The organism is Flavobacterium sp. NLM (genome assembly GCF_002210235.1).
Classification (GTDB): Bacteria; Bacteroidota; Bacteroidia; order Flavobacteriales; family Flavobacteriaceae; genus Flavobacterium; species Flavobacterium panici.
On record NZ_LIAC01000002.1, the window covers coordinates 519,043 to 565,659 of the forward strand.

Below are 46,617 nucleotides of genomic sequence, written 5' to 3' on the forward strand. Positions count from 1 at the left end.
TTTTAATGATTGCGGGATTAATCCTCGTGTTTCATTTTTTTTAAAAAGACCAATTCTTTTCCGTATTTTTGTATTAATATTCTGATATTCAAGAATTTGATTTGTTTTTATCAGATTCATTTTTTACTAGCAACCTTTCGCTATATAGGAATTCTTCCTTTAAAATTTAACAGCCTTTTTCATATATACCCTAATCTATAAGTTTAAAAACTTTTACGGGCAAAAATAAATTGATTTTCAAGAGAACTTTGCACCTTCAAATCTAGATGTTTGAATTTTAAAGACTTAAGAAAATAATTAAACACATAATAATTAAAAGGTTATGAAAAATAGATTACTCCCTTTATTTGTTGTTTTGGCTACCTTCTCGGCCCGTTCTCAGGTTGGTATTGGAACTAAATCACCAATTACATCGGCTCAATTAGAAGTCACAACCACTGAAACTGATAAGTACGGTGGTAGTAACAAAGGTATATTGATACCTAGGGTTAAGCTAACAAGTACACTTATTTATTCGCCAATTATAGGCGAAAAAGCTGAAAGTTTATTGGTTTTTAATGTTAACACGGAAGGTGATGTTACGCCAGGTTACTACTTCTGGCTAAACAACAAATGGAATAGATTCGCTGTTTCTGGTGAAGCTGGTTCAGGAACCGGAAAAGATGGTCTTGATGGAATACCGGGAGTTGATGGTGTGCCGGGAACTAGATAACAAAAAAGAATTTTTAAAAATGTTTAAGAGAAAGTTCAAAGACAAATTTGAGTTTTATCAGGATTCTTTTTCATTATGCAATGAAAGTAAATTGACCGATTATCAACGATGTATATTTGTTGTTTATAATCAGACAGAGTTGATGGATTTTTTCAAATTGGAAAAAGAAGGAATAAATGTAATGCTTTTTTTATCTAATAAATACCTGCATGATTGTATCTCTTTTTTTGACGATACCACAAACTTAAAATTGATAGACGCTTCAAAATCCAGAACAGAAATTTTAAATGATTTAAAATCCTATTTTTATAGTTCAAGAATTGCTGAAAGTTGATATAAAGCTGTGATTAAATATCGTATTTCCTCAATTAAATATAACGAAAAAGAGATACAAATTTATTCAAATAATAGTCTGGAAATTGAACTTAAAAAAAACGAGTTAAGTTATTGATAAATAAAACTTAACTCGTTTTTTTGTTTTTTATATTGTGATATTTTGCTTCTCTATTTGCCGATGCAGAAATTAGCAAAAATATTCCCCAGTAATTCATCATTTGAAACCTGACCTGTAATAAGCCCGAATTGATATAAAGCCTCACGAATATCAAGCGCAATTAAGTCACTTGAAAGATTTGTTTCAAGACCAAATTTTACTTTTTGGATTTCATCTAAAGCTTTTAATAAAGAATCGTAATGTCTTGTATTTGTGACAATAGTTTCATTATTACGTAAAGCTCCGGTATTTACAAAAGACAGTAATTTATCCTTTAATTCCTCAACGCCAATTTTTTCTTTGGCAGAGATTTTTAAAAGCGTTAATTCCAGAGTTTCCAGTTTTTTATTGATCAAATCAATTTCATTTTCACTCAATAAGTCAACTTTATTTATAACAACCAAAATTGGTTTTAGAGGATATTTGTTTTTAACTTTTTCAATTTCTACAATATAGTCAGAACCTGAAACCTGAAATTTGAAACCATCAAACAAGAAAATTACAACTTGTGCCTGTTCAATTTTTTCGAATGTTTTTTTGATTCCAATGCTTTCTACAACATCTTTAGTTTCGCGAATTCCGGCTGTATCGATGAATCTAAAACCAACTCCGCCAATTACCAATTCATCTTCAATAGTATCACGGGTTGTTCCGGCAATGTCAGACACGATCGCACGTTCTTCGTTTAATAAAGCATTCAATAAAGTCGATTTACCCACATTTGGTTCACCCACAATGGCAACAGGGATTCCGTTTTTAATAACATTTCCAACAGCAAACGAATCAATTAAACGTTTTAAAACAAATTCAATACGGTTTAATAATTCATGAAATTGTGTTCTGTCTGCAAATTCTACATCTTCTTCAGCAAAGTCTAATTCCAGTTCAATTAAAGAAGCAAAATTCAAAAGTTCTTCACGTAATTTGGCAATTTCATTGCTGAAACCGCCGCGCATTTGCTGCATGGCAATTTGGTGAGAAGCTTCATTATCAGACGAAATTAAATCGGCAACAGCTTCTGCCTGCGATAAATCCAGTTTTCCGTTTAAGAAAGCTCTTAGCGTGAATTCTCCCGCATCAGCCATTCTGCAGCCTTTTCGCAATAATAACTGAATAATTTGCTGTTGAATATAAGTAGATCCGTGGCATGAAATTTCAATCGTATCTTCGCCTGTATACGAGTTTGGTCCTTTAAAAACAGAAACTAAAACTTCATCAAGTGTTTTTTCATTGTCCATAATATGACCCAAATGCAGCGTATGTGTTTTTTGCTTCGTTAAGTCTTTGTTTTTTATGGATTTAAAAACAGAATTTCCTATTGAAATAGCTTCAGCGCCCGAAATACGAATGATAGCAATAGCTCCGGCTCCGGATGGAGTCGCTAATGCTACTATAGAATCTTGATTTATCATGGTGCAAAGGTAAGAAAAAAGCAGAAAATTCTAAAGCCTTAATCACAGGTTAGTTATCCTGTTTAAACGTTGAAAACGGTAATTATTTAAGAAATCATTAACTGTTAAATTCCTGATAATTATCAGGTTGTTTTGGATTTAGAATGATTAAATTTGAGTAACAAACCTATAATCTGAAATAAAATGAAAAAGATATTATTCCCTACCGATTTTTCTGAAGCAGCTACAAATGCGTTTGTACATGCTTTAGAATTTGCAAAAGTTGTAAAAGCCGAACTTATTTTATTGCATACATTTGAGATTCCGGTTTATGACAGCCAGTTTTTTCCAGAAAATTATGCATCAATATACAGTTCTATAGAATTGGCAAAATTTGAAATGTTTAAGGATGAAATTCCAAAACTTAGAGCAATTGCAGCCGAACGTAATCTTGATAACATTGTAATAAAACACCGACTGATGGACGGTGACTTGGTTTATAACCTGAAAAATGCGGTTGAAGAAGATGAAATTGATTTTGTAATAATGGGAACCACAGGTGTTTCTGACTGGACAAAATTCTTTACCGGATCTAATACAAATTCGGTAATTTCAGAAGTAAAAGTTCCGGTTTTATGTGTTCCTATTGATGCAAAATTCAAGAAAATTAAAACCATTGGTTTTACGACAAAATATCGTGAAAAAGATAAAGCTGAACTTAGAAAAGTACTTAAAATAGCTAAAAAAACAGATGCAAAAGTAAAAAGCCTTTATGTTAGATCTTCAAGTACAGATGTGACCGATATGACTATTAAAGAATGGCAGACTGAATTTGCTAATGAAAATGTAGAGTTCCTGGTGTTGCCAAGCGACGAAGTAAAAGAAACAATTCTTGATTTTGTACTATTTAAAGACATCGATATCCTAACTACAATTAAGCATAAACGATCTTTCCTTGAATCTATTTTTGATTCAGGTTTTAGTCAGAAAATCACAAAAGAAGTTTCTATTCCAGTATTGATAATGCATGAGAATTAAAATTCTACTTTAAATGAATAGCTTTTTTGTAAGTGTAAAACCTATATTTGTATTTCATTAAATTTAAAAAATGGAAATATATTTAAGCAAGGTCGAACATTATTCAAAAGTTTTTAATCAAACCAGCAAAAGGTACAACAGCATAAGTCTTCTGCGACTTTTAAGCATATTTTTTTGTTTGTTTATGTTGTTTTATTACATCAAAACTAATGAAATTGGATATGCAGTAACTGCTTTTTTATCTTTTGCCGGTTTTCTTTTTTTAATGCGAATTCATTCGAAATTATCTTTTAAAAGAGAATTAACAAAAGCTATTTTAAAAATCAATGAAGATGAAATATCTTATTTAAAAAGAGAAAAACTTCCTTTTGAAAACGGAATTGAATTTAACGATTTTCACCATCCATATGCTTATGATCTGGATATTTTTGGAGAACATTCCTTATTTCAAAATTTAAACAGAACGGCTGTTTTTATCGGTAAAAAAACATTAGCAGAGAAGTTGTTAAGCTTATCATCTAATGAAGTTATTCTTGAAAATCAGGAAGCCATAAATGAATTAAAAACGAAGATAGACTGGCGTCAGGATTTTGAAGCTCTTGCCATTGTCAGTACTGACAGTAAAAGTGCCTATGACTCATTAATTCATTGGATTTCATTTAAAAATAATTCTTTATCTAAAGTTTTAATTTCACTTTCAATTATCCTTCCGGCATTATTTTTTGGTTTTGTAATTGCTTATTTTGTTACTTCAAAAGCGATACTTTTATCTTACGCCACTTATATTTTTATTTTCAATTTGATTGTTTTGGGAAGATCACTAAAGCGAATTCAATCTGAAATTGCCAAGGCAGATAATATTGATAAAACTATTAAACACTATAGTTTATTAGTTCAAAAAATAGAACTAGAAAAATTTGAATCTAAAAAACTTATTGCATTACAAAAACAGTTAGTTTCTAAAAATATATCGGCAAGTTCTCATTTAAAACAATTGTCAGAGCTGTTTTCGAGAATGGATACGATAAGCAATTTTGTTACGGCTATTGTTTTTAACGGATCATTTTTATTTAACCTGCATGTTTTAAAAGCGCTTTTAAAATGGAAAGAAGATTATGCTCATGAACTGGAGAACTGGATTAATATTATTGGAGAATTTGAAGCTTTAAATAGTTTCGCAAATTTAGCGTTCAACAATGCAGATTTTGTTTTTCCGGAAATCAATTCAGAATATAAAATTGGATTTGAAAATTTAGGTCATCCGTTATTAAATCCAGCGACCAGAGTAGGGAATGATACTCATTTTTATCCGGAATCTTTTATGATTTTAACCGGATCTAATATGTCCGGAAAAAGTACTTTTTTAAGAAGTTTAGGAATCAATATGGTTCTTGGCGGAATTGGTTCAGTTGTTTGTGCCTCAAAAGCTAATATCCATCCACTTCCAGTTTTAGTTTCAATGCGATTATCTGATTCTTTGGCGGACAGTGAATCATATTTCTTTGCAGAAATTAAGCGTTTAAAACAAATTATGGACGCCCTGGAAGAAGGCCCTGCTTTTGTTTTATTAGATGAGATTTTAAGAGGAACAAACTCTGATGATAAACGTAACGGAACTATTGAAGTGGTTAAAAAAGTAATTGCTAAAAAAGCAATTGGCGCCATAGCAACACACGATATCGAAGTCTGCTTAACAACTAACGAATATCCTCAAACTTTAACGAATCAATGTTTTGAAGTCGAAATTCAAAATAATGAACTTCATTTTGATTATAAACTCCGCAGCGGAATCTGTAAAAATAAAAGCGCGACTTTTTTAATGCAGAAGATGGGAGTTATATGATTTTAGATTTTAGAATGTAGATTTTAGATTTTAGATTTTGTGCTGAATGTTTTTTCACGCAAAGCACGATAAGTTTTTTTGCAATAGTTTGTATTTACAATATGAAAAGTTCGCAAAGGTTTGTACTCACCAAGCTTTGCGAACTTTTTTTATAAAATTTTATATGCAAAAAACTTAGCGTGCTTTGCGTTAAAACTACACATTAAGTTTTTGTTTCAAATTTTGAAATAATAGTTAAATTAACATAAATCCAAGATGATTTTTTTTCAAAATAGTGATCAAAAAATAACTTAGAAACACATCAAAAGCTTATCAAATTATCACATTTACTATTAAAAACGTTATTATAGTCAAAATGGAAATAAGTGAGTAAAATACCGTGATTACTGATAATTCTGTTTTATTTTGGGAGAAAAAAATCATTTTTTTGAAAATAAATTTTACTAAAACGATTTTGTTGGTTTCGTTTGCTATATTTGCCATGTACTAAAATAGTCAAGAATATAAATAATACCTGATGAAAAAGATTACAATTAAAGATATTGCTAAACAGGCAGAGGTATCTATTTCTACTGTATCTTTTGTTATCAATGGTAAAGGAGAGAAAATGGCGATAAGTCCGCCGGTAATAAAAAAAGTTCAGGAAGTTGCTCAAAAACTTCAGTATAAACCAAGCATGATTGCGAGCAGTTTGAGAACTGGAAAAACAAGATCAATTGGACTTATTGTTGAAGATATAGCCAACCAGTTTTTTGCAGATTTAGCAAGAGTAATTGAAGATGAAGCAAAAAATATAGATTACAGGGTTTTTTATTGCAGTACAGGTGATGATAATGATCGATCTGAAGAATTAGTACAGAGTTTACTGCAGGCAAATGTTGAAGGATTTATTATTACGCCAACAAAAAATTTAGAGCGAACCATTGGTATGCTTTTAAAAATGCAAAAACCGGTGGTATTAATTGACAGGTATTTTGCCAATCAAAAAGTAAGTCACGTCGCAATGGATAATTATGAAGGTTCTTATTCTGCTGTTAAGTATTTAATTGAAAAAGGCCGAAAAAATATAGCCGTTGTAAATATTAAAACTGGAATGATCCAGATGAAATTACGGGAAAAGGGATATATAGAAGCTTTAAAAGAAGAAGGAATTTATAATGAATATTTTACGCTGCATTTAGAATATCAGGTAAGTGAAAAAAGCAGGATTGATTCTATTACAAAATTTTTTAAAGAAAATCCTGAGATTGATGCCGTATTGTTTTTATCTAACTATTTGGGACTTGCCGGGCTTCAGGCCTGCAGAATTTTAAATTATAAAATTCCGGAAGATATAGCAGTTATAAGTTTTGATGATCATGACAGTTTTGAACTTCACACGCCAATGATTTCAGTAATTGCTCAGCCTATTGAAGAAATAGCCGTAAAATCAATACAATTGCTGATGAGCCAAATGACAAATTATGAAGATTTTAAAATAGAAAAAGTTCTCAAAAAAGGAAAATTGATTATTAGGGAATCAGTTTAAGAGAAAAAAGTAAAAATAAGAAGAAGACTATTTTTTTAGTCATTTCACTAAATCGATTTAGTTAAAACAACCCTTGATTTTACTGGTATTAACGCCGTATTTTAAGAAGTAGTTTTTAAAGAAAAAACCATAAGATAACGCGTTTTTTGAATATTCACCGTATTGTCTGAAGGTTATATATCCACAATTAAGTTCAAAATTTTATTAATTATTTAAACAAACACAAAACAAACAAACACAAACGAACAAAACAAAATCCAAAACCCAAACCAAAAAAAATGCTTATGAAACGAATATTAGCAGTGTTGGCAATCGTATTGTTGGGCAGCTTAAGTGCTGCGGCTCAAAACCGATTAATAACAGGCATAGTAACAGATGCAGAGAACAAAGGAATTGTTGCCGCATCAATCGAGGTTCAAGGAAAACCATTTAGTGCAATTACAGACGCCGAAGGGCGATTTAGAATGAATGTTCCTGAAGGTAAAGTTACCCTAAACATATCTTCAATAGGATTTGAGTCAAAGTCAGTAGTACTTCAGGAGAACGAAACAAGAGCTGCTGTTACTTTAACAGAAACTACACAAGAACTTAAGGATGTTGTAGTAACTTCTTTTGGAGTGAAAAAACAAAAGAAAAGTCTGGGTTATGCCGTAGGGGAACTTAAAGGCGAAGACCTGACAAAAAATAAAGAAATTAACTTAGGAAATGCTTTGCAAGGTAAAATTGCAGGGGTAAACGTTTCTGCTCCGGTTACAGGACCTTCTGGTTCAAGCCGTGTTGTTATTCGTGGAGCAACTTCTGCATCTGGGCTTAACCAGCCGTTGTATGTTGTAGACGGAATTCCAATTGACAATACGCAGCAAGGAAATGCAGGAATGTGGGGAGGTGCAGACAAGGGTGATGGTATGTCTTCTTTCAATCCAGATGATATTGCTTCGATGTCAGTATTAAAAGGTAGTGCCGCTTCTGCTCTTTATGGGTACAGAGGATCAAATGGTGTTATCTTAATCACAACTAAAAAAGGTAAAAACGGAACTGGAATTGGAGTTGATTTCAATACAAATTCAACTTTTAATACACCGGCAAGTCTTTTAAACTGGCAGGATCAATATGGTGCGGGAGCTCCAAATGCAAGTGGTGTTCCAACAAGATTTACCAATCTGCAGGAACTTAGAGACTCCTACTATTTTGCATGGGGTGATAAATATGACGGAACACCTTCTCTTGGTTTAGACGGTAAAACCAGACCATACCAAGCATACGGAAAAGATAATGTTGAAAATTTCTACAGAACCGGGTATTCTTTCAGTAATACTTTAGCACTTTCTGGTGGAAACGAAACAACTAATTTCAGATTATCTTTCGGAAATACTAAAGATGAATCTATTATGCCGGGAACTACTTTTGGTAGAAATAACGTGGCTTTGAGTTTAAATTCTTCTCCAAATAAAAGTATCAGCATTGAAAGCAATGCACAATATATTTCTGAGAAAAGTCATAATAGACCTTATTTGAATGATTCGCCAAGAAACCCGTCTTTCCCAACTACTTTCATGACACCAGGTTCTGATATTAGATGGTTAAGCAATCCATACGATGCAAACGGAGGTGAAGAAGATTTCTTAGGAGCAAACGTATACCATACAAACCCTTACTTTGCTACAAAATCACCATTAAACGATGACCTTAGAAAACGTTTTATTGGTTCTGCAAAAGTAACTTATAATATTACAGATAAGATTTATGCGAAAGGTGTACTTGGAATTGATGATATCAACTACGAATACACTGAAATTGAACCAACTGGAATTAACTACAGTCCAGGCGGATCTATCGAAAACAGAATCGAAACCCGTTCAGAGGTGAATGCTTCAGGTTTCTTAGGATACAAAGGTAATATTGTTAAAAACCTTTCTTTAGATGCTTTCATTGGTGCAAACCGTCAACACAACAGATACAGCGGTATTAAAATGAAAGGAAACAACTTTATTGTTCCATTCGAATATTTCTACGGAAATACACAGCCGGACAAAACTGAAAAATTATTCTCTGAAAGTGAAGTAAACTCTCTTTTTTACTCTGCTGATATTGGATACAAAGATTTCTTATATGTAAGTTTAACAGGTCGTGAGGATTGGTTCTCAACTTTAGATCCTAAAAACAACAGTACATTTTATCCTTCTGTAAGTTCAAGTTTTATTTACTCAGAAGTTATAGGTCTTCCTGAATGGATTTCTTACGGTAAATTCAGAGCGGGTTGGGGTAACGTTGGAGGTGCATTGCCAGAAGCTTATGCTTTAGCATTGACTTATACTACACCAGACGGACAAACAGATTCTTTAGGACAGCCAATTTTAGGTGTTAACGGAGAAACAATTCCAAACAGAACTTTGAAACCTTACAATGTAAGTACAATCGAATTTGGTTTTGAAAACACATTTTTCAATAACAGAGTAAGTACAGATTTGACTTTCTACCACAAGAAAACAACAAATGATATTACAGATGCTGACGTTTCTCAGGCTTCTGGTTACAGAACTACAAAAATCAATGTTGGAGAAATCCTGAACAAAGGGGTGGAGTTTGCTATTAATGTAAAAGCAGTAAAAACACCAAGTTTTGCATGGAGTGTAGGTTATAATTTTGCTTATAATGATAGTGAAGTTATCAGCCTTTCTGATAAAATTACAACAAAATCATTAGAAGGAAACAGAGACGGTAGAGCTAACGTAGTTTTAGAAAAAGGACAGCCTTTTGGAGTTATTAAAGCGTATGATTATTTAAGAGATGCAAGCGGAAATATTGTATTGGATACAAACGGTAAATTCATGAGGGGAGATTTGATCATTGCCGGACAAGGTGTTGCGCCAACTTCAATGGGACTTTCAAATGATTTCTCTTATAAAAACTTCACACTTTCAGTTTTTGTTGATGCTAAATTTGGAGGAGAAATCTATTCTGCTACAAACCAGTTAGGAGCTCGTTACGGATTATCTGAAATCACACTTCCAGGTCGTGAAGGCGGTGTAGCAGTAAGCGGAAGAGATGTAAACGGAAATCCGGTTAACACAACAGTTTCTGCATACGATTACTGGAGAAGTTATAGTGATGTAACGTCAAACTTTGTATATGATGCTGATTTTGTGAAACTAAGAGCGATTTCTTTTGCTTACAATTTCCCAAAAATGTTTTTACAAAAAACACCTTTTCAGTCTGTTAGCTTAGCATTTTCTGCTCATAATTTATGGACAATTTATGACAAAGTACCAAACATTGATCCAGAGTCAAACTATTCTAATAGTAATGCACAAGGTATGGAGAGAGCTTCAATGCCGTTGACAAGAAACTATGGTTTTTCTCTTAATGTCAAATTCTAATACTAATAAAAATGAAAAATAGATATATAAAAATATTTTGTGTCGCAATTGTTAGTGCATTGACATTAGCTTCGTGCGATAAAGGATTCGAAGAAATGAATAAGAATCCAAATGCTTTAACAGATCCGGCTGTAAAATCAATGTTTACACTTGCAGAGATCTATGTTGACGGACAGGATTTTTCTAACACCAGAGGAAATAACTTATACGCAGCACAAATCGTACAGCAGTTTTCTTCACTTGGAGGACCAGGTTCTAAGTACACCTATTCTTCTGAATATTCTGCGGCTCTTTTTGGAGAAACATACGGAAAAGGATTAAATCAGATTTTCCAGTTATTATCTGTAATAGATAATACTCCTGAAAATTCAAACATGATTCAGGCATGCAGAATCATGAAAGTTTTCTTGTTCCAAAAATTGACAGATACGTATGGTGAAGTTCCTTATTTCGAAGCTGGAAAAGGATATAACGGAAACGTTTTTTCTCCAAAATACGACACGCAAGAAGCAATCTACAATGATCTTTTAAAAGAATTAGATGAAGCCGGAACCGCACTTGATGCAACAAAACCTTTTGTAGGCAATGCCGATTTGTATTACCAAAGTGATGTTGCAAGATGGAAAAAATTAGCAAACTCTTTAATGTTGAGAGTAGCAATGCGTTTGTCTAAAGTAAATCCTGCGAAAGCAAAAGAATATGTAGAAAAAGCATACTCAAAAGGAGTTTTTACTTCAAACGATGACAGTTTAGTTTTAAAACACGATGCAGGTCCTGCCGGGGTTAAAACAAACCCAATTACTTCTTCATGGGTTAGAAATGACTTAAACGGAGGAGAATCAAACATCAAATTCAGTAAAACATTCATCGATTTGTTGAAAAACACAAACGATCCGCGTTTAAGAATTTATGCAAAACTTGAAGCAACAGGAAATAACAATCCGGCAAGTCAGCAAGGTTTGGCTAATGATGCTAAAGAATTTCCTGGAGGAGACAAAAAACTTTTCTCAGATCCTAATACATCAACAGTATTACGTTTAGACGCACCTACATTAATTATGTCTTATTCAGAAGTTCAATTTATATTGGCAGAAGCTTCAGTAAAAGGATGGAATGTTGGCGGATCTGCACAGACTTATTACGAAAACGGAGTAAGAGCGGCCATGAATATTTTAACGATTTTTGGAGATAAAGTGCCTGCAGTTACACCAGCAGAATACAACACTTACATCACAACGTATCCTTTTAAAACTGCTGGAACAGATGCACAAAAAATCGAGCAGATTATTACACAAAAATGGATTGTTTTATTATTCAATGGTTTTGAAGCTTTTTCAGAATACAGAAGAACTGGTTACCCAGTATTAGTTCCTGTTAATGATCCAACAGGAGATACTAAGGGAACTATTCCAAGAAGATTAATTTATGATCAGTCAGAGCTTGTTACAAACGCGGCTAATTATAGGGAAGCAATTCAACGTCAAGGTTTAGATTTAATGACCACTAGAATCTGGTGGGATAAATAATTTTTAAATTGGTTGGTTAGTTAAAATAAGTCGGGTACTGAGCATGCCCGGCTTATTTTTAAATCTCTTTATAAATGTGCCCATAACAATCCGTATTAAATGAGTTTGATTTATTGATTTAAATACCTTTTTTTTCGCAAAAGCAAAGAGTGCTCTGCTGAAAAAGATGGGATTATTTTCAAAAATTAAAAAAATCTCAGAACAATACAGATGTTTAAAGTTCATTGATAATCAGAATTAAAACAGCCCACATCAAATTAAAAGCATACATAAGGCAGTAGTAAAAGAAAATATTTCCAGTTGTTTTTTTTGAGTTAATAACGAAAAATAAATTCTAAGGAGAAGGAATAACTTTAGTACGTTCAATTCCTTCTCTAAGCTGCCAAATGATTAAATTATTATGCCTTTTTTAGTAACTTTAAAAGGTATAAATAGTATTAGAATAAAATGAATTTTCAAACAAAACTTCTTTGGTTAATCTTCCTTTGCCTTTCAAATTTTTCATTGACTGCCCTTGCACAAAATGTTGATTTGAAGAACAATTGGAATTATCGGGAAGAAAAAACACAAAAGTGGTTTCCAGCGACAGTTCCGGGAGAAATCCATACCGATTTATTAAACAATAAATTAATTCCAGACCCATTTTTCAGGGACAACGAAAAGAAGTTATTGTGGATAGAACGTAAAAACTGGGAATATAAAACCACATTTAAAGTTGCAGCAGCAATGCTGAAAAAGAAAAACACAGAATTGGTTTTTGATGGATTAGATACTTATGCATCTGTATATTTAAATAATCAGTTGGTTTTAAAAGCCGATAATATGTTTCGTCAATGGCGTGTTGATGTTAAAAAAATACTCAAATCTGGAGATAATAATTTAGTAATAGTATTTCAATCGGCACAAAATGTTGTTGATTCACTTGCTAAAAAAGATCTGCCTTTTAAAATTCCAGACAATCCGCGTGCTTATGTTCGCAAAGCGCAGTATCATTTTGGATGGGATTGGGGACCAAAATTCACAACATGCGGAATTTGGAAAACACCGAGACTTGAAGCTTACGACGAAAAAACTCCAGAGAAACCATACGTTCTTAATCGTAAAATAGAATTAATACAAGAACCGGATAGCCTTGGCCGATCTTTTTATTTTAAAATAGATGGAAAGCCGGTTTATATGAAAGGCGCCAATTATATTCCGTCAGATGCATTTCTTTCTCGGGTAACCAAAAAAGAATACGAAAAAGTAATTTTATCTGCCAAAGATGCCAATATGAATATGCTTCGTGTTTGGGGCGGCGGAATTTATGAAGATGATTGTTTTTATGATTTATGCGATAAATACGGCATTAATGTCTGGCAGGATTTTATGTTTGCCGGCACAATGGTTCCCGGCGATAAAGCATTTTTTGATAATGTAAAAGAAGAAGTACAATATCAGGTAAAACGTCTGCGCCATCATCCAAGTATCGTTTTATGGTGCGGAAATAACGAATCTGATGAAGCCTTTAAAAACTGGGGATGGATGAGAAGCATGAAATTGTCAAAACAAGATTCTACTCGTTTGTGGCACGATTATGTTCGTTTATTTCACGATAGTATTCCAAAATGGGTTAAAGAAGTCGATGATAAACGTCCATATTTAAGTTCTTCACCTTTACATCATTGGTCCAAACAAAAAAGCATTACCGAAGGCGACAGTCATTATTGGGGTTTATGGTGGGGATTAGAAGATATTGAAGCGACACAGAAAAAAACAGGACGATTTGTGAGTGAATACGGAATGTTGTCTATGCCGAATTATTCTTCTACAGAAAAATTCACATTGCCGGAAGACCGACGTTTATATTCAGATGTAATAAAAGCGCATCAAAAATCTGGCAAAGGATTTATAAAACTGAATTCGTATTTGAACCGATATTTTATCGATTCAACCAAAATAAAAAAGATGAATGTGGAAGATTATACGTACCTGACACAATGTTTACAGTATTATACAATAAAAAATATCGTAGGTATTCATCGGTCTAAAGCGCCCTATAATATGGGAACTTTAGTCTGGCAGTTAAACGACTGCTGGCCCGTTGCAAGCTGGAGCATAACGGATTATGATAACCGACAGCCAAGAGCGGCCTGGTATGCCATTCGGGAAGCGTACAGAGATGATAAAACGCCAGAAATCGATCTTACACGCCCAATAGATTTAAAATTAGAAGACCCGAAAATAAGCTGGCAGATAAAAGGAAATAAAGTATTTTTAAAAGCCCAAAAGCAAGCAAAATATGTTTACATTTCCATCAAAGGATATACCGGAAAATGGAGTGATAATTATATAGATTTAGCCGCTGGAGAAGAGAAAATAATTTCATTTGAAGGAAAAATTGTTAATCCAGAGATTAAAGTTTTCTCATTATATGAGGTTTTAAAGAGGTACTAAGGTTCTAAGTTGCTAAGAAAGGGACAAAGGTTCAAAGGGGCAAAGCGACAAAGGTTTTCCGTAGAGACGCACAGCAGTGCGTCTAACACAAAGAAATTAAAAGATTGGTGTAACTCAGTTTGATCCGTATCATCCGTGGGCTAAACCAATATAATAAAAGTGACAAAGATTTTCCGTAGAGACGCACAGCAGTGCGTCTAACACAAACAAATTAAAAGATTCGTGTAACTCAGTTTGATCCGTATCATCCGCGGGCTAAACCAATATAATAAAAGTGACAAAGGTTTTCCGTAGAGACGCACAGCAGTGCGTCTAACACAAAGAAATTAAAAAACATTTGCGTCAATCTGTTTAATCCGTTTCATCAGTGGGCTAAAACAATACGAAATCAAAAATAAAAATAAATGAGAATAATATTTAGCAGCTTTTTAGCTTTAAACCTATTTTTTGCCAATCCGGTAATATCACAGCATAAAAAGACAAAACACAAAAAACAAACAAAAACGACAGACATAAATTACACACAATATGTAAATCCGTTGATAGGTTCAGCAGGTCACGGTCACGTATTTGTAGGTGCTAATGTTCCGTTTGGAGCTGTGCAATTAGGACCAGTAAATGTTTTTGAAGGCTGGGATTGGTGCAGCGGATACAATTATGCCAGTAACACCATTTTAGGTTTTACGCACACCCACTTAAGCGGAACAGGAATTGGAGATTTAAATGATATTTTACTTTTGCCTGTTTCAGGAAAAGTGGCGCTTACCAAAGGAACAAAAGAAGACATGACAACAGGTTATGGCTCTTATTTCTCTCATAATAATGAAATTGTTAAACCAGGATATTACAGCGTTTTATTAGATAAATACAATATCAAAGCAGAATTAACAGCGAGCGAAAGAGTAGGTTTCCACAAATACACTTTCAACTCAGACGATGATGCTCATATTTTAATTGATCTTGCAGACGGAATTGGCTGGGACAGACCCGTAAAAACCTTTATAAGAAAAGTTGATGAAACTAAAATTGAAGGTTACCGTTATTCTGCAGGCTGGGCAGCAGATCAGCGTATTTATTTTTCTATGGAATTTTCTGAACCAATTGCAAATCTTACTTTATACGACAGTACTGCTGTGGTAAGAGGTCATGGAGGTGAAGGTTTAAAAATGAAAGCAGTATTAGATTTTGCTGCCTTAAAAAACAAACAAGTTCTGGTAAAAGTTGGAATATCTCCGGTAAGTTCAGAGAATGCTGCAGCGAATGTTAAAGCAGAAATTCCGTCTTGGGATTTCGATAAAACAGTAAAAGAAGCGAATTCAAAATGGAATAAAGAGCTTAATAAAATTCAGATAAAAGGAGACGAAAAAACAATGAAAGTTTTCTATACTTCCTTGTATCATACCATGTTTGCGCCATCTATTTTCAATGATGCCAATGGAGATTATCTCGGAACAGATAAAAAAGTCTACGAAAAAGCAAATTTTACAAACTACACTACTTTTTCACTTTGGGATACATATCGCGGTTTACATCCTTTATACACGATTACGCAGCCGGAAAAAATTAATGATATTGTTAAATCATTTTTGGCGATTTATCAGCAGCAAGGAAGATTACCGGTTTGGCATTTAATGGGTAATGAAACCAACACAATGAACGGAAATCATTCAATTGCTGTTATTGTCGATGCATACTTAAAAGGTTGCCGAGATTATGATACCGAATTAGCTTACGAAGCCATCAAAAAAACAGCCATGCAAACTCGCGACGGAATGGATTATGTTCAAAAATTAGAATATATCCCAGCCGATAAAATGCTGGAATCTGTTGGAAATGCGCTTGAATATGCAATCGACGATTATTGCATTGCACAAATGGCAAAAGCCTTAAATAAAACGGAAGATTACGCTTATTTCACGAAAAGAGCCAATTTATACAAACTTTATTTTGATAAAGAAACCGCTTTCATGAGAGGTAAATTAACCAATGGAAAATGGAGAACACCATTTAATCCGCTTTCATCAGCACACCGAAAAGATGATTATGTAGAAGGAAATGCGTGGCAGTATACTTGGTTGGTTCCTCAGGATCCGTATGGTTTAATCGATTTGTTTGGAAGCGAAGAAAGCTTTTTAAACAAACTGGATTCTTTATTTTTAATAACCGATAAAGTAGAAGGAGAAGATGTTTCACCAGATATCAGCGGTTTAATAGGGCAGTACGCTCATGGAAATGAACCCAATCATCATATTCCGTATTTGTATGCTTTTGCAGGTCAGCCTTGGAAAACGGCAAAATTAATTCGTGAAATCGATGATAAATTTTACTCCACAAAACCAGACGGATTATGCGGTAATGAAGATTTAGGTCAAATGTCGGCTTGGTATGTTTTATCTTCAATGGGATTTTATTCTGTAAATCCCGCAAACGGAATTTACGTTTTAGGAAGCCCGTTAGTAAATTCAGCAGTTATAAATTATAAAAAAGGAATTTCATTTAAAATAAATGCAATTGATAACAGCGCAGATAATATTTACATTCAAAGAGCAGAGTATAATGGAAACCCATATACAAAATCATATATCACACAAGAAATGATAGCTCAAGGCGGAGAATTGAAATTATATATGGGAAGCAAGCCTTCGTTGACATTTGGAGTAAAAAGAGAAAACAGACCTAATTGATTTTAGATTTTAGAGTGTAGATTTTAGATTTAAGAAGTAAGACCATTCGGTTTCCTGCAAGGTTTTTAAAACCTTGTAGGTATAAAGTTAAAGTTCAGTTTAAAGCCTAAAGCCTATAGCATAAAAAAACAAAAACTATGAAAATAAAAAGTTTAATTTTTTTTGGATTAATACAGTATTGCATTTCTGTAAATGCACAAGTTAAAGAGCCCGTAGAATATGTAAACCCGTTAATGGGAACGCAGTCACTGCATAATCTTTCCAACGGAAATACCTATCCCGCAATCTGCAGACCTTGGGGAATGAATTTCTGGACACCGCAAACCGGAAAAATGGGCGACGGATGGGCGTATACGTATACCGCAGAAAAAATCAGAGGGTTTAAGCAAACGCATCAGCCTTCACCATGGATGAATGATTACGGTCAGTTTTCGATTATGCCTGTTAGTGGTAAATTGGCTTTCGCCGAAGATGAACGTGCGAGTTGGTTCAGTCATAAAGCAGAAGTTTCTAAGCCCTATTATTACAGCGTTTATCTGGCTGATTATGATGTAATAACAGAAATTACAACAACCGAAAGAGCAGCACATTTTCAGATTACATTTCCTGAAAACGAAAAATCTTCAATTGTAATTGATGCATTCGACAAAGGATCTTATATAAAAATAATTCCGTCAGAAAATAAAATTATTGGTTATACAACCCGTAATAGCGGCGGTGTTCCTCAAAACTTCAAAAACTATTTTGTTTTAGTATTTGATAAACCATTTGCAACAAATTATACTTGTATTGATAGAGTTTTGATTAAAGATAAATTAGAAGCAGTTGGACTTCATACTGGCGCAATAGTGGAGTTTAAAACTAAAAAAGGAGAAAAAGTAAACGTAAAAGTAGCTTCCTCTTTTATAAGCCCGGAACAAGCAGAACTGACTTTAAAGAATGAATTAGGTTCAGCATCTTTTGAAGAAACTTTGGCACAATCTAAAAACGAATGGAATAAAGTTTTAGGAAAAATTACGGTTGAAGATACAAATGAAGATCAATTAAAAACTTTTTATTCTTGTTTATATCGTACCGTTTGTTTTCCTCAAAAACAATATGAAATAAATAAAGATGGCGAAATTGTGCATTACAGCCCATATAATGGAAAAGTTTTACCGGGATATATGTATGCAGGAACTGGCTTTTGGGATACATTCCGTGCCTTATATCCTTTATTAAATTTAGTTTATCCTTCTATAAATAAAGAAATGCAAGAAGGTTTAATAAACGATTATAAAGAAGGCGGATTTTTGCCGGAATGGTCAAGTCCGGGCTTTAGAAATGTTATGGTCGGGAATAATTCTGCCTCTGTAGTTTCTGATGCTTATATGAAAGGACTACGCGGTTATGACATTAATACTTTATATGAAGCTTTGCAGCACGGAGCTAATAATGAAGGTCCGCTGGAAGCTGTAGGCAGAAAAGGAGTACAGTATTACAATACTTTAGGATACGTTCCTTACGATGTTGAGATTAATGAAAATGCAGCCAGAACACTTGAATATGCTTATGATGATTTTGCAATCTGGAAATTAGCCAAAGCTTTAGATCGCCCGAAAAAAGAAATTAATCTGCTTGAAAAGCGAATGATGAATTATAAAAAGCTATTTAATCCATCTATCGGATTAATGAGCGGACGTAATAAAGACGGCAGTTTTCCACCCAATTTTAATCCGTTCAAATGGGGAGACGCTTTTACAGAAGGAAACAGCTGGCATTACAGCTGGAGCGTATTTCACGACATTCAGGGTTTAATTGATTTGATGGGCGGCGAGAAAAAATTCACTTCAAAATTAGATGCTGTATTTACAACGCCTCCGGTTTTTGATGATACTTATTACGGTTCTGTTATTCATGAAATTCGAGAAATGCAAATCATGAATATGGGGCAGTATGCACACGGAAATCAGCCAATTCAGCATATGATTTATTTATACAATTATGCAGGCGAACCTTGGAAAACGCAATATTGGTCAAGAGAAGTTATGAACCGTTTGTACAAACCAACTCCAGATGGATATTGCGGAGATGAAGATAACGGACAGACTTCCGCCTGGTATATTTTCTCTGCAATGGGATTTTATCCGGTTTGTCCCGCAACAGAAGAATACGTTTTAGGTGCGCCATTATTTAAGAAAACAACTTTACAGCTTGAAAATGGAAAACAGCTTATTATAAATGCCCCAAATAATTCAGATGTAAGCAAATATGTAAATGAATTGAAATGGGATAATTCATCTTATACTAAAAACTATATCAATCATTTTGATGTATTAAAAGGCGGAGAATTGAATTTTGATATGACAAGTTCTCCAAATTTAAAAAGAGGTACAACATCAGAAGCGTATCCATATTCTTATTCAACTTCAAAGTAAAATTTATGCAGTCACGTAGAAAATTTATAAAAAATACAGGAATTTTTTCCGCAGGATTATTAGCGCTTCAAACGGATGTTTTTGGATTTAATTCAGATGCATTTCAGTTTCCTTTAAAAGATTTTATCAGTAAAAGACCTCCGCTTGCCGAAAGAAAATTTACAAGTAAAGCAGTCGAAGCGGCAATTGTGAGAATCAAAAAACAAATAGCAAACCCAGAATTGGCCTGGTTATTTGAAAACTGCTTTCCAAATACATTAGACACTACAGTCGATTTTGAAATTATTGACGGAAAACCAGATACATACGTAATTACAGGAGATATTGATGCAATGTGGCTTCGTGATAGTACAGCGCAGATTTGGCCTTATATTCCATTTGTAAAAGAAGATCCAAAACTGGCAGAATTGGTGAAAGGAGTAATCAACCGTCAGGCGAAATGTATTTTGCTTGATCCTTATGCGAATGCTTTTTATAAAGATTTCACCAAAGAAAGCGAATGGAAAAATGACTTAACAAAAATGCAGCCCGGAATTCACGAAAGAAAATGGGAAATTGACAGTTTGTGTTACCCAGTTCGATTAGCACACGGATACTGGAAAGAAACCGGAGATATTAGTTTGTTTGATGCCAAATGGAAAGAAGCGATGCTTTTGATTCTGCAGACTTTTAAAGAACAACAAAGACTGGACGGAAAAGGCGGCCCGTATAGTTTTCAGCGTCAAACTGCCTGGGCTACAGATGGAGTTCCGTTAGGCGGTTACGGCTATCCTGTAAAACCTTGTGGATTAATCGTTTCTACTTTTAGACCAAGTGACGACAGTACTTTGTTTGGATATTTAATTCCAAGCAATATGTTCGCAATTGAAATATTAGATTATTTGATTGAAATTTTCTCTTTACCGGCTTTGAAAGACAATGATTTAGTTGCCAAAGCTACAGAGTTAAGAGATCAGGTCCAAAAAGGTTTAAAAGAAAACGGAATTATAGAACATCCAAAATTCGGAAAAATCATTGCTTTCGAAGTAAATGGATTTGGCAGTTTTCATATGATGGATGATGCTAATGTTCCTTCATTGTTATCACTTCCATATTTAGGTGCGATTGCTCCAAATGATCCTTTATATCTAAATACACGTAAAGTTGTTCTTTCAGAAAACAACCCGTTTTTCTATAAAGGAAAAGCCGGAGAAGGAATTGGCGGCCCGCATACCGGAGTTGATACAATCTGGCCATTGAGTATTGTTTTGAGAGCGATTACAAGTGTAGACGAAAATGAAATTAAAACATGCATCAGCAATTTGATTAAAACAAATGCCGATACCGGATTTATGCACGAATCCTTTCATAAAGATGATGTAAACAAATTTACCCGTAAATGGTTTGCATGGGCAAATACATTATTTGGAGAAATGATTGTACACACGAGTATTCATTATCCTCAAATTTTAAAAGATAAAAATATCTAGTACTAAAAAGTTAAACGATTAAAAATGAATACATCATATGCCATAGGGCTAGATATAGGAGGAACACATATTACCGCAGCAGTTATCAATAAAACAGAAATGAAAGTGATGGAACTTTCATTATATAAAGAATCATTCGACTCTAATTTACCTGTAAATCAAGTAATAACTATTTGGAAAAAAGTCATTAATACAGCAATTGAAAATTCAAAAATTGAAAATATTACAGGAATTGCCGTTTGTATGCCCGGCCCATTTGATTATGAAAAAGGCATTTGCTGGATTAAAGATCAATCTAAATACGAACATTTCTACGGATTGAATGTTAGAGATTTGATTTTAGAAAGCCTTAATTTTTCAAATGATTTTCCGGTGCTTTTTGAAAATGACGCTGTTTGTTTTGGAAAAGGGGAAGTTTTTAAACAGCAGGAAAATCTTTCTAAAAAGGTAATGGCAGTTACTTTAGGTACAGGTTTAGGAGCTTGTTTTATTGATAAAGGAGTTTCAATAAGTACAGGAAACCAGGTACCAACAGATGGAGAAATTTATAATCTGGAATATAAAGAAGGTATTGCCGAAGATTATGTTTCTGTGAGAGGCCTTTTATCTCATTATAAAACGTTAAGTGGTTTTACCCTAAAAAATGGTTTAGAGCTTTATGATTTAGCCATTAACGGAGATCAACAAGCTGTAAAAGTATTTGAAACAATGGGTGAAGATTTAGCCGAAGTTGTAATTCCGTGGATAAAGAATTTCTCGGCAGAGCATATTATCATTGGTGGAAAAATTGCCAATGCGAGTGATTTATTTCTGTCTTCATTTAATAAAAGCATAAAAAAATCAGGTTTAGAAATACAGGTTTCCATTTCTACAGATAATGAAATTGCGGCCTTATTGGGCGCAGTAAGTTTTCTTCGCGATTAGATTAAAAACAAAAACGGATGAGCAATTTACTCATCCGTTTTGTTTTCCTATTTCAATTTAAATTATTTTAAACCTTCTTTGATTGTCTGAACAAAAGCTTCAACTGGCTGAGCGCCCGAAACGGCATATTTTCGGTCAAAAACAAAAAACGGAACTCCCTGCACGCCAATTTCCTGAGCTTCTTTAATATCGCTTTGAACTTCTTTCAAATATAAACTTTCGCTTTCCAGAACTTCCAAAACATCATTTTTGCTCAATCCTGCTTTTTCGGCTAATTCAATTAAAGTTGGACCATCGTTTAAGTCTCTTCCTTCTGTAAAATAAGCTTTAAAGAAGATTTCCTCCATTTCATCGCCTAATTTTTTAGTCTTAGCCAATTGAATAATCCTATGCGCTTCTAAAGAATTTGAAATAACCGCTTTATCAAAGTTATAATCTAAACCAGCACTTTTAGCACGTTCTGCGACACCTTTATGCATTTCTCTTGATTGTTCAACAGACATACCTTTTCGTTCTGCTAAATACGTATAAACGTCTTTTTCTGGTTGTGGCGTAATAGTTGGGTCAAGCTGAAAGCTTTTCCACTCAATTTCAAATTCATTATTTGGAAATTCAGCTAAAGCTGTTTCCAACTGTCTTTTTCCGATATAACAAAACGGACACATGATGTCCGACCAAATTTCTATTTTCATAAGTGCAAAGTTAAAGAAAAATTTGTTTCAGGTTTGAAGTTTCAGGTTGCATAGCTTGTGGAATTTTTTAACGCAAAGTACGCTAAGATTTTTTGATATAGATTGTATTTAGAATTCGCTAAGTTCGCAAAGCTATATCAGCACAAAGCTTTGCGAACTTAGCGGTTTTATAAAAACCTAACTTAAAAAAAATCTTAGCGTACTTTGCGTTAAAAAAACAACACAAAGTTTAACTCTGCAGTTGAAATTTCTTCGTTCCTCGCAATTATGTACTTGTCTGCTTTTGAAGTTTATTTTTTATGATAAAAGAAAAATCCTTTTCATATATAAAAAACAAGTATTTTTAGTACAAAAGTCAATGAGAAACTAATTTGTTGATTTAGATGTAATTATGAATTTATTATGAAGAAAAACATTTTCTATTTTTTATTGATCTTACTTTCAGCCAATTCAAATGCGCAGATTAGAGGTTTTGTTGATTTATCTTTTTATCGTCATACTGATTTTCAAGGTTCTGGTTATATTCAGGGCGGGTTAGGTTTAGAAGCTAAAGTATACAAGTTCTTAAAACCTGAGTTTGGAGTAACTTATTATTATGGAACTCTCGAAGATTATAATAAAACAGATGCTGTAGGAAACATTACAAGTGTGACAAAAGTAAGTGCGAATGCTTTAAATTTTGGATTTACGCCTAAAATATGTCTTTCTTGCGGGGAATATAGTGCCGGAGATGTTCTTCTTCAAATTCTTCCTGTTTATAATATATCAAGAATCGAAGCTCAGCAGAATTATACCACGATCAATCAAAATAATCCGTCTCAATCGAAAACCCAAAAAGATATTGTTACAGAATGGCAGCAATCTGTAGGGATTGGACTTGGTATAGATATTATTCTTTCAGATAAAAATTATGATTCCTTGGCAGTCAATTTATATTATACAGGTGTAAATATGGGAAAAGCCATAGGTGAGGTAGAAAGCACAAACACGAGATACGACAGCCGTACTTTAGGATTTGGATTGAACTATTATTTTGGTTTCAAGAAGAAGGATTAAAAGACTGGTGAATTGTTTCAGGTTTAAAGTTTCATGTTTCAGGTTGAAATGCGATTAAACTTTGTGTAGATTTTTAGCGCAATTTTTAACGCAAAGCACGCTAAGATTTTTTAATAAGTTAGGTTTTTATAAAACCGCTAAGTTCGCAAAGCTTTGTGTAGATATAGCTTTGCGAACTTAGCGCATTGTAAATACAATCTATATCAAAAAAAACTTAGCGTGCTTTGCGTTAAATATCACAACGAATCTGAAACATGAAACCTAAAACTTGAAACAAAAAACATCAAAAATAAAAAACCGCAACTCTTTTAAAGAATTGCGGTTTCTAGGTATAAAAAATGGTTGGTTAATAGCGATATTTTTTTTTACAATGATATGTCTTTAATTTTAAATTAAAAAAAATCCCTGTAACAAAAAGAAGTTTTGATGTTAACTATTTAACATTACCGGCATTACCAACATTGTAACAGTTTCACCTTCTTCTAAGCCGTCTGCAGGCGTTAAGATTCCAGCTCTGTTTGGTAATGACATTTCCAACATAATCACATCAGATTGAAGGTTTGTCAGCATTTCGATTAAGAAACGAGAGTTAAAACCAATTTGTAAATCATCACCTTGATAATCACAAGTCAATCTTTCTTCTGCTTTGTTTGAGTAATCGATATCTTCTGCAGAAACATTTAATTCAGCTCCTGCAATTTTTAAACGAATTTGGTGTGTAGTTTTGTTTGAGAAAATCGCAACACGACGAACAGAACTTAAAAATAAAGAACGGTCGATTAATAATTTGTTTGGATTTTCTTTTGGAATTACCGCTTCGTAATTAGGGTATTTTCCGTCGATTAAACGACACATTAAGATATAATTGTCAAATGAGAAAGTCGCATTTGAATCGTTGTATTCAATTTTTACTTCAGCGTCAGAACTTCCTAAAATACTTTTTAAGATATTTAAAGGTTTCTTTGGCATAATAAAATCAGCAACCTGAGACGCTTTTACATCTGCACGAGCATATTTTACTAATTTATGAGCATCTGTAGCAACAAAAGTTAAACCTTCTGGAGAGAACTGAAAAAATACTCCAGACATTACAGGACGTAAATCATCGTTTCCGGCAGCAAAGATTGTTTTACTTACAGCTGTTGCCAAAACATCAGCAGGAACTAAAGTTACAGATGGATCTTCAAGATTTACAGACTTAGGAAATTCTTCTCCGGCAGCGTATGCTAATGCATATTTACCTGAGTTAGAACTAATCTCAACTGTATTATTGTCTGCAACAGTAAAAGTTAAAGGCTGCTCTGGAAATGTTTTTAAAATTTCAAGTAAAAGTTTTGCCGGTACAGCAACACTTCCTTTGCTTTTAGAATCGATTGATAATGTAGCCGACATTGTCGTTTCAAGATCTGAAGCCGAAACAGTCAACTCACTATTGTTTAGTTCAAATAAAAAGTTGTCTAAAATAGGCAACGTATTGTTACTGTTAATTACACTACCTAAAACTTGTAATTGTTTTAATAAGTACGAACTCGATACTATAAATTTCATCTCTTTTGTTTTATTTTTTGAGGTATTCCCAAGCATTTAGGCGCTGGGCATACGGATTACAAATATATCGTAAACATTCTTAGTTTCGCAATTTTTTTATTAACATCTATCGGCTGTATTTCTTTTTTCGAAGAAAGGTAAATACCAATCCGAAAACCAATAAAATAAGGATTGGAAGCCCGATAGTTATGAATTGTGTTGTCGTATAATTTTCGTAAACTTTTTCTTTATCCAATAATGGCAGTTCAACATCTTTGCTTCTAATGTTAATAAGTCCTGTATCGTCAAGAAGATAATTGACACAATTCATCATAAAATCTTTATTGTCATAAAGGTTTCCGGTTCTTTGGTCGTAGCCCAGTTCAACGGGCATCATGTTTTTATCCAGTTGATTTCTCGCGATATCTCCATCGGCAACTACGATCATTTTGGTTGGTTTTCCTTTAGCCTGAAATGAACTTTCTTTAAAAGGTAAAACACGATTCTCAAATGCCGAATGGAAACTTCCTTCCAGTAAAACAGAAAGATTTATATTTCCTTTATTAGCATAATCTGCCGGTGTAGTTTTCTCAGTTACAATATTCAGATTAATTTCTGATGGTGTTCCAATTGTTTTAGAATATTGTGACGATTGTAATAAAACGGTCTTTTTAATTCCGTTTTTCAAAGTATCAATCGGACTGGCAAAATCAAATTTGATTCCGCCTAGATTTTTCACAATTGGGTGCTGGCTTGATGGCTGAACCAGCGGTGCAAATTTCCAGATAAAATCCTGATATTGAGTAGCACTTCCTTGTTCTCCGGTTGCCAGTTTTATTGGACTTCCATTTTCGTCTTTAACCAAATCAGGGTTAATTCTGAATCCGTATTTAAAGAACATATCGTTTAAATTCAAATCTCTTGGATAAGCCAAAGTCGCACCAGCCTGATTGTATAAGCTGTCCATATCTGCCGCAACTTGATCAACCAGCCATAAAGTTTTACCGCCATTCATGATAAACTGATCCAGAACTTGTTTTTCTTCGTCTGAGAATTTTTCAGTTGGTTTTGAGATTATTGCTAAATCATATTTTTCTAAAGCATCTAAAGTTCCGTTTGGATCTTTGGCAACAGAATCTAAAGTAAAAGGGCCGATATAATAACTTTCTTTAATTTGTCTCAATAATTTACCAATATGAATTTCAGATAATTCACCATTTCCTTTTATAATGGCAACTTTCTTTTGTCTGTCTTTGGTGATTTTATTAATGGCATCGGCAATCGAATATTCTAAATGCTGAATCGATCCAATTACTTTTTGCGTAGTTGAAGCTCCCATAATGTTTTTCAACAAAGGAATATTAACTTCTTTATTATTGTAAACGGCAACTGCCCACGGAAAAACCATTTCCTGAGATTGTTTTCCTTTATCGTCAACAGTGATGTTTATTGGTGTAAGTCCTTTTTGATAAAGTGATTTTACAACTTCCATATTGTCTTCTCCGTCTTCCATTGGGTTAACGAATTCAAAAACAATATTGCTGTTATACGCCTGAAATTCTTCAAGTAATTGTTTGGTTTCCAGTTGTAAACGTCTAAAATCAGCAGGAAGTTCGCCCTGCATATAAATTTTAATTGACAAAGGATTTTTAACCTGTTTTACGATTTGTAAAGAAGTTGGAGATAAAGTATATCGTTTGTCTTTCGTTAAATCAAAACGATGAAAGAATAAGCTTCCGAGAACATTTAAAACAATTAAAATAAAAATTGTAATGCCTAATGTCTTTAAATTTAATTTATTAGATGCTTTCATTACGCTTTAAAAGATTTTAATTGATAAACGGTAAAAGATAAAAATAAAACGCTGATGCTTAAAAAGTAAATTACATCACGGGTATCAATAACGCCTCGGCTCATACTTTTAAAATGATCCTGCATTCCAAATGCCGAAATAATGTTAGATTGTCCCGGAACTAACGACGCCAGACCTTCAAACCCAAAATAAAATAAAAAGCATAAAAACACGGCAATTATAAACGCAACAATTTGGTTTTCTGATAGAGTAGAAGTAAAGATTCCAATTGCAGAATAAGAAGCAATTAAAAATAATAATCCAAAATAAGAACCAATTGTGCTTCCCATATCAATATTTCCTTCAGGCAGACCTAAACTTGAAATGACTTTTACATAAATAAAAGTTGGAATAATAGCTAAAATAATCAGCAAGAATGAACCTAAAAATTTTCCATTTACAATTTCCCAAATCGATAACGGTTTGGTTAAAAGCAATTCAAGTGTTCCTTGTTTTCTTTCGTCAGAGAAACTTCTCATGGTTACGGCCGGAATCAGGAAAATTAAAATCCACGGCGTTAAAGTGAAAAAAGGAGTCAAATCGGCATAACCGGTATTTAATATATTGTAATCTCCCTCAAATACCCATAAAAACAGTCCGTTGCTGATTAAGAAAATCGCAATGACCAAATAGCCAATAGGAGAACCAAAAAAGGATTTTATTTCTCGTAAAATGATTGATTTCATTCGTGTTTTTGTTTTTATTGTTTCAGGTTTCATGTTTCAAGTTGCCCGCTTAACGTGAAACTTGAAACATGAAACTAATTTAAGCTAACCAATTTATCCACACTCCACGCTTCTGGTTTTGCGTTGAATAGTTTTTTTGTAAAATCCCAAACTGTATTAAATAATTCAGATTGTCTGTAATTTTCTAAATCTTGTTCGGTTTCCCAATAACTATAGGTAAAGAAAATACATTTATCATTTTTATCCTGATACAATTCTAAAAAACGATTTCCGTCTGCATTTCGTATTTTATCTTTTACCGATTCAAAATTCTCCAGAAAATCAGGAATTTTTTCTTCGTGAAAACTCATTTTTACTATTCTTACGAACATGTATTCAATTTTAGATTTTAGATTGTTGATTTTAGATTTGTTCGAAACCTAAAAGTCTTACGGGTGCGCAAAAATACCAAAATTGATTGTTGTTTTTTATAAAAATTATAATTGTTGTGTAAAAATAAGTTCTATGTGGCTAGCTAGACTTTATAACTGCTTTTAATTTAAATTTTTTCTGATTTCTTTCATTCATTGTAGTAATGATTTCACCATTAAAAAATTTCTTTAAAAATTCCCAACTGCTGGCATTAACACCACCGTTTCCATTTTTGTCAAGATTAACAAGGATGTCAAGATTGCCAATGAATTCGAGATTATCACGAAATTTCATAAAATCTTTTCTCCATATAATAAGTGCATATGTCCCTAACAGACATGGTTTTATTTCAGGATGATGTTCCCACATATTTATGAGATCTTGATCTGAATAGTTATAAAGATTGGTTTTGGTCATATTTCCTACTCCAAAAAAATCTAGATTCTTAACTGTTTCTATAGTCGGTTTTTGGATATCATTATAATCTAAAAGAGAAAAAGTGTAACTATGAGGACTTACAGTTTTATTGGTACTTGTACAGAGAAGAATGTTGTATTTATTATCTGTATTTGTAAATGTCAAAAGATTTCCTCGATCTATATCTTTAATTTTTTCCATCTGAAGGCCTTTCTTTAATATGGAATTAATAATTTAAATTTTCTATGAAAATTTGATAGTAATCACATCACGATAATTCAGTCCCAACAAACTATTTGCAGAACCCACTTTTGATGGATTACTTCTAAAAATAGCAATTTCAAGAAAACCGGCTTCATTAAAAATGGCCAGTTTCTCGCCTTCATAAGTTTTAATTGGATATTTGTCTGAAGTCGCAATAGCCGAATAATTTGGCAGAATCGTTTTAATACTTTTTGGCTTCATCACAATTTCATACGGACGACCTTTAGCTACCTCTAAAAATTGTTGTTTTGAAATATTAGTAACAACGTTTCCAAAATGATCAATATAAATAACGTAACCTTTTAATGAATTCCCATCGGCTGCAACTACGGCTTGTAATTCGGTTACTTCTTTAACTGCTGGAATTTCTTTGCCAATAACATTCAGTAAACCGCCTTTTGCAATATGGCAGGCAACCTGAATAAAAATATCCAAATCACTGAATTCAATGGGAAAACGATCATGAATATTGATTTCTACAATTTTTTGCGGTACAATCTTCTGCGTAAGCATGCTTAAAATTCCGTTATCGGCACAAATAAAGAAATGATCGTTCCATTGCATGGCGATATGCTGGTTCTCTTTATTGCGTTCAATATCGACTCCAATTAAGTGTACAGTCCCTTTTGGAAAACTCAAATAAGAGGCTCCAACAATGTAACTTGCTTCGGCAGTGTTAAATGGATCAATGTCATGCGAAATATCAATAATTTTTGCCTCTGGAAGTTCAGAAATGATTTTACCCTTCAGCGAACCCACAAAGTGATCTTTTAAGCCGTAATCAGTAGTGAGGGTAATTATTGACATCATTTTGTTTATAACTATTGATAGTATTTAAATCTAATTTTCATTAAATTTGAGAAATGCAAATCTAATAATACTAAATGCAAATTGAAAGTAGAAAAAACAAATTGCACTTAAAGATATGAACATACCCGACAACAATAGATTTTCAAAACAAATTTATTTTTAATTTAAATTTATCTCATTTGAACGAAAGAATTATCGAGCTTATAGACATCGCTCCAAAAGACTTTTGGGGCGCGCAGGATTCTCATCTTGAAATAATTAAAAAGTACTACCCAAAGCTTAAAATCGTAGCGCGAGGGACAACTTTAAAAGCCTTTGGCGAAAAAGATGTTTTAGATGAATTCGAAAAGAGATTTCAGAGGCTTATGCTTCATTTTACCAGATACAACAACATTGATGATAATGTAATTGAACGTGTAATAATGAGTGATGGTCAGGATGAAAAAAAAGCATACGATCATGACAAAATATTAGTTCACGGAGTTGGCGGTAAGATTATTAAAGCCATGACACCTAACCAGCAGTTACTGGTAGATACCATCAGAAAAAATGATATGGTATTTGCAATTGGTCCTGCCGGAACCGGAAAAACTTACACGGGTGTTGCAATGGCTGTTAAAGCACTTAAAGACAAAGAAGTAAAAAGGATTATATTAACGCGTCCGGCGGTAGAAGCAGGTGAAAATCTTGGTTTTTTACCCGGCGATATGAAAGAAAAGCTAGATCCTTACATGCAGCCTCTTTATGATGCTTTGAGAGATATGTTACCAAACGAAAAACTCGAAGATTACATTTTGAAAGGAATTATTCAGATTGCGCCTTTGGCATTTATGCGCGGGCGAACACTTGATAACGCCTTTGTAATTCTGGATGAAGCGCAGAATACAACGCACTCACAAATGAAGATGTTTTTGACCCGTATGGGAAAAAACGCCAAATTTATGATTACGGGAGATCCTGGTCAGGTCGATTTACCACGCAGAACTATTTCGGGTCTTAAAGAAGCTATTTTAGTTCTTAAAGATATAGACGGCATCGGAATTATTTATCTTGATGATAAAGATATCGTACGCCACAGATTAGTGAAAAAGGTAATCGACGCTTATAAGCAAATAGAAAACCACGACTAAGTTTTATTTTTAGTGAAATGTTAAATGTAAATCGTAAAATGTGTTTTAACATTTATTAATATTCGTTTTATTTATCTTCTTTTTAGAGATGAGTAAAACGAATATTTTTTTTTGAATTTTTAAAGAGCCATAAATGACAAACAGAATATTTGGGATAGTATTATTTGCAGTTTTTATTTCATGCAAAAAACATGATAACCTGCCTAATAAATTTCTCGGAACTTGGCATGATACTGAATATATAGTTCCTGGAAAATCAAGTATTAAAATAAATACTGATAGTACTTTTTATTATAGAAGTGCGGGCTGTGATTGGAGAGTGTTTTCAAAAGGAAAATGGAGGATGATTGGAGATACTATCGAATTAAACAGTACAAAAATAGATACTTGTTATGTAGCTTTTCCTTTTGCAGATTGTATTTTCTTTGAAAGACAGGATAAAAAACCCTTGTTAACAATTCCAAATTGTGAACCAGATGAGACGAAAAGTTTTTGCCTTTTTACAAAAGAAAAATTCTATATTAAAAATGACTCATTGGTTTATAGATTTAAAGCGAGCTCTAAATGTCTTGACACATTAAAAATTGTTTTTGCTAAAACTCAAAAGCTCAGAAAATGAAACCACTAGATGATTTCTACCTTAATCAAGAAGAACCCATTAAAGGAACATTTCTGGCATTAAAAGATATTATATTAAAACAAGACAAAGACATTACACATGTTTTAAAATACGGAATGCCCTTTTTCTGTTATAAAGGAAAAATGTTCTGCTATTTATGGATTCACAAAAAACTGAAACAGCCGTATATTGGAATTGTGGAAGGAAAACATTTTGAAGAATCTTTTTTGATTCAGGAAAAAAGATCGAGAATGAAAATTATGAAGTTTAATTCTGAGGAAGATTTGCCTTTAGAACAGATTGAATTCGTTATTCAGAAAGCGATAAATTTATACAAATCTGGAATAATTAAAGTTTAATTGTTTAAAATGCAGTATTTAACGGAATAGTTAAATAAATAATAAACTTGCTCCATTTTTGGCTTTCAAGGCTTGTAATCTTTGCTCAGCTGAGCGTAAAGCCGTAAATTTGCACATCATAAATATTTGATATTGATATGACAAAACTTAAAAATATAAAAGTTGTAGTAAGTGATTTAGACGGAACTTTACTTAACACTCAACACAAAATTTCAGATTATACCAAATCCATTTTTCAGGAACTTCACAATCAAGGTTATCTTTTAGTTGTTGCAACAGGCCGTCATCATCTTGATGCAATGGCTATTGTTGAAACACTTGGAGTTCCAGTTTATTTAGTGAGTTCAAATGGAGCGAGGATTCATTCACCAAATAAAGAAGAGCTTTTTGCATTTAACTTAAATAGTGATGTTGTAAAAGCAGCTTTAAATGTAGAAATAGATCCTGAAATCACAGTAGTTTTATTCAAAGAAAATGTTTGGCAGACCAACAGAATAAGCGAAAAACTAAATGCTTATCAGTCAGAATTAAATTATCGTCCGGAATTAGTGGATTATAAAAAGCTGGAAGATTTTGGAGCCATTAAAATATTCTTTTCATGCGATAACCATGAAAAATTAGTAAAACTAAAAGATGACGTTTTAGCCAATTCTTCAGAACATTTGCACCATGCATTCAGTTTACCAACTTGTTTGGAATTTATGGACAAGTCAATAGATAAAGCCGTTGCAATTGAACAAGTTTTGGAAAAAGAAGGTTTCACTTTAGCCGAAGCAGTTTCATTTGGAGACGGTTTTAATGATGTTCAAATGTTATCAGCGTCTGGAAAAGGGTTAATTATGGGCAATGCACCCGCATTATTAAAAGAAACTTTACCTGATTTAGAAGTTATTAAAACAAATGCCGAAGATGGCGTAGCAAAATATATCGCTTCAAAAATATTAGACAAAGAACTAGTCTAGAACTTTTTTTGCCACGAATTACACAAATTTCCACGAATTTTTTAATTAGCAAATCAACTCGACTACTTCAACAAATAATTCGTGAAAATTCGTGCAATTCGTGGCAAACCAAACACAAATTATCACAAATTTTTAGCTGGTTAATCAGCTCAATTACTTCACTAAATAATTCGTGAAAATTTGTGTAATTCGTGGCAAACCAAACACAAATTATCATATTTCTTATTTATCTTTTTCTTTGATGATGTAACTCTCTGAAATAATTTTAAATTTGCATTCATAAAAAACAACACAACAAGATAATGAGCAATACAATTACAACCACAAATTTTAATTTCCCGAACCAGAAATCAGTTTACCGCGGAAAAGTTAGAGAAGTTTATAACATCAATGACGATCTTTTAGTAATGGTAGCAACTGACAGACTTTCGGCATTTGATGTGGTTTTACCAAAAGGAATTCCGTACAAAGGACAAATTTTGAATCAAATTGCAACAAAATTTATGGAATTAACTCAGGATATTGTTCCGAATTGGTTAATTGCAACTCCAGATCCAAACGTTGCTGTTGGACATTTATGCGAGCCTTTTAAAGTAGAAATGGTTATTCGCGGTTATCTTTCAGGACACGCTGCACGTGAATATGCAGCAGGAAGAAAACAAATCTGCGGTGTAGCAATGGCAGAAGGTTTAAAAGAAAATGATAAATTCCCGGAACCAATTATTACACCAACTACAAAAGCAGATAATGGTTCTCATGATGAAGATATTTCTCGTGAAGACATTTTAGCAAAAGGAATTGTTTCAGAAGAAGATTATTTAGTTTTAGAAAAATATACTCGTGCTTTATTTCAAAGAGGAACTGAAATTGCTGCTTCTCGCGGATTAATTTTAGTGGATACTAAATATGAATTCGGAAAAACAAAAGACGGAGTAATTGTTTTAATTGATGAAATTCATACTCCGGATTCTTCACGTTATTTTTATGCAGAAGGATATGCAGAAAGACAAGAAAAAGGAGAGGAGCAAAAACAACTTTCTAAAGAATTTGTGCGCCGCTGGTTAATAGAAAACGGTTTTCAAGGACAAGAAGGACAGCAGATTCCAGATATGACAGACGCTTATATCGAATCCGTTTCTGAAAGATATATCGAGTTGTATGAGAATATTTTAGGAGAAAAATTTGTGAAAGCTGATATTGATAATATTGACCAACGTATTGATAAAAACGTATTACAATACTTAAGTTCTAAATAGTAATTTTCGGGTTTAAACGAACTATTTAAACCATGAACCTTATTTCAAATAAAAAAAATGCCTTGTTATCTCTATGTATGATAACAGGGCATTTTCTTTTTGCGCAAATCGATAAAAATGCAACAAAAGAAACCAAAATTTTATATCACAATTTAAAAGCTATTTCAAAAGAACATATTCTGTTTGGCCACCAACATGCTTTAGAATATGGCCACGGATGGAGTAATGAATCCAACAAATCAGATGTAAAATTAGTTACCGGTTCACATCCTGCAGTTGTTGGAATTGATTTCAGCGGTTTTTCAGGACATTCAAAAGAAGAAATTGAAAATACAAAAACAGTTTTAAAAAAGAACGTTATTGATACTTATGAACGTGGCGGAATCACAACTGTTTCGTGGCATTTTAATAATCCGGTTTCCAAAAATGGGTTTTATTGGAAAGATTCTGTTTCGGTTGCAGCAATGTCATTAATCAAAAAAGGAGGTTCGCATCACGAACAATACAAGGAAATTTTAAAAACTATTGCCGATTTTGCTAATTCTGTAAAAGCAAAAGACGGAAAATTGGTTCCAATGATTTTCAGGCCTTTTCATGAATTTGACGGTGATTGGTTTTGGTGGGGAAAAAAATGTACTTCCCGCGAAGATTTTATAGAAGTCTGGCAGTTTACAGTTTCGTATTTAAGAGATACTTTAAAAGTCCATAATTTTATTTACGCCTTTTCTCCAGATAATCGATTTAATTCTGAATCAGAGTATTTAGAACGTTATCCCGGCGATGATTATGTAGATTTATTTGGAATGGACGATTACGGCGATTTTGGACGTGATGGAAAATATGATTTAGATGCTGGAATTAAAAAACTCAAAATCATATCTGATATTGCTATTCAAAAGAAAAAACTTGCCGCTTTTACAGAAACAGGTTTAGAATCTATTCCTAATGAAAAATGGTGGACAGAAACGCTGTTGAAATCCCTGCAAAAAGAAAAAATAGAACTCTGCTATGTTTTAGTCTGGAGAAATGATGCCAAAAGTCCAACACATTATTATGCTCCATTTCCTGGGCAGATAAGCGAAAAAGATTTTCTTAAATTCTATAATGATCCCTACACTTTATTTGAAAACGATTTAAAGAACATTTATAAGAGAAAATTTTAATAATTTCCTCTTTTTTTTAATTCATGACTAAAAACTATTTCGTTGTAATTTAGGATTTTTCCTATTTTATATACCTGTTGCGAAAGTTTTTTATTTTAGTGAGAAATCCACAAAATCTTGCTTAAAAATTTTGTTTTAATGAAAAATTTCTGCCTTTTTTGAGCATAATAATATTGTATAGTTAAAAAGGTAGAGTATTGCTTTTAATTTTTCTTAAAAAATCTATCACCTAAAATGAAAAAATATTTGAATTCGTGTAACATTTCTACATTTGCAGCGTCTTTTATATAGAATTTCAATTTTAGAAAGACAATATTTCGAATTCATTAATAAAACGTTAAGAATTAGTTAAAACAAGGTACTTTGTAATACAAGTTACTAAAATTAGATTACATTTGTCAAGAATTTAAAAGTAATTCATTATCAATCAAATAATTATCAATCAATTTAACAAACCCAATCATTATGAAAAATTCAGTTATTTATTTAGGATTAGCTTTAGTAACATTTGTAAATGTAGCAACAGCTTCAAATAACACATCAGTAGTTAAAAATCAAGTTGCAGTATCAGCTGTATACGATGACGGAACACCCCTAGTAGTTGCTGTAAGCAAAGGAGATATCGATACAGTAAAGAAATTTATTGAATATGGTGTTAATGTAAACGAAAAATCAGACGATATGTCTCCATTAATGACTGCAGCTCGTTACAACAAAGTTGAAATCATTAAAGTTTTATTAGCAGCTGGTGCTCGTCCATCAGATAAAAATGAAAAAGGATATACAGCATTAAAATTTGCTCAATTATCAAATGCAACAGAAGCTATTGCACTTTTAAAAGACGCAAAATAATAGTTTAAAAAGTTTGAGTTAGTACACAAACGGCCATCTTTGAGCAGATGGCCGTTTTTTTGTACTCTATTGTTTCGTTGAATAATTTATATAAGCAAAAATAGGCTGTCTCAAAAGTGAGTCAGTTCTTTTACTATAATTATTTTATTTTTTATAGTGACTTAATTGGTCACTTTTTGATATCCGATTTATCATTCCATAGGAATGTTTCGTAGGTAGAAAAAAAATAACGGTTAGCCACATTTACGTTCCGTTGGAAAGTTTGACAGCTCAGTTTATTAAAGACAATGTCCAAAATCAAACGTTCCAACGGAACGTAAACCATTAATAACAATATAATCTTCTACCAATGAAATGTTCCTACAGAACAAAGGAAACATGTAAAATAACAAAGAGGCTGTCTCAAAGTTGAGACAGCCTCTTTTCTTTCTAAACCAAATTAATCTAACCAAAAATTAATTTTATTGTAAATGCAGCTATTCTATAGGAGCATGTTTTTTCTTGTTGAATATCCAGAATAAAATTGGGAATACTAATAACGTCAGGATTGTTGCTGTTACCAATCCTCCAATAATTACAATTGCAAGAGGTTTTTGAGATTCAGAACCAATTCCTGTTGAAATTGCTGCCGGCATTAAACCTATGGAAGCCATAAGTGCAGTCATAACTACGGCTCTTGTTCTTGCTTTTACTCCCATAAAAATGGATTCTTCAAGGGAGAATTTTGCCTTGAGATTATGATGGAATTCTGATATCAGAATTACTCCATTTTGAATACAAATTCCCAGTAAAGCAATAAATCCAACTCCTGCCGAAATTCCGAAATTCATTCCGGTTAAGTGTAAGGCAATAATTCCTCCAATTACAGCAAACGGAACATTAGCTAAAACTAATAGAGAATCTTTGAAATTTCCAAACAAAATAAACAACAGCACAAATATTCCAATTAAACTGATTGGCACAACCTGAGCCAGACGCGCACTGGCACGAACCTGATTTTCAAATTCTCCAGTCCAGCCTGTTGTATATCCTGGCGGCATTTTTACTTCTGCCACTTTAGATTGTGCCTCGGCAATAGTACTTCCTAAATCTCGGTCACGAACAGAGAATTTTACTCCAATAAAACGTTTTGTATTATCTCTGTAAATAAAAGCCGGACCAGTTATCGTTTTAATATCGCAGATTTCTTTCAACGGAATTTTTGCTCCGCTGATGGTTGGTACTTTTAATTCTGCCAAATCTTCTTCATCTTTACGGTATTCTTTAGAAAAACGAACTCTGACATCAAATTTCTTTTCATCCTCATATTTTTGAGTGGCTGTTTTTCCTCCAAAAGCCAATTCTAAAACCGCTTGTGCATCGCTTAATGTTACGCCATAAGCTGCCATTTTTTCTCTGTCGAGAATTACACTAATTTCCGGCTGACCAACATTTCTAAGAATTCCGACATCTTTAATACCAGGAATATTTTTGATTTTTTCCAGAACCTGATTAGACAATTCATCTAATTTATCTAAATCATCACCATAAATTTTAACTGCATTTGAAGCTTTAAAACCAGCAACAGATTCCGCAACGTTATCAATAACAGGCTGAGAATAATTATAAGTAATTCCCTGATGAACTTTTAATTTGTCATCCATTTCATTAATTAAACCATCCATCGTGATTTTTCGTGTCCATTCTGATTTTGGTTTCAAATCAACCTGAAGCTGAATAAATCCAAAACCATTCGGGTCTGTTCCGTCATTGCTTCGTCCGGTTTGCGAAAGCACATTTTTTACTTCGGGAAAACTTTCCAGATCTTTTCTGATCATCGCCGCGGTTTTCACACTTTCGGGTAATGAAGTACTCATCGGTAATTCTGCCGTTACCCATAACGCACCTTCATTTAACTGCGGTAAAAACTCTGTTCCTAAAAATGTTGCTGAGAAAAAAGTCGCAGCAATCACACTTAATGAAATCACTAAAGTTTTTACTTTATGCTTAAAGGTCCAGGCAAAACCTTTTGCAACATTTCTGTCCCAAAAGTTTACAAACGGGTTATTTTTTTCTTTTACGTTTTTATTCAATAAAATATGAGATAAAACCGGAACCAAAGTCAAGGTAAAAAGTAAAGCTCCCATTAAAGCAAATCCTAATGTATAGGCCAGAGGAGAGAACATTTTTCCTTCTACTTTCTGGAATGAGAAAATTGGTAATAAAGCGGTAATAATAATTAATTTAGAGAAAAAGATGGCTTTACCCATTTCTGTTCCCGTTTTCTTAATAATGCTTCCTTTTGCAATTTTATTATAAGCCGTCATTCCTAATTGATGCGCCCGATGATCGAGTACAACAAATAATCCTTCAACCATAACAACCGCTCCATCAATAATAATCCCGAAATCGACCGCACCTAAACTCAATAAGTTGGCGCTCATTCCCATCATTTTTAGACATAAAAAAGCAAATAACAAAGAAAGAGGAATTACAATAGAAACCGTAAAAGTAGTTCTCCAGTCGGCCATGAAAAGAAACACAACGCACGTAACCAGAATAATACCTTCAAATAGATTATGCATTACCGTTTCGGTAGTGAAATTCATTAAGTTATCACGATCATAAAAAGTTTCAATCTTAATATCCTTCGGAAGAACATTATCATTCAAATCCTTTATTTTATCTTTAATCAAGGCTAAAGTTTCCTGAGCATTTTCTCCTTTACGCATTACAACAATCCCTTCAACGGCATCATCATTTTTACCAATTCCGGTTTGCCCGACTCTCGGCATCGAACTTTCATAAACTGAAGCTACATTTTTTACCAAAATTGGATTTCCGTGAGCATCATCTACAATAATGTTTTCAATGTCTGATATTGATTTTAAAAGCCCAACACCACGAACTACAAAAGCCTGTCCGTTTTTTTCGATAATATCACCACCAACATTTAAGTTTCCTGAATTTACAGCATTATAAACCTGAAGCGGCGTAATATTGTATTTAGCTAATTTTACAGGATCAACACCAACTTCATAAGTTTTTGTTTGCCCTCCAAACACATTCAAATCAGCAACTCCGGGAACGGCACGCAATTGTTTGTCAATAACCCAGTTTTGGTAAGTCAATAATTCACGGCTGTCACGGCTGTTACTTTTTACAATATATCTGAAAATTTCACCAGTTGGTCCGTAAGGCGGCTGAACGTCTGGTTCAACATCATCAGGAAGTGTCACATTTTTAAGCAAATTATTTACTTGAAAACGCGCAAAGGTATCATCGACACCATCATCAAAAATAATTTTGATAACAGATAAACCAAACATCGTAATACTTCTAACGCTTGTTTTTTTCTGAACCGAGTTCATCGAGATTTCGATAGGAGTAGTCACAAAACGCTCGACTTCTTCGGCACTTTTACCATTCCATTGCGTAATGATAATAATTTGAGTATTCGTTACGTCTGGAAAAGCGTCAATGGGCATATTTTTAAAGGAAATGAATCCGGCAACAGCCAATATTCCTACCCAAAAAAAGGTAAATGCTTTATTCTTAAGTGAAAAAGCAATTATATTTCGTATGAATTTGTTCATGTCTTAATCGTTTAAAGCGCGATAAATAAATAATTGATTATTGGTAATGACTTTTTCATTTTCCTTTAAACCGCTTGAAATGTAAGTTGTGTCGCCAACAACTCTGTAAACTTCAACTTGTCTTGTTTCGATATTATGACGATCTTTAAATATCATGACGAAATTTTTACTTTTATCAAAAACTATAGCATTGCTTGGAATTGCAATCATTGATTCATTCTCGTTATAGGATAATTTGATATTGGCATTCATATCTGGTTTTAATAAAAATCCCGGATTTTGAAGTTTAATGCGTGCCTGCATCGCTTTGGTTTCAGGATCAATTACATTGAAAATTTTATCCACTTTTCCTTTAAAAACTTTATCAGGATAACTTAAGGTTGTTACACTTGCATCAATTCCTAACTTAATTTTATTGATGTCAATTTCATTAATATTAGCCATCGCCCAAACTTCACTGATTTCAGCAATGTCAAAAATATTCTCAGAACGGTCAGAACGTAAAAGCATATCCTGATTGATACTTTTTTGAATAATAAATCCGCTGATTGGTGCCGTTACTTCATAAATAGAACCCGCTTTAATATTATATATTTTATAGGTTTCCTGAATTTTACTCAATTGAGACTGTGCTTTATTTACTTCGGCTTTTGCCTGCAGCACATCACTTTCAGAATTTAATTTTCCGTCAAATAATTCCTGAGCCACTTTTAAATTATTTTTCGCAACCAGTAAATCACTTTTAGCATCGATAGACTGCTTTTCAAAATCAGCAACATCAGTACTTTTTATAGTGGCTAAAACTTGTCCTTTTTTTACATAATCTCCAAGTTCTACATTTACTTTAATCACGTTTCCGCCCACAAGCGGGTAAACATCAATTAATTTATTGTTGTCGGCTGTTATTTTTCCGTAAAAACTCAATTCGTTTTTTACAGTTTGTTTTTCTGCAGTTGCCGTGCTTGTAGTTTTTAGCATACTATCGCTCAAGGCGAAAGAAGTATTAGTTTGTGGATTTTCTACTTCCTTTTTACAGCTCGTAAGCGATAAGCTTACAATTGCAATTCCTATAATTAGTGTATGTTTCATTATTATTTAATTTTAAAATAAATCCTTGTTGATGGTAGTATTCAATTCTTCGCCTGATAGAGCCAGTTTTTTCTTCAATTCATTTAACTGAATATTAGCTTGATTATAACTTTCCATAAAATCAGTAAATTCTAATAAGCTGATATTTCGTTTTTGAAAATTGGTTAAGATTCCATTATAAACAGCTTCAAAATCGGAGTTTACTGTAGGTTTGATAACCGCATAGTTTTTACGGGATTCATCCCATTTATTCCATGCTGATGTAATTTCAGTTTCCAGTTGAAGTCCAAAATTTTGTTTTTCAACTTTAGATTGTTCCAGAACGACCTGAGCATTTTTAATATTTCCTTTGTTTTTGTTCCAAAGAGGCAGCGGAATTCCAACAGAAACATTTGCCTCTCTATTAAAAGCACCGCTTCGCTGATCGTAGTTTGCACCTAAAGTAATATCAGGAATCGAAAGTGATTTTTGCCATTTTACATTCAGTTCATTGGCTTCAATTTCTTTTTGTTTGGCTAAATAATCAGGACGATTGGCAATAGCATCGTCTTCAAAAGATTTTAAATCAAAAGGAATAATTTTTAAGTATTTATTAAAATCATCTTTAGAAACATCCGGAATAATAGTTTCTGTTGAATTCAACAACAATTTTAAATTTGCCTGCTCTTCAATACTGCTATTCACAACTTCCATTCTTTCATTTTTAAAATTCAGATAAAGAGATTGTAAACGCACAACATCCCGCAACGGAATATTTCCCTTTTGAGCCTGAATAGAGTAGGAGTTGATTAAGTCTTCAATATGAGCAAGCTGCTTATCTGTTATTTCAAGACTTTTTGTATTGTAATAAACCGTATAAAAACTTTGGCGTAACTGCAGTTTTAATGTTCGCAGTAAATCATTAAACTGAAGTTCTGCTAATTGTTCGTTAGTTTGTGCCAGCTTAACTTCATTGCGCTTTTTTCCGCCTAAATAAATTAACTGCTCAATTCCAAAAACTTTTTGGCCTTCTTTCCCAATATCAAAGAATTTGTCTCTTTCAGGATTGTAGGCATTTAATTCTGCAGTAATTGTTGGATTGTCCCATATTCGGGCCTGAATGGTCATGGCTTTTGCAGCATCGATATTATAATGAGATGCCAGCAAAAAAAGATTATTTTTAAGAAACTGGCTCTCACAATCTTGAAGTGTGATTGTTTTTTGAGCCATAACTGCCTGATTTAGGAGTACAAGCAGCAATAATGCATATAGTTTTCTCATTGTATCTATTTTATTTTGTACAAATATGCTATCGCCAGACTTTAAGAGTGCTTAAAATCTACCTTAAAATTAGCTTAAAATAAAATATTAATGAAAGAATAGTTGGAATAAATTTTCCTTATCGTTTGGTATACTGTAACTTATGGAAGATTTATGCAACGTTAAAATACGGTTTACAATACGCAAACCAAGACCAAAACCAGATGTTCCTTTAGAATTTTTTCCGCGCATAAAAGGCTGAAAAAGATTTTTTTGTTCGGCTTCGCTTAAGGTTTTTCCAATATTTAAAACCGAAATAACCAAATGATTTTCCTGAGTGCTTATTTTTACCAAAGCCTGTTTATTATCTGAATAGACACAGGCATTTTTTAAAACATTAATTAAAGCAATCTCAAGAAGGTTTTTATTACCCTTAACTTCTAATGCGGTATCTAAATTGTCACTTTCTTCAATTTCAAATAGAATGATAAATTCAGGAAAGCTTTTCTTTAAATTTTCAATTGCAGAAAATAGAATTTCATCCATTCTGTGAACTTCATTGTCCTCATTATTTTTATTGGTATCAATTTTTGATAATATCAATAAGGAACTAATCAATTCCGTTAAATGATTTACATCTGATAAAATAGTAGTTAAGAAAGTTTTTCCTTTTGCAGATGTTGCAGGATCAGCAACTGTATTTTCTATTTGAGCCGTAATTCTAGAAAGAGGCGTTCTAAGTTCATGCGAAGCGTGAGCCGTAAATTCTTTTTGTTTTTGATAAGAAACCTCAATGCGGTCCATCATGAAATTAAATTCATTGGCAATCAAATCAATTTCATCTTTATTACTTTTTGAAGCAATACGAGTGTCGAGATTATTTTCGTTGATATTTTTTATTTTCTGATGAAATAAACTCAGCGGATTCATAGCCTTTTTTACCATAAACGAAGTTAAAACCCAGCAAATACAAGTAAATAGAATATAAGATATAATGAGAGTATATCTTAAAAAAAGCAGTTTTCTCTTTCCGTAATCATCCGTAGCCGAAATTAAAGCATAAAAATCTTTATCTTTCGTATCATAAAAAACACCGTAAACCTCATAATCACCTTGCTGTTTAAAGAAAGTTTTATGTTTTTTAAGATATTTTAAATCCTCAACAGACCAGTTTATTTTAGCATCGTCAATACTGCTGTAAATAAGTTTAAAATGAGAATCAAAAACCAAAGTCTTTTCGTCATATAACTTATTGATTGAATTTTGATCAATGATCTTTAAAAGCTGATCGTCAACTTCTTTTACATTAACCAAAAGTTTAATGTTCGAAAGTGCTTTAATCTCTAAACGATCCCGAAATTCTTCTTTTCTAAAATTAGAATACAAAACAAAAATCACCGTAGAAGCCAGCCCAAAAAGGATTGTAAACAGTAAACTTACTAAAAGTGATATTCTGTTTTTTAAAGTCATTCTTCGCTGCTTAAATAATACCCGTAGCCAATTTTGGTTCGGATAAGTTTTATCTCGTGATCTTTATCGATTTTTTTTCGAAGGAAATTAATATAAACTTCAATCGTATTTTGATTCGTTTCGATATGATAATCCCAAAGTTTATCAGCAATAAATTGTTTTGACAAAACTTTTCCTTTGGCATGAGCCAAAATTAAAATCAATTTAAACTCTTTTGGAGTAAGTTTAATTTCTTCACCAGAGCGAAAAACCTTCATTTCTTCTTCCAGAATTTCTAAATCCTCAATAATAATTTTCTTTTCTGTTTGCTGCGGAATTTCCTTTCTCCTTAATAAAGATAAAATTCGGGCGTACAATTCATCAAAATGAAAAGGTTTCACCAAATAATCATCCGCACCATTATCAAAAGAAGCCAGTTTATCTTCAATTTCACTAAAAGCCGTCAGCATTATAATAGGAGTCTTTTTATCAACCTCTCTAATTCCTTTACAGACATCAATACCGTTTGTGCCGGGAACATTAATATCGAGAATGATTAAATCATACTCATAAGGAAAATATTTTTTTAATAATAAAGAACCATCATAATAAGGTATACACTCGAATTCTTTAGTAGTAAAGAATGCGGAGATTTCTTTAGATAAAGTAAAATCATCTTCGAGTAGTAAAATTTTCATGCTTTGTTGGTTAATAAATTCGGCTGTTTGTTTTAACAGCCGAATTTATGTTTCTAAAAATATTATTTAAAATAAGAAAAACTTTGATTGTTTTCTATTTTCAACAGCGATTCATAAATCAACTGAATCACATTTTCCACATCTTCTTTGTGAACCATTTCAACCGTTGTGTGCATATAACGCAACGGAAGAGAAATCAATGCCGATGCTACACCGCCATTGCTATAAGCAAAAGCATCAGTATCAGTTCCGGTCGCTCTCGATGTTGCATGACGCTGAAACGGAATTTTATTTTCTTCGGCAGTATCTACAATTAAATCGCGAAGTTTATTTTGAATAGCTGGAGAATAAGCAATAACAGGCCCTTTTCCCATTTTCAAATCACCTTCAACCTTTTTATCAATCATTGGAGTAGTAGTATCGTGACAAACATCGGTCACAATCGCAACGTTTGGTTTAATCGTATGCGCAATCATTTCGGCACCACGAAGACCAATTTCTTCCTGAACCGAGTTCACAATATATAAACCAAAAGGAAGTGTCTTTTTATTTTCATGCAATAAACGAGCAACTTCCGCAATCATGAATCCGCCCATTCTGTTATCAATCGCGCGACAGACAAATTTGTTTTCATTCAAAATCATAAATTCATCAGGATACGTAATCACACAACCCACATGAACACCCATTGCTTCAACCTGCTCCTTAGTTTCACAGCCTAAATCAATAAAAATATTACTAAGCTTCGGAATTTCCTCTTTATCACGCAAACGAGTATGAATCGCCGGCCATCCAAAAACACCTTTTACAATTCCTTTTTTAGTATGAATATTAACCCTTTTCGAAGGCGCAATTTGATGATCTGAACCACCATTTCTTATTACATATAATAAACCATCATCCGTAATATAATTTACATACCATGAAATTTCATCAGCGTGTCCTTCAATTACAACCTTAAAAGGAGCATCCGGATTAATAACTCCCACAGCCGTGCCATATGTATCCGTAATAAAAGTATCAACATAAGGTTTCAAATAATTCATCCACAATTTTTGCCCTTCACTTTCGTAACCAGTCGGCGAAGCGTTATTTAGATAGCTTTCCAGGAAAGCAACAGAAGTATCAGTTAAGATAGATTTCGTACTCATAAAAATATTTTTGCGCTAATTTATAAATTTGGTATTAGAGTTGTGTATAAATATATAATTTTACATTTAAATTAAGACTCTATGAGATTTACCAGTATTTTGTTTTTACTATTGATTGCATTTACAAGTCAAGCCCAGGTTACTCCAAAAGAAAATCAGGAAATGGGCAATATTTTAACCGAACAAGATTCTATTCTGAATGATACCATTCAGCTGCCCGAGATCATTATCTCAAAAGGAGAGAGAATGAGTGCCGAAGAAATGAAGCAATTTCAGATTCTGCAAAACAGGGTTTATAAAGTGTATCCTTATGCAAGACTTGCTGCAGATAGATTAACGGCACTAAATAACGGAATGGCGCGTTTAAAAACCAATCGTGAAAAAAAGAAGTATTTCAAAATTGTAGAAGACTACCTTAATAATGAATTCGAAGACAGACTTAAAAAACTTTCGAGAAAGCAAGGACAGATTCTTGTAAAATTGGTGCATCGTCAAACTGGGAAAACAACTTATGAGTTAATCAAAAACTTAAAAAGCGGTTTCAAAGCCTTCGTTTCAAATACAACAGCCAATTTATTCGACATAAGTTTAAAGACCGAATACAAACCTTACGATGTAAACGAAGACTATTTAATAGAAACAATCCTCGTCCGCGGCTTCGAATCTGGGCGTTTATTAAATCAAACCCCAGCCAATCCCGTAAACTATAATAACCTCATGGAACATTGGGAAACAAAAGCCAAGGAACTCAACAAAAAATAATACACATATATGGGTATACATATATATTAAGAGTGTAGATTTCATCCCCGCAACCCGACAGGTTTCCAAAACCTGTCGGGTTTATTTTTTATACATATATATGTATAACATTATAATTACGTGCCAATTCTCCGTAGAGACGCACAGCAGTGCGTCTACGTCACGTATAACACGAACTGTTTTGTCTTTAAATGAAATCCCAAAATTATATAATAATGTCAGGCTGAGCGAAGTCGAAGCCTTTTTAAGTTTGGAATTTGGAATTTAAAAGATTTGGAATTTGTTTTTAATAAGGAGCTTAATCCCGCTATCCGTTTCAATCTTTTATTTTGAACCCCAAAATAAAAGGATTTCCACTACTATCGGGGCTAGGGCATAAGTTTCCAGAAGAAAATTTCGAAAGCAAAAGACATTTCCATAAGAAAAAACGAAGAAAAAATAGAAACTTAGCGCCTTTGCGCCTCTGCGAGATTAAAAAGAACAAAGAAAAAACAAGATTTCACGCCTTAGCGCCTTCGCGGCAGAATCAGGCAGAGCGAAGCCAAACAGCCAAAATCCCCAATAAAGATAAAACCACGAAAAAAAAATTACCTTGTAAAAAACGCATAACCAGTGCTTTATAAAAAAGATGGAAAAAATATAAAAAAAAGGCTTGTAAATGTAAATAAAGGTTCTACTTTTGCACCCGCAACAACGAAAGACGTTCCCTGAAATACTGACAAGCCGCTAATCAAAACGAAAAGAAATTTTCGAAAAAAAG

Annotated in this window: 36 protein-coding genes; 22 read left to right on the plus strand and 14 right to left on the minus strand. The window is 33.1% G+C overall.

Going from position 1 to position 46,617, the window contains the following annotated elements; translation table 11 throughout:
• Positions 1 to 355 precede the first annotated feature (355 nt).
• Positions 356 to 712: a hypothetical protein gene (locus APR43_RS04150; RefSeq protein WP_123924621.1), complete on the plus strand. Its 357-nt coding sequence runs from the start codon at positions 356 to 358 to the stop codon at positions 710 to 712.
• A gap of 19 nt (positions 713 to 731) precedes the next feature.
• Positions 732 to 1,046 carry a hypothetical protein gene (locus tag APR43_RS24280; protein WP_123924622.1) on the plus strand — a complete coding sequence of 105 codons (315 nt, stop codon included), beginning with the start codon at positions 732 to 734 and terminating at the stop codon, positions 1,044 to 1,046.
• A gap of 170 nt (positions 1,047 to 1,216) precedes the next feature.
• Here the strand turns inward: APR43_RS24280 and mnmE are convergent, their stop codons facing one another.
• Positions 1,217 to 2,617 carry a tRNA uridine-5-carboxymethylaminomethyl(34) synthesis GTPase MnmE gene (gene mnmE / locus APR43_RS04160; RefSeq protein WP_053472670.1) on the minus strand — a complete coding sequence of 467 codons (1,401 nt, stop codon included), beginning with the start codon at positions 2,615 to 2,617 and terminating at the stop codon, positions 1,217 to 1,219.
• Positions 2,618 to 2,800: 183 nt separating this feature from the next.
• Here mnmE and APR43_RS04165 point away from each other — a divergent pair, with 183 nt between their 5' ends.
• The 10 genes from APR43_RS04165 to APR43_RS04215 all read left to right on the plus strand — a co-directional run bounded on the left by APR43_RS04165 (position 2,801) and on the right by APR43_RS04215 (position 21,838).
• On the plus strand, positions 2,801 to 3,634 hold the full coding sequence (locus tag APR43_RS04165) for a universal stress protein (RefSeq protein ID WP_053472669.1): 834 nt from the start codon (positions 2,801 to 2,803) through the stop codon (positions 3,632 to 3,634).
• 70 nt (positions 3,635 to 3,704) lie between these two features.
• Positions 3,705 to 5,477 carry a MutS-related protein gene (locus APR43_RS04170; protein ID WP_053472668.1) on the plus strand — a complete coding sequence of 591 codons (1,773 nt, stop codon included), beginning with the start codon at positions 3,705 to 3,707 and terminating at the stop codon, positions 5,475 to 5,477.
• Between the two features lie 517 nt (positions 5,478 to 5,994).
• Positions 5,995 to 7,005, plus strand: a complete 1,011-nt coding sequence (locus tag APR43_RS04175; RefSeq protein ID WP_053472667.1) for a LacI family DNA-binding transcriptional regulator — start codon at positions 5,995 to 5,997, stop codon at positions 7,003 to 7,005.
• Between the two features lie 284 nt (positions 7,006 to 7,289).
• Positions 7,290 to 10,382 (plus strand): SusC/RagA family TonB-linked outer membrane protein, encoded by a 3,093-nt coding sequence (locus APR43_RS04180; protein ID WP_240514924.1) that lies wholly within the window; start codon positions 7,290 to 7,292, stop codon positions 10,380 to 10,382.
• An 11-nt stretch (positions 10,383 to 10,393) separates the two neighbouring features.
• Positions 10,394 to 11,908 carry a SusD/RagB family nutrient-binding outer membrane lipoprotein gene (locus tag APR43_RS04185; protein WP_053472665.1) on the plus strand — a complete coding sequence of 505 codons (1,515 nt, stop codon included), beginning with the start codon at positions 10,394 to 10,396 and terminating at the stop codon, positions 11,906 to 11,908.
• Between the two features lie 447 nt (positions 11,909 to 12,355).
• Complete coding sequence (locus APR43_RS04195) at positions 12,356 to 14,344, plus strand: beta-mannosidase (protein ID WP_053472663.1); 1,989 nt, start codon at positions 12,356 to 12,358, stop codon at positions 14,342 to 14,344.
• A gap of 404 nt (positions 14,345 to 14,748) precedes the next feature.
• Entirely contained in the window at positions 14,749 to 17,028 is a 2,280-nt protein-coding gene (locus APR43_RS04200) for a GH92 family glycosyl hydrolase (RefSeq protein WP_053472662.1), read from the plus strand.
• Positions 17,029 to 17,165: 137 nt separating this feature from the next.
• Positions 17,166 to 19,445, plus strand: a complete 2,280-nt coding sequence (locus APR43_RS04205; RefSeq protein ID WP_053472661.1) for a GH92 family glycosyl hydrolase — start codon at positions 17,166 to 17,168, stop codon at positions 19,443 to 19,445.
• 5 nt (positions 19,446 to 19,450) lie between these two features.
• A complete protein-coding gene (locus tag APR43_RS04210; RefSeq protein ID WP_053472660.1) occupies positions 19,451 to 20,914 on the plus strand; it encodes a glycoside hydrolase family 125 protein in 1,464 nt (487 codons plus the stop codon).
• Between the two features lie 24 nt (positions 20,915 to 20,938).
• Positions 20,939 to 21,838, plus strand: coding sequence for an ROK family protein (locus tag APR43_RS04215; protein WP_053472659.1), 900 nt, complete (start codon positions 20,939 to 20,941; stop codon positions 21,836 to 21,838).
• A gap of 62 nt (positions 21,839 to 21,900) precedes the next feature.
• Here the strand turns inward: APR43_RS04215 and APR43_RS04220 are convergent, their stop codons facing one another.
• Complete coding sequence (locus APR43_RS04220) at positions 21,901 to 22,530, minus strand: DsbA family protein (protein WP_053472658.1); 630 nt, start codon at positions 22,528 to 22,530, stop codon at positions 21,901 to 21,903.
• A 402-nt stretch (positions 22,531 to 22,932) separates the two neighbouring features.
• Here APR43_RS04220 and APR43_RS04225 point away from each other — a divergent pair, with 402 nt between their 5' ends.
• Positions 22,933 to 23,586 (plus strand): hypothetical protein, encoded by a 654-nt coding sequence (locus APR43_RS04225; protein WP_053472657.1) that lies wholly within the window; start codon positions 22,933 to 22,935, stop codon positions 23,584 to 23,586.
• Between the two features lie 429 nt (positions 23,587 to 24,015).
• Here APR43_RS04225 and dnaN read toward each other — a convergent pair whose 3' ends face one another.
• The 6 genes from dnaN to APR43_RS04255 form a co-directional block, all read right to left on the minus strand.
• Positions 24,016 to 25,134, minus strand: a complete 1,119-nt coding sequence (gene dnaN / locus APR43_RS04230) for a DNA polymerase III subunit beta (protein WP_053472764.1) — start codon at positions 25,132 to 25,134, stop codon at positions 24,016 to 24,018.
• Between the two features lie 106 nt (positions 25,135 to 25,240).
• Positions 25,241 to 26,926: a gliding motility-associated ABC transporter substrate-binding protein GldG gene (gldG, locus tag APR43_RS04235; protein WP_053472656.1), complete on the minus strand. Its 1,686-nt coding sequence runs from the start codon at positions 26,924 to 26,926 to the stop codon at positions 25,241 to 25,243.
• Entirely contained in the window at positions 26,926 to 27,651 is a 726-nt protein-coding gene (gene gldF, locus APR43_RS04240) for a gliding motility-associated ABC transporter permease subunit GldF (RefSeq protein WP_053472763.1), read from the minus strand. The genes gldG and gldF overlap by 1 nt, the downstream gene beginning before the upstream one ends.
• 74 nt (positions 27,652 to 27,725) lie before the next feature.
• On the minus strand, positions 27,726 to 28,022 hold the full coding sequence (locus tag APR43_RS04245; RefSeq protein ID WP_053472655.1) for a putative quinol monooxygenase: 297 nt from the start codon (positions 28,020 to 28,022) through the stop codon (positions 27,726 to 27,728).
• A 139-nt stretch (positions 28,023 to 28,161) separates the two neighbouring features.
• A complete protein-coding gene (locus APR43_RS04250) occupies positions 28,162 to 28,680 on the minus strand; it encodes a hypothetical protein (protein ID WP_053472654.1) in 519 nt (172 codons plus the stop codon).
• 42 nt (positions 28,681 to 28,722) lie between these two features.
• Positions 28,723 to 29,550, minus strand: a complete 828-nt coding sequence (locus APR43_RS04255) for an S-adenosyl-l-methionine hydroxide adenosyltransferase family protein (RefSeq protein ID WP_053472653.1) — start codon at positions 29,548 to 29,550, stop codon at positions 28,723 to 28,725.
• Between the two features lie 182 nt (positions 29,551 to 29,732).
• Here APR43_RS04255 and APR43_RS04260 point away from each other — a divergent pair, with 182 nt between their 5' ends.
• The 7 genes from APR43_RS04260 to APR43_RS04290 all read left to right on the plus strand — a co-directional run bounded on the left by APR43_RS04260 (position 29,733) and on the right by APR43_RS04290 (position 35,894).
• A complete protein-coding gene (locus APR43_RS04260; protein ID WP_053472652.1) occupies positions 29,733 to 30,683 on the plus strand; it encodes a PhoH family protein in 951 nt (316 codons plus the stop codon).
• 133 nt (positions 30,684 to 30,816) lie between these two features.
• Complete coding sequence (locus tag APR43_RS04265) at positions 30,817 to 31,302, plus strand: hypothetical protein (RefSeq protein ID WP_053472651.1); 486 nt, start codon at positions 30,817 to 30,819, stop codon at positions 31,300 to 31,302.
• Positions 31,299 to 31,661, plus strand: a complete 363-nt coding sequence (locus tag APR43_RS04270; RefSeq protein WP_053472650.1) for a DUF1801 domain-containing protein — start codon at positions 31,299 to 31,301, stop codon at positions 31,659 to 31,661. Before APR43_RS04265 ends, APR43_RS04270 begins: the two co-directional genes overlap by 4 nt.
• A 137-nt stretch (positions 31,662 to 31,798) precedes the next feature.
• The gene (locus tag APR43_RS04275; protein WP_053472649.1) at positions 31,799 to 32,623 is read left to right on the plus strand and encodes a Cof-type HAD-IIB family hydrolase; all 825 of its coding nucleotides are present in this window, start codon (positions 31,799 to 31,801) and stop codon (positions 32,621 to 32,623) included.
• Positions 32,624 to 32,925: 302 nt separating this feature from the next.
• Positions 32,926 to 33,879 carry a phosphoribosylaminoimidazolesuccinocarboxamide synthase gene (locus APR43_RS04280; protein ID WP_053472648.1) on the plus strand — a complete coding sequence of 318 codons (954 nt, stop codon included), beginning with the start codon at positions 32,926 to 32,928 and terminating at the stop codon, positions 33,877 to 33,879.
• Positions 33,880 to 33,911: 32 nt separating this feature from the next.
• A complete protein-coding gene (locus APR43_RS04285) occupies positions 33,912 to 35,042 on the plus strand; it encodes a glycoside hydrolase family 26 protein (RefSeq protein ID WP_053472647.1) in 1,131 nt (376 codons plus the stop codon).
• A gap of 465 nt (positions 35,043 to 35,507) precedes the next feature.
• Entirely contained in the window at positions 35,508 to 35,894 is a 387-nt protein-coding gene (locus tag APR43_RS04290) for an ankyrin repeat domain-containing protein (RefSeq protein ID WP_053472646.1), read from the plus strand.
• Between the two features lie 476 nt (positions 35,895 to 36,370).
• On the opposite strand, the gene APR43_RS04295 is transcribed toward APR43_RS04290, so the two are convergent.
• From APR43_RS04295 to APR43_RS04320, 6 genes are all read right to left on the minus strand, one after another.
• Positions 36,371 to 39,469 carry an efflux RND transporter permease subunit gene (locus APR43_RS04295; protein ID WP_053472645.1) on the minus strand — a complete coding sequence of 1,033 codons (3,099 nt, stop codon included), beginning with the start codon at positions 39,467 to 39,469 and terminating at the stop codon, positions 36,371 to 36,373.
• A gap of 3 nt (positions 39,470 to 39,472) precedes the next feature.
• Positions 39,473 to 40,558, minus strand: coding sequence for an efflux RND transporter periplasmic adaptor subunit (locus APR43_RS04300; RefSeq protein WP_053472644.1), 1,086 nt, complete (start codon positions 40,556 to 40,558; stop codon positions 39,473 to 39,475).
• A gap of 12 nt (positions 40,559 to 40,570) precedes the next feature.
• Entirely contained in the window at positions 40,571 to 41,818 is a 1,248-nt protein-coding gene (locus APR43_RS04305; protein WP_053472643.1) for a TolC family protein, read from the minus strand.
• Positions 41,819 to 41,905: 87 nt separating this feature from the next.
• Entirely contained in the window at positions 41,906 to 43,267 is a 1,362-nt protein-coding gene (locus tag APR43_RS04310) for a sensor histidine kinase (protein ID WP_053472642.1), read from the minus strand.
• Positions 43,264 to 43,944, minus strand: a complete 681-nt coding sequence (locus APR43_RS04315) for a response regulator transcription factor (protein WP_053472641.1) — start codon at positions 43,942 to 43,944, stop codon at positions 43,264 to 43,266. Before APR43_RS04315 ends, APR43_RS04310 begins: the two co-directional genes overlap by 4 nt.
• Positions 43,945 to 44,006: 62 nt before the next feature.
• Positions 44,007 to 45,095: a M42 family metallopeptidase gene (locus APR43_RS04320; protein WP_053472640.1), complete on the minus strand. Its 1,089-nt coding sequence runs from the start codon at positions 45,093 to 45,095 to the stop codon at positions 44,007 to 44,009.
• 81 nt (positions 45,096 to 45,176) lie between these two features.
• On the opposite strand from APR43_RS04320, the gene APR43_RS04325 reads away from it, so the two are divergent.
• Positions 45,177 to 45,857 (plus strand): DUF4294 domain-containing protein, encoded by a 681-nt coding sequence (locus tag APR43_RS04325; RefSeq protein WP_053472639.1) that lies wholly within the window; start codon positions 45,177 to 45,179, stop codon positions 45,855 to 45,857.
• A gap of 329 nt (positions 45,858 to 46,186) precedes the next feature.
• Positions 46,187 to 46,480, plus strand: a complete 294-nt coding sequence (locus APR43_RS04330; protein ID WP_053472638.1) for a hypothetical protein — start codon at positions 46,187 to 46,189, stop codon at positions 46,478 to 46,480.
• Positions 46,481 to 46,617: the final 137 nt, after the last annotated feature.

Coding starts and splice junctions, on each gene's coding strand:
- APR43_RS04195 (WP_053472663.1), top strand. CDS start 12,356: ATGAATTTTCAAACAAAACTTCTTTGGTTAATCTTCCTTTGCCTTTCA.
- gldG (WP_053472656.1), bottom strand. CDS start 26,926: ATGAAAGCATCTAATAAATTAAATTTAAAGACATTAGGCATTACAATT.
- APR43_RS04290 (WP_053472646.1), top strand. CDS start 35,508: ATGAAAAATTCAGTTATTTATTTAGGATTAGCTTTAGTAACATTTGTA.
- APR43_RS04275 (WP_053472649.1), top strand. CDS start 31,799: ATGACAAAACTTAAAAATATAAAAGTTGTAGTAAGTGATTTAGACGGA.
- APR43_RS04310 (WP_053472642.1), bottom strand. CDS start 43,267: ATGACTTTAAAAAACAGAATATCACTTTTAGTAAGTTTACTGTTTACA.
- APR43_RS04175 (WP_053472667.1), top strand. CDS start 5,995: ATGAAAAAGATTACAATTAAAGATATTGCTAAACAGGCAGAGGTATCT.
- APR43_RS04165 (WP_053472669.1), top strand. CDS start 2,801: ATGAAAAAGATATTATTCCCTACCGATTTTTCTGAAGCAGCTACAAAT.
- APR43_RS04220 (WP_053472658.1), bottom strand. CDS start 22,530: ATGAAAATAGAAATTTGGTCGGACATCATGTGTCCGTTTTGTTATATC.
- APR43_RS04315 (WP_053472641.1), bottom strand. CDS start 43,944: ATGAAAATTTTACTACTCGAAGATGATTTTACTTTATCTAAAGAAATC.
- APR43_RS04295 (WP_053472645.1), bottom strand. CDS start 39,469: ATGAACAAATTCATACGAAATATAATTGCTTTTTCACTTAAGAATAAA.
- APR43_RS04185 (WP_053472665.1), top strand. CDS start 10,394: ATGAAAAATAGATATATAAAAATATTTTGTGTCGCAATTGTTAGTGCA.
- APR43_RS04300 (WP_053472644.1), bottom strand. CDS start 40,558: ATGAAACATACACTAATTATAGGAATTGCAATTGTAAGCTTATCGCTT.
- APR43_RS04215 (WP_053472659.1), top strand. CDS start 20,939: ATGAATACATCATATGCCATAGGGCTAGATATAGGAGGAACACATATT.
- APR43_RS04205 (WP_053472661.1), top strand. CDS start 17,166: ATGAAAATAAAAAGTTTAATTTTTTTTGGATTAATACAGTATTGCATT.
- APR43_RS04325 (WP_053472639.1), top strand. CDS start 45,177: ATGAGATTTACCAGTATTTTGTTTTTACTATTGATTGCATTTACAAGT.
- APR43_RS24280 (WP_123924622.1), top strand. CDS start 732: ATGTTTAAGAGAAAGTTCAAAGACAAATTTGAGTTTTATCAGGATTCT.
- APR43_RS04255 (WP_053472653.1), bottom strand. CDS start 29,550: ATGTCAATAATTACCCTCACTACTGATTACGGCTTAAAAGATCACTTT.
- APR43_RS04225 (WP_053472657.1), top strand. CDS start 22,933: ATGAAGAAAAACATTTTCTATTTTTTATTGATCTTACTTTCAGCCAAT.
- APR43_RS04170 (WP_053472668.1), top strand. CDS start 3,705: ATGGAAATATATTTAAGCAAGGTCGAACATTATTCAAAAGTTTTTAAT.
- APR43_RS04305 (WP_053472643.1), bottom strand. CDS start 41,818: ATGAGAAAACTATATGCATTATTGCTGCTTGTACTCCTAAATCAGGCA.
- mnmE (WP_053472670.1), bottom strand. CDS start 2,617: ATGATAAATCAAGATTCTATAGTAGCATTAGCGACTCCATCCGGAGCC.
- APR43_RS04285 (WP_053472647.1), top strand. CDS start 33,912: ATGAACCTTATTTCAAATAAAAAAAATGCCTTGTTATCTCTATGTATG.
- APR43_RS04250 (WP_053472654.1), bottom strand. CDS start 28,680: ATGGAAAAAATTAAAGATATAGATCGAGGAAATCTTTTGACATTTACA.
- dnaN (WP_053472764.1), bottom strand. CDS start 25,134: ATGAAATTTATAGTATCGAGTTCGTACTTATTAAAACAATTACAAGTT.
- APR43_RS04270 (WP_053472650.1), top strand. CDS start 31,299: ATGAAACCACTAGATGATTTCTACCTTAATCAAGAAGAACCCATTAAA.
- APR43_RS04320 (WP_053472640.1), bottom strand. CDS start 45,095: ATGAGTACGAAATCTATCTTAACTGATACTTCTGTTGCTTTCCTGGAA.
- APR43_RS04210 (WP_053472660.1), top strand. CDS start 19,451: ATGCAGTCACGTAGAAAATTTATAAAAAATACAGGAATTTTTTCCGCA.
- APR43_RS04245 (WP_053472655.1), bottom strand. CDS start 28,022: ATGTTCGTAAGAATAGTAAAAATGAGTTTTCACGAAGAAAAAATTCCT.
- APR43_RS04265 (WP_053472651.1), top strand. CDS start 30,817: ATGACAAACAGAATATTTGGGATAGTATTATTTGCAGTTTTTATTTCA.
- APR43_RS04280 (WP_053472648.1), top strand. CDS start 32,926: ATGAGCAATACAATTACAACCACAAATTTTAATTTCCCGAACCAGAAA.
- APR43_RS04180 (WP_240514924.1), top strand. CDS start 7,290: ATGAAACGAATATTAGCAGTGTTGGCAATCGTATTGTTGGGCAGCTTA.
- APR43_RS04200 (WP_053472662.1), top strand. CDS start 14,749: ATGAGAATAATATTTAGCAGCTTTTTAGCTTTAAACCTATTTTTTGCC.
- gldF (WP_053472763.1), bottom strand. CDS start 27,651: ATGAAATCAATCATTTTACGAGAAATAAAATCCTTTTTTGGTTCTCCT.